At 61.1% G+C, this 57,671-nt stretch carries 48 protein-coding genes (1 of these 48 running past the window's edge); 25 read left to right on the plus strand and 23 right to left on the minus strand.

All coding sequences use genetic code 11. The features are described 5' to 3' along the window. Positions 1-94: 94 nt before the first annotated feature. From ACQ4OB_RS21550 to ACQ4OB_RS21575, 6 genes are all read left to right on the plus strand, one after another. Positions 95-2,377, plus strand: coding sequence for an ABC transporter permease subunit (locus ACQ4OB_RS21550; protein ID WP_430956404.1), 2,283 nt, complete (start codon positions 95-97; stop codon positions 2,375-2,377). Between the two features lie 15 nt (positions 2,378-2,392). After that, positions 2,393-4,063, plus strand: coding sequence for a phosphate ABC transporter permease PstA (gene pstA / locus ACQ4OB_RS21555; RefSeq protein ID WP_102614524.1), 1,671 nt, complete (start codon positions 2,393-2,395; stop codon positions 4,061-4,063). A gap of 204 nt (positions 4,064-4,267) precedes the next feature. After that, the gene (pstB, locus tag ACQ4OB_RS21560; protein ID WP_007896484.1) at positions 4,268-5,101 is read left to right on the plus strand and encodes a phosphate ABC transporter ATP-binding protein PstB; all 834 of its coding nucleotides are present in this window, start codon (positions 4,268-4,270) and stop codon (positions 5,099-5,101) included. Positions 5,102-5,172: 71 nt separating this feature from the next. After that, on the plus strand, positions 5,173-5,934 hold the full coding sequence (gene phoU, locus ACQ4OB_RS21565; protein WP_008150055.1) for a phosphate signaling complex protein PhoU: 762 nt from the start codon (positions 5,173-5,175) through the stop codon (positions 5,932-5,934). Between the two features lie 167 nt (positions 5,935-6,101). After that, positions 6,102-7,052 (plus strand): response regulator, encoded by a 951-nt coding sequence (locus ACQ4OB_RS21570; protein WP_074872088.1) that lies wholly within the window; start codon positions 6,102-6,104, stop codon positions 7,050-7,052. 122 nt (positions 7,053-7,174) lie between these two features. Further along, positions 7,175-8,071 (plus strand): peptidoglycan DD-metalloendopeptidase family protein, encoded by an 897-nt coding sequence (locus ACQ4OB_RS21575; protein WP_074872086.1) that lies wholly within the window; start codon positions 7,175-7,177, stop codon positions 8,069-8,071. Between the two features lie 167 nt (positions 8,072-8,238). On the opposite strand, the gene ACQ4OB_RS21580 is transcribed toward ACQ4OB_RS21575, so the two are convergent. The 3 genes from ACQ4OB_RS21580 to phoB all read right to left on the minus strand — a co-directional run bounded on the left by ACQ4OB_RS21580 (position 8,239) and on the right by phoB (position 11,760). Further along, positions 8,239-9,579, minus strand: coding sequence for a hemolysin family protein (locus tag ACQ4OB_RS21580; RefSeq protein WP_074872085.1), 1,341 nt, complete (start codon positions 9,577-9,579; stop codon positions 8,239-8,241). A gap of 123 nt (positions 9,580-9,702) precedes the next feature. Then, positions 9,703-10,989, minus strand: a complete 1,287-nt coding sequence (gene phoR, locus ACQ4OB_RS21585; protein ID WP_232252249.1) for a phosphate regulon sensor histidine kinase PhoR — start codon at positions 10,987-10,989, stop codon at positions 9,703-9,705. Between the two features lie 81 nt (positions 10,990-11,070). Continuing rightward, entirely contained in the window at positions 11,071-11,760 is a 690-nt protein-coding gene (gene phoB / locus ACQ4OB_RS21590) for a phosphate regulon transcriptional regulator PhoB (protein ID WP_046045002.1), read from the minus strand. A gap of 152 nt (positions 11,761-11,912) precedes the next feature. Here phoB and ACQ4OB_RS21595 point away from each other — a divergent pair, with 152 nt between their 5' ends. Continuing rightward, the gene (locus ACQ4OB_RS21595; protein ID WP_074872081.1) at positions 11,913-12,299 is read left to right on the plus strand and encodes a COG4315 family predicted lipoprotein; all 387 of its coding nucleotides are present in this window, start codon (positions 11,913-11,915) and stop codon (positions 12,297-12,299) included. 150 nt (positions 12,300-12,449) lie between these two features. Here the strand turns inward: ACQ4OB_RS21595 and ubiA are convergent, their stop codons facing one another. Then, positions 12,450-13,340: a 4-hydroxybenzoate octaprenyltransferase gene (gene ubiA / locus ACQ4OB_RS21600; protein WP_074872079.1), complete on the minus strand. Its 891-nt coding sequence runs from the start codon at positions 13,338-13,340 to the stop codon at positions 12,450-12,452. Next, positions 13,340-13,903, minus strand: coding sequence for a chorismate--pyruvate lyase family protein (locus ACQ4OB_RS21605; protein ID WP_076029256.1), 564 nt, complete (start codon positions 13,901-13,903; stop codon positions 13,340-13,342). The genes ubiA and ACQ4OB_RS21605 overlap by 1 nt, the downstream gene beginning before the upstream one ends. A 200-nt stretch (positions 13,904-14,103) precedes the next feature. Between ACQ4OB_RS21605 and ACQ4OB_RS21610 the strand changes: the two genes are divergently transcribed. From ACQ4OB_RS21610 to ACQ4OB_RS21620, 3 genes are all read left to right on the plus strand, one after another. Continuing rightward, the gene (locus tag ACQ4OB_RS21610; protein WP_074872076.1) at positions 14,104-14,271 is read left to right on the plus strand and encodes a rubredoxin; all 168 of its coding nucleotides are present in this window, start codon (positions 14,104-14,106) and stop codon (positions 14,269-14,271) included. Positions 14,272-14,291: 20 nt separating this feature from the next. Further along, the gene (locus tag ACQ4OB_RS21615; RefSeq protein WP_074872074.1) at positions 14,292-15,440 is read left to right on the plus strand and encodes an NAD(P)/FAD-dependent oxidoreductase; all 1,149 of its coding nucleotides are present in this window, start codon (positions 14,292-14,294) and stop codon (positions 15,438-15,440) included. Between the two features lie 192 nt (positions 15,441-15,632). Then, positions 15,633-15,908: an HU family DNA-binding protein gene (locus ACQ4OB_RS21620; protein ID WP_003213368.1), complete on the plus strand. Its 276-nt coding sequence runs from the start codon at positions 15,633-15,635 to the stop codon at positions 15,906-15,908. A 90-nt stretch (positions 15,909-15,998) separates the two neighbouring features. On the opposite strand, the gene ACQ4OB_RS21625 is transcribed toward ACQ4OB_RS21620, so the two are convergent. The 17 genes from ACQ4OB_RS21625 to tssA (ACQ4OB_RS21705) all read right to left on the minus strand — a co-directional run bounded on the left by ACQ4OB_RS21625 (position 15,999) and on the right by tssA (ACQ4OB_RS21705) (position 35,783). Continuing rightward, positions 15,999-16,394 (minus strand): DUF6124 family protein, encoded by a 396-nt coding sequence (locus ACQ4OB_RS21625; protein WP_430956405.1) that lies wholly within the window; start codon positions 16,392-16,394, stop codon positions 15,999-16,001. A gap of 234 nt (positions 16,395-16,628) precedes the next feature. Beyond that, positions 16,629-16,970, minus strand: coding sequence for a hypothetical protein (locus tag ACQ4OB_RS21630; protein ID WP_430956440.1), 342 nt, complete (start codon positions 16,968-16,970; stop codon positions 16,629-16,631). 12 nt (positions 16,971-16,982) lie between these two features. Further along, positions 16,983-17,462 (minus strand): competence protein ComJ, encoded by a 480-nt coding sequence (gene comJ, locus ACQ4OB_RS21635; RefSeq protein ID WP_430956406.1) that lies wholly within the window; start codon positions 17,460-17,462, stop codon positions 16,983-16,985. Then, positions 17,462-21,832 (minus strand): RHS repeat-associated core domain-containing protein, encoded by a 4,371-nt coding sequence (locus ACQ4OB_RS21640; protein ID WP_430956407.1) that lies wholly within the window; start codon positions 21,830-21,832, stop codon positions 17,462-17,464. The genes comJ and ACQ4OB_RS21640 overlap by 1 nt, the downstream gene beginning before the upstream one ends. A gap of 12 nt (positions 21,833-21,844) precedes the next feature. Then, entirely contained in the window at positions 21,845-22,279 is a 435-nt protein-coding gene (locus tag ACQ4OB_RS21645) for a DcrB-related protein (protein ID WP_430956408.1), read from the minus strand. Between the two features lie 18 nt (positions 22,280-22,297). After that, positions 22,298-24,235, minus strand: coding sequence for a type VI secretion system tip protein TssI/VgrG (gene tssI / locus ACQ4OB_RS21650; RefSeq protein ID WP_430956409.1), 1,938 nt, complete (start codon positions 24,233-24,235; stop codon positions 22,298-22,300). A gap of 157 nt (positions 24,236-24,392) precedes the next feature. Next, entirely contained in the window at positions 24,393-27,071 is a 2,679-nt protein-coding gene (gene tssH / locus ACQ4OB_RS21655) for a type VI secretion system ATPase TssH (protein ID WP_430956410.1), read from the minus strand. 4 nt (positions 27,072-27,075) lie between these two features. Next, positions 27,076-28,116, minus strand: coding sequence for a type VI secretion system baseplate subunit TssG (gene tssG, locus ACQ4OB_RS21660; RefSeq protein WP_430956411.1), 1,041 nt, complete (start codon positions 28,114-28,116; stop codon positions 27,076-27,078). Next, positions 28,080-29,939 carry a type VI secretion system baseplate subunit TssF gene (tssF, locus tag ACQ4OB_RS21665; protein ID WP_430956412.1) on the minus strand — a complete coding sequence of 620 codons (1,860 nt, stop codon included), beginning with the start codon at positions 29,937-29,939 and terminating at the stop codon, positions 28,080-28,082. The genes tssG and tssF overlap by 37 nt, the downstream gene beginning before the upstream one ends. After that, positions 29,936-30,448, minus strand: a complete 513-nt coding sequence (gene tssE, locus ACQ4OB_RS21670; protein ID WP_074872059.1) for a type VI secretion system baseplate subunit TssE — start codon at positions 30,446-30,448, stop codon at positions 29,936-29,938. The genes tssF and tssE overlap by 4 nt, the downstream gene beginning before the upstream one ends. Beyond that, entirely contained in the window at positions 30,442-30,939 is a 498-nt protein-coding gene (locus ACQ4OB_RS21675) for a hypothetical protein (RefSeq protein WP_232252230.1), read from the minus strand. Before ACQ4OB_RS21675 ends, tssE begins: the two co-directional genes overlap by 7 nt. 10 nt (positions 30,940-30,949) lie before the next feature. Continuing rightward, positions 30,950-31,390 (minus strand): hypothetical protein, encoded by a 441-nt coding sequence (locus ACQ4OB_RS21680; protein ID WP_074872055.1) that lies wholly within the window; start codon positions 31,388-31,390, stop codon positions 30,950-30,952. Beyond that, positions 31,387-31,845, minus strand: coding sequence for a type VI secretion system amidase effector protein Tae4 (locus ACQ4OB_RS21685; protein WP_076029268.1), 459 nt, complete (start codon positions 31,843-31,845; stop codon positions 31,387-31,389). The genes ACQ4OB_RS21680 and ACQ4OB_RS21685 overlap by 4 nt, the downstream gene beginning before the upstream one ends. 81 nt (positions 31,846-31,926) lie before the next feature. Then, on the minus strand, positions 31,927-32,415 hold the full coding sequence (locus tag ACQ4OB_RS21690; RefSeq protein ID WP_074872051.1) for an Hcp family type VI secretion system effector: 489 nt from the start codon (positions 32,413-32,415) through the stop codon (positions 31,927-31,929). Positions 32,416-32,649: 234 nt separating this feature from the next. Then, the gene (tssC, locus tag ACQ4OB_RS21695; protein WP_074872049.1) at positions 32,650-34,143 is read right to left on the minus strand and encodes a type VI secretion system contractile sheath large subunit; all 1,494 of its coding nucleotides are present in this window, start codon (positions 34,141-34,143) and stop codon (positions 32,650-32,652) included. A 15-nt stretch (positions 34,144-34,158) separates the two neighbouring features. Further along, positions 34,159-34,668 (minus strand): type VI secretion system contractile sheath small subunit, encoded by a 510-nt coding sequence (tssB, locus tag ACQ4OB_RS21700; protein WP_007894500.1) that lies wholly within the window; start codon positions 34,666-34,668, stop codon positions 34,159-34,161. 80 nt (positions 34,669-34,748) lie between these two features. Next, entirely contained in the window at positions 34,749-35,783 is a 1,035-nt protein-coding gene (tssA, locus tag ACQ4OB_RS21705) for a type VI secretion system protein TssA (RefSeq protein WP_430956413.1), read from the minus strand. 403 nt (positions 35,784-36,186) lie between these two features. Between tssA (ACQ4OB_RS21705) and tagH the strand changes: the two genes are divergently transcribed. From tagH to tagQ, 12 genes are all read left to right on the plus strand, one after another. Beyond that, positions 36,187-37,587, plus strand: a complete 1,401-nt coding sequence (gene tagH, locus ACQ4OB_RS21710) for a type VI secretion system-associated FHA domain protein TagH (RefSeq protein WP_102614538.1) — start codon at positions 36,187-36,189, stop codon at positions 37,585-37,587. A gap of 61 nt (positions 37,588-37,648) precedes the next feature. Next, on the plus strand, positions 37,649-38,155 hold the full coding sequence (tssJ, locus tag ACQ4OB_RS21715) for a type VI secretion system lipoprotein TssJ (RefSeq protein ID WP_430956414.1): 507 nt from the start codon (positions 37,649-37,651) through the stop codon (positions 38,153-38,155). A gap of 16 nt (positions 38,156-38,171) precedes the next feature. Continuing rightward, a complete protein-coding gene (gene tssK, locus ACQ4OB_RS21720; RefSeq protein ID WP_074872042.1) occupies positions 38,172-39,506 on the plus strand; it encodes a type VI secretion system baseplate subunit TssK in 1,335 nt (444 codons plus the stop codon). A 6-nt stretch (positions 39,507-39,512) separates the two neighbouring features. Then, entirely contained in the window at positions 39,513-40,811 is a 1,299-nt protein-coding gene (locus ACQ4OB_RS21725) for a DotU family type VI secretion system protein (RefSeq protein ID WP_074872040.1), read from the plus strand. Continuing rightward, a complete protein-coding gene (tssM, locus tag ACQ4OB_RS21730; RefSeq protein ID WP_430956415.1) occupies positions 40,808-44,308 on the plus strand; it encodes a type VI secretion system membrane subunit TssM in 3,501 nt (1,166 codons plus the stop codon). The genes ACQ4OB_RS21725 and tssM overlap by 4 nt, the downstream gene beginning before the upstream one ends. Then, a complete protein-coding gene (gene tagF / locus ACQ4OB_RS21735) occupies positions 44,305-44,958 on the plus strand; it encodes a type VI secretion system-associated protein TagF (RefSeq protein WP_430956417.1) in 654 nt (217 codons plus the stop codon). Before tssM ends, tagF begins: the two co-directional genes overlap by 4 nt. Then, a complete protein-coding gene (locus tag ACQ4OB_RS21740; RefSeq protein ID WP_430956418.1) occupies positions 44,959-45,690 on the plus strand; it encodes a PP2C family protein-serine/threonine phosphatase in 732 nt (243 codons plus the stop codon). After that, a complete protein-coding gene (locus tag ACQ4OB_RS21745; RefSeq protein WP_430956419.1) occupies positions 45,687-48,737 on the plus strand; it encodes a serine/threonine-protein kinase in 3,051 nt (1,016 codons plus the stop codon). Before ACQ4OB_RS21740 ends, ACQ4OB_RS21745 begins: the two co-directional genes overlap by 4 nt. Then, positions 48,737-49,453: an ABC transporter ATP-binding protein gene (locus tag ACQ4OB_RS21750; RefSeq protein ID WP_102614544.1), complete on the plus strand. Its 717-nt coding sequence runs from the start codon at positions 48,737-48,739 to the stop codon at positions 49,451-49,453. The genes ACQ4OB_RS21745 and ACQ4OB_RS21750 overlap by 1 nt, the downstream gene beginning before the upstream one ends. Continuing rightward, entirely contained in the window at positions 49,453-50,646 is a 1,194-nt protein-coding gene (locus ACQ4OB_RS21755) for an ABC transporter permease (protein ID WP_430956420.1), read from the plus strand. Before ACQ4OB_RS21750 ends, ACQ4OB_RS21755 begins: the two co-directional genes overlap by 1 nt. A 37-nt stretch (positions 50,647-50,683) precedes the next feature. Continuing rightward, entirely contained in the window at positions 50,684-52,381 is a 1,698-nt protein-coding gene (locus tag ACQ4OB_RS21760; protein WP_430956439.1) for a formylglycine-generating enzyme family protein, read from the plus strand. Positions 52,382-52,465: 84 nt separating this feature from the next. Then, entirely contained in the window at positions 52,466-53,395 is a 930-nt protein-coding gene (tagQ, locus tag ACQ4OB_RS21765; protein WP_074872025.1) for a type VI secretion system-associated lipoprotein TagQ, read from the plus strand. A gap of 138 nt (positions 53,396-53,533) precedes the next feature. On the opposite strand, the gene ACQ4OB_RS21770 is transcribed toward tagQ, so the two are convergent. Then, on the minus strand, positions 53,534-53,929 hold the full coding sequence (locus ACQ4OB_RS21770; RefSeq protein WP_430956421.1) for a DUF6124 family protein: 396 nt from the start codon (positions 53,927-53,929) through the stop codon (positions 53,534-53,536). 1,126 nt (positions 53,930-55,055) lie between these two features. On the opposite strand from ACQ4OB_RS21770, the gene tssA (ACQ4OB_RS21775) reads away from it, so the two are divergent. The 3 genes in view from tssA (ACQ4OB_RS21775) to tssC (ACQ4OB_RS21785) are tightly spaced (at most 32 nt apart) and all read left to right on the plus strand, a layout consistent with a single transcriptional unit that may run on beyond the window. Continuing rightward, the gene (tssA, locus tag ACQ4OB_RS21775) at positions 55,056-56,612 is read left to right on the plus strand and encodes a type VI secretion system protein TssA (protein WP_430956422.1); all 1,557 of its coding nucleotides are present in this window, start codon (positions 55,056-55,058) and stop codon (positions 56,610-56,612) included. Positions 56,613-56,644: 32 nt separating this feature from the next. Continuing rightward, entirely contained in the window at positions 56,645-57,160 is a 516-nt protein-coding gene (gene tssB / locus ACQ4OB_RS21780; protein ID WP_430956423.1) for a type VI secretion system contractile sheath small subunit, read from the plus strand. Between the two features lie 26 nt (positions 57,161-57,186). Beyond that, a protein-coding gene (tssC, locus tag ACQ4OB_RS21785) for a type VI secretion system contractile sheath large subunit (RefSeq protein ID WP_430956424.1) crosses the window boundary here: on the plus strand, positions 57,187-57,671 show its start. It continues 991 nt past the right edge of the window; only the first 485 of its 1,476 coding nucleotides appear in the window; the start codon lies at positions 57,187-57,189; the stop codon falls past the right edge of the window.

The following is a 57,671-nucleotide window of genomic DNA, read 5'->3' on the forward strand; positions in this document are numbered from 1 at the left end:
AATTTCCGGTCCACTGCCAGTTCCCGCTGGCGGCGGATTTGTTGCGTCACTGCATTGTCATCTTTCTGTCATACAGGATCGCTAGGGTGTGCGAATGAATGATCTGGCCAATTCCACCATGACTACAAATCCCCCCAAGCGAATTGACTTCAATACGCCTGAGTTGCAACGCAAGCGCCGTATTCGTGCGCTCAAAGATCGCCTGACCCGCTGGTACGTCCTCGTGGGCGGCCTCGCCGTTCTCGGCGCGATCACGCTGATCTTTTTCTTCCTTGCCTACGTTGTCGCGCCGCTGTTCCAGGGTGCCGACCTGACTGCCAAGGACGCCATCACGCCCGCCTGGATGCAAGACGCCGGCAAGCCGTTGATGATTTCCCTCGAAGAACAGAACCAGGTCGCCATGCGGGTTTCCGACAAGGGCCAGGCGCTGTTCTTCGATATCGACAGTGGCGCTGAACTCAAGCGTGTCGATCTGTTGATTCCGGCCGGCACCACCGTGACCTCCATCGGCGAAGACCAACCCGGCCATCCTTTGGTGGCGGTGGGCTTGTCCAACGGCCAGGCGCTGGTGTTCCGTCACACTTATAAAGTCAGCTACCCGGACGGCAAGAAAACCATCTCGCCGGCCATCGAATACCCGTATGGCGAAACGCCGATCGTGCTGAACGAGGCGGGCGGAGCCCTTGAGCACGTCAGCCTCAACGCGACCGATTCGACGCTGATGCTGGTCGGTTCCACCGGTGCGCAGCTCAATGTTTTGTCGCTGACCAGCGAAGAAAACATGATGACCGGCGAAGTCACCAACGAGCAGAAGCGCATCGATCTGCCCCAGATGACTGAGCCGGTGAAGAACATCTTCGTCGACCCGCGTCAGCAGTGGCTGTACGTAATCAACGGTCGTGCCCAGGCCGACGTGTTCAGCCTGCGCGACAAGAGCCTCAACGGTCGCTACAAACTGCTGGATAACGGCGAAACCGAAATCACTGCCGCCACCCAACTGGTCGGTGGCATCTCGCTGATCCTCGGCGATTCCAAAGGTGGTCTGGCCCAGTGGTTCATGGCTCGCGACCCGGATGGCGAACTGCGTCTGAAGCAGATTCGTAACTTCCAGATGGGCACTGCGCCAATCGTTGAAATCTCGGCCGAAGAACGTCGCAAAGGCTTCATCGCCCTGGATGCTTCCGGCAAGCTCGGCGTGTTCCACAGCACCGCCCACCGCACCTTGCTGGTGGACCAAGTCGTCGAAGGCCAAGGCATTTTCGGCCTGTCGCCACGGGCCAACCGGGTGATCGTGGAAGCGGGCGGCAAGATTCAACCGCTGCTGCTCGACAACCCGCACCCGGAGGTTTCCTGGAGCGCGCTGTGGAGCAAAGTCTGGTACGAGAACTACGACGAGCCTAAATACGTCTGGCAATCGACCGCCGCCAACACCGACTTCGAACCCAAGCTGAGCTTGTCTCCGCTGACCTTCGGTACCTTGAAAGCCGCGTTCTACGCCATGCTGCTGGCCGCTCCACTGGCCGTCGCCGCTGCCATCTACACCGCGTACTTCATGGCCCCGGGCATGCGCCGCAAGGTCAAACCGGTGATCGAACTGATGGAAGCGATGCCGACGGTAATCCTTGGCTTCTTCGCGGGTCTGTTCCTCGCACCGTATGTGGAAGGACATTTGCCAGGCATTTTCAGCCTGCTGCTGTTGATGCCGATCGGCATCCTGGTCGCCGGTTTCACCTTCAGTCGCCTGCCTGAATCGCTGCGCCTGCGGGTGCCGGACGGTTGGGAAAGCGCGATCTTGATCCCGGTGATCCTGTTCGTGGGCTGGCTCTCGCTGTACATGAGCCCGTACATGGAAACCTGGTTCTTCGGCGGCGACATGCGCATGTGGATCTCCCACGACCTGGGCATCACCTACGACCAGCGCAACGCTCTGGTGGTCGGCCTGGCCATGGGTTTTGCGGTCATTCCAAACATCTACTCCATCGCCGAAGACGCCGTGTTCAGCGTGCCTCGCGGTTTGACCCTCGGTTCCCTGGCCCTCGGCGCCACGCCGTGGCAGACCATGACGCGCGTGGTGATCCTCACCGCCAGCCCGGGCATTTTCTCGGCGCTGATGATCGGCATGGGCCGTGCGGTCGGTGAAACCATGATCGTGCTGATGGCCACCGGTAACACCCCGGTCATGGAAATGAACCTGTTCGAAGGCCTGCGCACCCTGGCCGCCAACGTTGCGGTGGAAATGCCCGAATCGGAAGTCGGCGGCAGCCACTACCGCGTGCTGTTCCTCTCGGCGCTGGTGCTGCTGTTGTTCACCTTCGTCATGAACACCCTCGCGGAACTGATTCGTCAGCGTCTGCGCAAGAAATACTCGTCGCTTTAAGAAAGGTAGAAGTCTGTGAAACAGAACTCCCTGAAAGGATGGTTCAAGAGCGGCGCCCCTGGCGTCTGGATCAGCGGTGGCGCGGTGTCCATCGCGGTCATCATGACCATTGGCTTGCTGGCAGTGATTGCCGTGCGCGGCCTGGGCCATTTCTGGCCGGCGGACCTGGTGCACGCCAGTTACGACGTGCCGGGCCAGGCCAATCACCTCGTCATCGGCGAAGTGGTGCAGAAAGAACAAGTGCCGCGCGAGCGCCTTAAAAGCGCTGGCCTGCCGGTGCCCGATCAGGGCCCGGAGTTCATGACCCGCGAGCTGATCAAGGTCGGCAACCGTGACCTGAACGGCAACGACTTCACCTGGATCGTCGGCGAGTGGCTGACCAATCAGAAGACGCCACCCGAGTTGATGGCCATCGAGCGTCGCGAGTGGGGCAACTTCTACGGCTACCTGGTCAACGTCAAACAGGATGGCAAGGTCATCGCTGAAGGCGAAGCGGCATGGCCTGAATTGCAGGCCCGTGTCGCGCGCGTCAACCAGCTTGCCGCACAGCTCAAGAGCCTGGAGAAATCCGACATTGGCGCGATCAACGCTGGCCTCGAGCGCGTCCGTCTGCACGGTCGCAAACTGGAGCTGGCCGGGACGATGGACGCTGCCGCGCAAGCGGACATGGAGTCCGAGCGTGCCGAACTGAACGCACGTTATCAGGACATCGAAGCCCGCCTGAACGACCTGCACGCCCAGTTCAACCGCGACAGCCTGACGGCCCGCGACGCGAACGGCAAAGAGATCGAAATCGGTATCGGCAAAGTGGTTCACGCCTATCAACCGAACGCCATGAACACCTTCACCAAGATCGGCTTCTATATCAGCAAGGTCTGGGAGTTCTTGAGCGACGACCCGCGTGAAGCGAACACTGAAGGCGGGATCTTCCCGGCGATTTTCGGCACCGTGATGATGACGTTGATCATGGCGATGATCGTGACCCCGTTTGGCGTCCTGGCCGCGGTTTACCTGCGTGAATATGCCAAACAGAACACCATGACTCGCTTGATCCGCATCGCCGTGAACAACCTGGCGGGCGTTCCGGCCATCGTTTACGGCGTGTTCGGTCTGGGCTTCTTCGTCTATGTGTTGGGTGGTTCGGTCGACCGGTTGTTCTTCCCGGAAGCATTGCCGGCGCCGACCTTTGGTACGCCGGGCCTGCTCTGGGCGTCCCTGACCCTGGCGCTGCTGGCGGTACCGGTGGTGATCGTGGCCACGGAAGAAGGCCTGGCGCGGATTCCTCGCACCGTGCGCGAAGGCTCGTTGGCCCTCGGCGCAACCAAGGCTGAAACCTTGTGGAAAATCGTACTGCCGATGGCCAGCCCGGCGATGATGACCGGCATGATCCTCGCCGTGGCTCGCGCCGCCGGTGAAGTGGCGCCGCTGATGCTGGTGGGTGTGGTGAAACTGGCGCCGTCGCTGCCGGTGGATGGCAACTACCCGTACTTGCACCTGGACCAGAAGATCATGCACTTGGGCTTCCACATCTATGACGTCGGCTTCCAGAGCCCGAACGTCGAGGCCGCACGGCCGCTGGTGTACGCCACGGCGCTGCTGCTGGTGCTGGTGATCGCCACGCTCAACCTGTCGGCCGTCTACATCCGCAACCACCTGCGCGAAAAATACAAAGCGCTGGATAGCTAAGTTAATTGGTCGCCGCTGTCCCTTGTGGGAGCTGGCTTGCCTGCGATGGCATCACTGCGGTGCTACTGATAGACCGTGTCGTCTGCATCGCAGGCAAGCCAGCTCCCACAGGGATCGGCGTCAGACAGAGATTTTGAGTAAGCCGCCGGCCTGAACAAAGCCAGCGGTTCAACGAACCGTATTTGTTAGCACAGGGAGCCTCCCATGCAGCACGAAGCACATACCCACGGCATCAACATGTCGGCCCTGGGCCGCGACAAACAGAGCCTGAGCCTCGAGCAGGAAACCGTCGCCATTGAAGTGCCGGGCCTGAGCCTGTTCTACGGCGACAAACAAGCGCTGTTCGACGTCAGCATGAACATCCCGAAACAGCGCGTGACCGCCTTCATCGGCCCGTCCGGCTGCGGCAAGTCCACGCTGCTGCGCACCTTCAACCGCATGAACGACCTGGTAGATGGCTGCCGTGTCGAAGGTGCGATCAACCTGTACGGCAACAACATCTACCGCAAGGGCGAAGACGTGGCCGAGCTGCGTCGTCGCGTTGGCATGGTGTTCCAGAAGCCCAACCCGTTCCCGAAAACCATCTACGAGAACGTGGTCTACGGCCTGCGCATCCAGGGCATCAACAAAAAGCGCATCCTCGACGAAGCCGTCGAGTGGGCGTTGAAAGGCGCGGCGCTGTGGGACGAAGTCAAAGACCGTCTGCACGAGTCCGCACTTGGCCTGTCCGGTGGTCAGCAACAACGTCTGGTGATTGCCCGCACCATCGCCGTGGAGCCGGAAGTGCTGCTGCTCGACGAACCGTGCTCGGCACTCGACCCGATCTCCACGCTGAAAGTCGAAGAGCTGATCTACGAACTGAAATCGAAGTTCACCATCGTCATCGTGACCCACAACATGCAACAGGCCGCGCGGGTTTCCGATTACACGGCGTTCATGTACATGGGCAAACTGGTGGAATTCGGCGACACCGACACCCTGTTCACCAATCCGGCGAAGAAGCAGACCGAAGACTACATCACGGGTCGCTACGGCTAGGAAGCTGTTGTTGCTCACTGAACTGACGCTGCGGTCCACCGCACCTTACCGGACGCTCCAAGGACGCCAACATGATTAGTAAAGAAGGCCTTACCCATCACATCTCCGCGCAGTTCAACGCTGAGCTCGAGGAAGTGCGCAGCCACCTCCTGGCCATGGGCGGGCTGGTGGAAAAGCAGGTCAACGACGCGGTCACCGCGCTGATCGAGGCCGACTCCGGCCTGGCCCAGCAGGTTCGCGAGATCGACGACCAGATCAACCAGATGGAACGCAACATCGACGAAGAATGCCTGCGTATTCTGGCCCGTCGTCAGCCGGCGGCGTCGGACTTGCGTTTGATCATCAGCATCTCCAAGTCGGTGATCGACCTGGAGCGCATCGGTGACGAAGCGACCAAGATCGCCCGTCGCGCCATCCAGTTGTGCGAAGAAGGCGAAGCCCCACGGGGTTACGTCGAAGTTCGCCACATCGGCGACCAGGTCCGCAACATGGTTCGCGATGCACTGGACGCCTTTGCCCGCTTCGACGCCGACCTGGCGTTGTCGGTGGCCCAATACGACAAGATCATCGACCGCGAATACAAGACCGCGCTGCGTGAACTTGCCACCTACATGATGGAAGACCCGCGCTCTATCTCGCGGGTCTTGAGCATCATTTGGGTGCTGCGTTCGCTGGAGCGGATCGGCGACCACGCGCGCAATATTTCGGAACTGGTGATTTACCTGGTGCGCGGCACAGACGTGCGGCACCTGGGCCTCAAGCGCATGAAAGAAGAAGTTGAAGGCACAAGTGGCGAAACCGCTAATGTTCCGGGCAAAGCTGACGATAAGTAAGATTGCCTGAGAAAAGCGCCCGGCCTTTTGGCCGGGCGTTTTTGTTTGTGGTCGATGAATTCGAAAGCAGCACCCGCGAACGAAAAGTCCCGGCGTGACTGAAGGTTTTTGGCAATGTGCCATCAGCAAAGCGCTATGCTTGCCGGGATTTTTTAAAGGGGTGATGGATGAGTAAGGTCAGTGTGTTGGTTGTGGACGACGCGTCGTTCATTCGTGACCTGGTGAAGAAGTGCTTGCGCAACTACTTCCCGGGGATCCGGATCGAAGACGCGGTCAACGGCAAAAAGGCTCAGGCCTTGCTGGCACGGGAAGCGTTCGACCTGGTCCTGTGCGACTGGGAAATGCCGGAAATGTCCGGCCTGGAGCTGCTGACCTGGTGCCGCGAGCAGGACAACCTCAAGACCATGCCGTTCGTGATGGTGACCAGCCGGGGCGATAAAGAGAACGTCGTCCAGGCAATCCAGGCCGGGGTTTCCGGCTACGTCAGCAAGCCGTTCACCAACGAGCAACTGCTGACCAAGGTCAAGCAGGCCCTGAACAAGGTCGGCAAGCTCGACACCTTGATGAACAGTGCGCCGACCAAAATGAACTCGGCGTTCGGCAACGATTCCCTGAGCGCATTGACCGGTGGCAAGGCTGCCGTGGTCGCACCCGCCGCGGCGCCGGTCAACCCGTTCGCCAAACCTGCTGCTGCCGCGCCAGCCCCGGCGGCTGCGCCGTCTCGCGGTCTGCTCAACAGCCCGCCGATCAAGCCTCCAGCGACCTCCGCAGCGCCGACGGGCGGTCGTGGCCAGGGCCAGCTGCGCTTGCCGAACGGCATTCAGCAATGCGTGATCAAGGCCTTGAGTCTCAAGGAAGCATTGCTGGTGGTGAAACGCACCGACACCCTGCCGCAAGTGCTCGACAGCGCCGTACTCGACCTGGAGCAGGGCGATAACGCCGAAACCGCTCGTCTGAACGGCTACCTGCACGCCATCGTCGCCCACGAGCCGAAACCCGACAGCGACTGGCTGCAACTGACCTTCCGTTTCGTCGACCAGGACGCGCAGAAGCTCGACTACATCTCCCGTTTGATCGCACGTGGCACGGCGCAGAAGCATTTCGTACCGGGCGCGTAATCCCTACCGTTGATCGTTCCCACGCAGAGCGTGGGAACGATCATTTGAAACATCTGCCGACTACCCGGGTCCATTGCAGCTGCTAGGCTCCTACCCAGGACTTACTCGACAGAATCTTGCCCATGCTCGCGCGCCTGCTGTTTTTTTGCGGTCTTTTCATGGCCTCCCTCTCGGCGATGGCCATGACGATCTACAAGTCCACCGACGCCAATGGCGTGGTCTCCTACAGCGACCGCCCCACGACGGGCTCCAAGGTGTTCGTTTTTCGTGATCGCATGGTCGAGAACCTGGAGCGCCAGGTGTACGTCGTCATCACCAAGAAGAAGGGCGTGGAAAGCGTTTATGTGCGCAACGATCTGTATGCGCCAGTAGAAATCGAGTTGAGCTTCGCCGGCCTGAAGAACGTCAGCGGTGCGCCCAGCCGACCGATTCGCCGGGTGATGCCGGCACGCAGCAGTCTTCGTCTGGCGCTGCTCACGGCCACGAAGTCCGGTAAGCCGCTCGCGTACACCCCGAAATTCGAATACTCCCTGGGCGACCCCTCAGGGGCCGCCATGGCCTATCGATACCCGTTGCCCTGGCGCGGTGGACCGTTTCGGTTGAGTCAGGGCGCCAACGGTCAATACAGCCACTTCGGTCCCAAGAACCGCTACGCCATGGACATCGCCATGCCCGTAGGCACGCCGATCGTCGCGGCGCGTGGCGGTGTGGTGGTGAAAACCGAGAATGCGCAGACCGGGCGCGGCACCGATCCGTCAGGTAATTTCGTGCGGGTGCTGCACAACGACGGGACGATGGGCGTGTACCTGCACCTCAAACAAGGTTCGGTGAGCGTTCGCGAGGGGCAACGGGTGTCAGTGGGGAGTCCGCTGGCGTTGTCGGGTAATACCGGCAACAGCAGCGGGCCACACCTGCATTTCGTGGTGCAGCGCAATACAGGGTTGGGGCTGGTGTCGATTCCGTACCAGTTCAATCAACCGGTGGGCGCATTGCCCAACTTTGCGTTGGGCAAGCAGTAGAGGCCATGCAGATCTAATGTGGCGAGGGGGCTTGCCCCCGTTGGGCTGCGAAGCAGCCCCGAACCCAGCAATGGAGTTCTTGCTGACACCCCGCAAAGGCCTTGGGCCGGCTTCGCCGTCCAACGGGGGCAAGCCCCCTCGCCACAGGAAGCTCTGTGGCCGGGCACTCAATCCAGCATCAACACCTTGGCCAGAATGATCTTCGGCCCTTTCATCTTCTTGATGATGATCCGCAAGCCTTCGACTTCCAGCACTTCTTCCTCTTCCGGCACCCGTTTCAGGGTTTCGTAGACCAGCCCGGCGAGGGTTTCGGCTTCGATGTGGTCCAGATCGATGCCTAACAGGCGCTCGACCTTGAACAGCGGCGTGTCGCCACGCACCAGCAGCTTGCCCGGCTGGTACGCGAGGATCCCGCGCTCAGCCTTGCGGTGTTCGTCCTGAATGTCGCCGACCAGCACTTCCAGCACGTCTTCCATGGTCAGGTAGCCGATGATGTTGCCATCGGCTTCTTCGACCAGGGCGAAGTGCGAGCCGCCTTTGCGGAACTGTTCCAGCAACTGCGACAGCGGCATATGGCGCGAAACCCGCTCCAGCGGCCGGGTCAGTTCGGCGAGGTTGAACGATTCGGGAATGTGGTCCAGGGCTGCCAGTTCCAGCAACAGATCCTTGATGTGCAGCAGGCCGACGAACTCCTGGCGATCGCTGTCGTACACCGGATAACGGCTGAACTTGTGGCGACGGAACATCGCCAGGATTTCCTTCAGCGGCGCGTTGAATTCCAGCGTCACCAGGTCTTCCCGGGAATTGGCCCAGTCGACCACTTCCAGCTCGCCCATTTCCACCGCCGAGGCCAAAACGCGCATGCCTTGGTCGCTCGGGTCCTGGCCGCGGCTGGAGTGCAGGATCAGTTTCAGTTCTTCACGGCTGTAATGGTGCTCGTGATGAGGGCCGGGTTCGCCTTGGCCGGCGATCCGCAGGATCGTGTTGGCGCTGGCGTTGAGCAGGTAAATGGCTGGGTACATCGCCCAATAGAACAGGTACAGCGGCACGGCGGTCCACAGCGACAGCAGCTCGGGTTTGCGGATGGCCCAGGATTTTGGGGCCAGCTCACCGACCACGATGTGCAGGTACGAGATGACGAAGAACGCGGCGAAGAACGATACGCCTTTGATCACTTCGGGCGACTGCACACCGACGGCTTCAAGGATCGGTTCGAGGATGTGCGCGAACGCCGGCTCACCGACCCAGCCGAGGCCGAGGGAGGCGAGGGTGATACCCAATTGGCACGCCGACAGGTAAGCATCGAGCTGACTGTGAACGGTGCGCAGGATGTGTCCGCGCCAGCCGTTTTTTTCAGCGATGGCTTCGACCCGGGTCGAGCGCAATTTGACCATGGCGAATTCGGCGGCAACGAAAAAACCGTTGAGCAAAACCAGGATCAGAGCAAAAAGAATCATGCCGAAATCGGCGAAGAGTGTCGCAAGGGTCAAGCCAGGGGAAGGGTCCATGATGGAGTTTTGCGGGTTCCGTGTATTCGAAAGGAAAGAAAAAAGAGCGCCTGAAGGGCAGGCACAAGTCAGCCAATGTAGCGGCTGACCAAGTGATTGACTAGTGGCGCGTGCCGGCCGGTATCAGTCGGTGGTGCTGATGACCCGGGATTTGGTGACCTGGGCCGGCGCAAAATGGCAGGTAAACGTGCTGCCGTGGCCCGGTACACTGCTGATTTCCATCCGCGCGCGGTGGCGCAGCAGCACGTGTTTGACGATCGCCAGCCCGAGTCCCGTACCGCCAGTGTTGGAGTTGCGGCTGGAATCGACGCGGTAGAAGCGTTCGGTCAGACGCGGCAGGTGTTTGCTGTCGATGCCGATGCCGGAGTCCTGCACGCTCAAGTGTGCGCCTTGCTCATCGCCCCACCAGCGAATGCGGATATTGCCTTCGGCCGGGGTGTATTTCACCGCGTTGAACACCAGATTGGAAAACGCGCTGCGCAACTCGGCTTCGCTGCCCTTGAGCAGAATCGTCGGGTCGGCTTCCAGGGTGATCTTCTGATTGCGCTGGGCGGACAGTTGCTGAGCGTCGCTCTTGATCGATTGCAGCAAGCCGTCGATGGCCACCGGCTGGTTGTCCGAGGGGTAATCGGTGGCTTCCAGTTTGGCCAATAGCAGCAAGTCGTTGAGCAACGTCTGCATGCGCCCGCCTTGCTGCTGCATTTGTTGCAGGGCACGGGACCAGCGCGGGTTTACGTCCTCGACGTTGTCGAGCAGGGTTTCCAGATAACCGCAGATCACCGTCAACGGCGTGCGCAGTTCATGGGAGACGTTGGCGATGAAGTCTTTGCGCATCTGTTCCAGTTGATGGATGCGCGTCACGTCGCGCACCAGCATCAAGTGTTCGTTGTTGCCGTAGCGGGTGATGTACAGCTGAATGCGCAGGCGATCATTGATCGGTGAAGGGATTTCCAGCGGCTCGGCGTAGCTGTCCTGCTCGAAGTATTCCTTGAAGCGCGGATGACGCACGAGGTTGGTTACCGGTTGGCCGCTGTCTTGCGGGGTCTTGAGGCCGAGCAGGGTTTCGGCGGCGCGGTTCCACCATTCCAGGTTGCCGTCGCTGTCGAGCATGATCACCGCGTCTTTCAGCGCGGCAGTGGATTCCTGGACCCGATCGATCACCGCTTGCAGGCGCCCGCGCACACGCTGATCGCGGCGTTGCAGGTGATAGATGCTGTCGAACACTTCGCCCCACAGGCCATAGCCATCGGGCGGTGCTTCATCGGGTTTGTGCAGGCGCAGCCATTCGTGCAGACGCAGCAGTTGCTTGAGGGTCCAGGCCAGGTAAAGACCCAGGCCCGCGGCGAGGCTCCAGCCGTAATAGCCGGTAATCAGGCCGATCACCAGGCAACCGGTCACCAGCAAAAGCATGTGGCGGATCAGGGTGCCATGCCAGTTTTGGTTCACTTGAACGCGCGTCCTTGTCAGCTTGTCGAGCGGGATAGATCCGGATCAGGCCTTGGTGGAGAACCGGTAACCGGTGCCGCGCACGGTTTGTACCAGATTTTCGTAAGCATCACCCAGGGCTTTGCGCAGGCGGCGGATGTGCACGTCGACAGTGCGCTCTTCGACATAAACGTTGCCACCCCAGACCTGGTCCAGCAACTGGCCACGGGTGTAGGCACGTTCCTGGTGGGTCATGAAGAATTGCAGCAAGCGGTATTCGGTGGGGCCCATCTCGGCGGGTTTGCCGTCGATGGTCACGCGGTGGCTGATCGGGTCCAGCAGCAGGCCGCCAACTTCGATCGGCGTCTCGCCATCGGTTGGCCCGGCACGGCGCAGGACGGCCTTCAGGCGCGCAACCAGCTCACGTGGGGAAAAAGGTTTGGTGATGTAGTCATCGGCGCCGACCTCCAGGCCCTGGATCTTGTTGTCCTCTTCGCCCTTGGCGGTGAGCATGATGATCGGGATGTCCCCGGTCAGCTCATCGCGCTTGAGGCGTCGGGCCAGCTCGATGCCGGACGTGCCGGGCAGCATCCAGTCGAGCAGGATCAGGTCCGGCTTGCGGTCGACAATGATGGCGTGGGCCTGCTGCGAGTTCTCAGCCTCCATGCAGTCATAGCCGGCCATTTCCAACGCAACGGCGATCATTTCGCGAATGGGCGCTTCGTCGTCGACGATCAGAATGCTCCTGCCAACCATGCCTTAATCCTCTTGTCATTTAACTGTCTTGCGCCGCATTAGATAACGGAATTATTGCAGTCGTGTGACAGTATTTTAGTCGTCCGGCGATTGTCATGATCCTGAACTAAGCTCTAAGTCCGAATCCTGACAACCACAAAAGGAAGGTTTCCATGAAGCACATCGCTCAATCCTGGAAGGCGTTGCTGGTCACTGCTGCGCTAATGATGCCGACAATGGCCTTCGCCGCAGACCCGGGCATGGTTAAAGACGGCATGTTGGTCGACCACAAGGGCATGACGTTGTACACCTTCGACAACGACACTGGCGGCAAGTCGGCGTGCACCGGCAAGTGCGCAGAAAACTGGCCACCGCTCAAAGCCACCGACGCCGACAAGGGCGACGGCAAGTGGACCATTATTGAGCGTGACGATGGCACGAAGCAGTGGGCGTTCGACGGCAAGCCGCTGTACTACTTCGTTCAGGACAAAAAGCCTGGAGACATGACCGGCGACAAGAAAATGGACAAGTGGCACGTCCTCCAAGGGCCGAAGATGTAAACCTGTAGCAGCTGGCGAAGCCTGCGTCCGGCTGCGTAGCAGTCGTAAAGTCTGCTCACGCGGTATATCAGATGAACCGCGTACTCAGGATTTACGACTGCTGCGCAGCCGGACGCAGGCTGCGCCAGCTGCTACATAAAAGCGTGTCCATCAACGCAGCGCGTAATCCAGTACGATCCCGACAAAAATCGCCAACCCCGCCCAATGGTTGTGCAGAAACGCCTTGAAGCAACGCATCCGGTCCTTGCCACGGGTGTACCAGAACTCCCACGCAAAACAGCCCGCCGCCGCCAGCAATCCCAAGTGGAACCAGCCACCGAGCTCGAATTTCGACCCGGCCAGCAGCAGGCAACCCAGCGCCAGCCCCTGCAGAATCAGGATGATCACTCGATCCGCTTCGCCAAACAGAATTGCCGTGGATTTCACGCCGATCTTCAAGTCGTCGTCACGGTCAGTCATCGCGTAATAAGTGTCGTAGCCCACTGTCCACAGCAGGTTGGCGATCCACAGCAACCACGCCGCCGCCGGCAGTTCACCGGTTTCGGCGGTGAATGCCATCGGCATACCCCAGGAAAACGCGGCGCCCAGCACCACTTGCGGGTAATAGGTGTAGCGCTTCATGAACGGGTAAGTGAGGGCCAGTGCCAAACCGCCGAACGACAGCCAGACCGTTGCCGCATTGGTGCACAACACCAGCAGGAAACTCACGCCCATCAGCAGCGCGAAGAACACCAGCGCTTCTTTGGAACTGATTTTGCCGCTCACCAAGGGCCGCTGTTCAGTGCGTTTCACGTAGCCATCGACCTTGCGGTCTGCCCAATCATTGATCACGCAGCCGCCAGCGCGGGTCAGCACCACGCCCAGGACGAAAATCACGATATTGGCCAGCGACGGCGAACCTTTACCAGCAATCCACAGCGCCCACAGCGTCGGCCACAGCAGCAGGTAAATGCCGATCGGTTTGTCCATGCGGGTCAGCTGAATGAAATCCCAGGCCCGTGGATTCAAGCGATTCAGGGACTTGAGCAGGCTTTGGTACATCAGCAATTCTCCGGATGGGCGCGGGTGGCGTTCCACAAGGTCGGCAAGAAAATTTCGGCCACCAGCACGCTCAAGGCGCCGCGGTCGAAACGCGAACGGCGGCCCCACAGTTCCGGTGCCCGGGACTCCACCGGCAGCCACTCCTGAGGATAGTGACAAACCTCAATGGCGCGGCGTTGAAATGCCTGATCGCAAAACAGCAATTCGCCCAGGGATCGGCTGCCCAATTCGTCCATGTGCAGGCCGTCGCCCTGCAACGCACTGCGCGCCGCCACGCTGCGGGCAAACACCCAGGCTTCGCCGTGGCCGCGCAGATACACCTCGCGTACCCAGCCTTCGCTGCCTTCGGCCAGCTCCAGCGCGGCACATTCGTCGGCGCGCAGGGGTTGCCAGCCTTCGAAGAGTGGCGTGACGCTGAAGCCGTCATTCGACAGACGGATCAGCCGTCGGGTCAAAGAGCCTTCGTCGAACAACCAGTCGAGGGTAGACGTGTCGGGGAGGGGCGTCAGTTGGCTTCGAGGGAGCCAAAGCGGGGTCACGGCGGGGGATTTTGAGTGCGGCACAGTGAGTCATTATTGGCAGCAAATGAGGCGGCGAGCTTACCATGTCAGCCTGCGATTTTGATTGATCCGGCCGGCCATTGCGTCGAACAGGCTTGCATCTGCCGGGCCCGATCAGTACAAAACGCCCTGAGCCGGACGGCAGCGCTCCAACCATCGACCGTTCGCGCCGGCAAAAGCCTGAATCCTGAGGATGTACGTGAATGAAAAAGTGGCAATGTGTGGTCTGCGGCCTGATTTACAACGAAGCCGACGGCTGGCCGGATGACGGCATTGCGCCGGGCACCCAATGGCAGGACGTGCCGGAAGACTGGCTATGCCCGGACTGCGGCGTAGGCAAGATGGATTTCGAAATGATCGAAATCAACTAAGACTTTTAGAGGAGCAAGGAATGAACGCACCTGTCGTGATCGTCGGCACCGGGCTGGCTGGCTACAACCTGGCCCGGGAGTTTCGCAAACTCGATGGCGAAACCCCGCTGCTGCTGATTACGGCCGATGACGGACGCTCCTACTCCAAGCCGATGCTCTCCACCGGTTTCGGCAAAAACAAAGACGCTGACGGGCTGAGCATGGCCGAACCCGGTGCCATGGCGGAGCAGTTGAAGGCCGAAGTGCGCACGCACACGCGCATCAGCGGCATCGATCCTGGCCACAAGCGTCTGTGGATCGGGGAGGAAGCGGTGTTTTACCGTGACCTGATCCTCGCCTGGGGCGCGGAAACCGTGCGGGTGCCGATCGAAGGCGACGCGGCGGACGCAGTCTTCCCGATCAACGACCTGGAAGACTACGCACGCTTTCGTGCCGCGGCGGCCGGCAAACGTCGGGTGTTGCTGCTCGGTGCTGGCCTGATCGGCTGCGAATTCGCCAACGACCTGATCCTTGGCGGCTACGAGGTGCAACTGGTTGCACCGTGCGAGCAGGTCATGCCGACCCTGTTGCACCCGGCGGCGGCCGCTGCGGTCCAGGCCGGGCTGGAAAGTCTGGGCGCACGTTTCCACCTCGGGCCGGTGCTCAATCGTTTGCAGCGTGTTGAAGATGGACTGGAAGCACATCTGTCCGATGGCCAGGTGATCCCTTGCGATGTGGTGGTGTCGGCCATTGGCCTGCGCCCGCGCATCGATCTGGCGGCTGCGGCCGGTGTGCAGGTCAATCGCGGTGTGGTGGTCGATCGCCAGCTGAAAACCTCTCACGCCAATATCTATGCCTTGGGCGACTGCGCCGAGGTCGATGGGCTGAATCTGTTGTACGTCATGCCCCTCATGAGCTGTGCGAGAGCGCTGGCCCAGACCCTCGCCGGAAACCCGACGGCGGTGAGCTATGGACCGATGCCCATCACCGTCAAAACGCCGGTCTGCCCATTGGTGGTTTCACCGCCACCACGGGGTTTAGAGGGCGTCTGGACAGTCGAAGGGCAGGGCGCGGACATCAAGGTCTTGTGCCGCGATGCCAGCGGCAAACTGCTGGGTTATGCCCTGACAGGCGCGGCGGTGATGGAAAAACTGGCCCTGAACAAAGAGCTTCCGGCACTGCTGGCGTAAATACCGGTCGTTCTGTCGGAATCACCCCTCTTTTGCCCTTACAAAGGTCGCGCCGAGACTGGCGCGGCTCTTCACTGCGTGCCATCCTCACTCCCGTCTGCCGCAGAGTAGAGCATCTGCGGCGCTTTGGGCGCTGTTCCAACGAGAACAGCACGGACATAACAACAAAAAACCGTCAAAGGGGCTTCACTAATGCGTAAACCAGAACTCGCCGCTGCAATTGCTGAAAAAGCAGACCTCACCAAAGAGCAGGCCAACCGCGTTCTCAACGCCGTTCTCGAAGAAATCACCGGCGCTCTGCACCGCAAGGACAGCGTCACGCTGGTGGGCTTCGGCACCTTCCTGCAACGCCATCGCGGTGCCCGCACCGGCAAAAACCCGCAAACCGGTGAGCCCGTCAAAATCAAGGCCAGCAACACTGTTGCGTTCAAGCCAGGCAAGTCGTTGAAAGACAGCGTTAATCCGTAACACGCACCGACTTCCCGCGTAGCGGGTGAGCGGGAATAAAAAATGGGCACGCCAACCAGGTTGGGTGCCCATTTTTTTATGGGTGGCGGATTAGATGGCGCGGCTTTGTTGCTTGGCGAAAATCGCTGCTATCTCGGGTTCATCCAGATGATCCAGCATTCGCTCCACCAACAAATGCACACCGTCGGCCATTCGGCTGAGCGCCAGGGCTACGGAGCGGCGGGAACCGTCCACATCGTCGGCGAGGTTGGCGGCGATGGCGCTGATGGACAGCAAATCTTCCGAGGCATTGGCGAGAAGGGTTTCAGGGTTGATGCCCGGACTGACGCTGAAGAGCTGGCCGTTGCGTTTGGGTGGTTTGGGGTCGGCTGGCGGGAAGTGATGGTCGAGGGCGCGCTCGGCGGCTTCGTTGAGTTTGTTTGAATCGGGGCTTTCGTAGGGAGAGACCGGATCGGTGTCGGGTGGGTTGGGAGTAACCTTGAGCATGATCTTCAATTCCTTGAGTGATGCTGACAACACTTCGCCGACTAAACGAAGGGGTGGCAGCTGTACGCAGGTTAGTCGGACCGGGGAATTGAGAAGCCGGCGCACCCGAAGGTGCCCTACGCACAGCCACCATCAAATGCAGGTAGGAAATACCTGTCTGACAGAAGCTTGTGCATCTTCAATTACCAGCGAGCGACTAAACCCGATCACTGATGGGCAGTGACAGGAACCAAGTTACCGACCGCCCCCAAGGCGCACAAGCCGGCGGATTCTGGCGTAGCCGTAGGCAACGGCGCAAGGTGTTGTAGCTTGCAGGAAGTAACCTTTAAACGTTTTAAACGTCGCTATGGAGGACTGCACCCTGCTCCAAGTTAATCTTGCCCCATTGGCTTGGAAGTTGTGGTAGTAGCGGATTTTTTTCAGCGGGCCGGTGCCGTCGACGCGGGCCAGGGGTTCGTAGCCTTCGTCTTCGTAGAGGCGATGGATTCGACTGATCGGATGGCGAGGGAACATGATGAGTGCGAGCTGGAAAAATGGGCACACCGCCTGGATCAGGTGCCCATTTTTGTTGGACACAGAGATGAACTTCTAACGAAGTCCCTCTACCAGTACCTTGTCTTTCTCGCCGCCCCAAGGATCGTCCAGCAGGTACCTGGCTGGAGTTTTGCTGTCTGATGGGACTAGAGTGATTTTGTAAAAGATTTCTTCACCCTCACAAACCTCGAAATACAACGCATAGTCGCGTTTCTCTAGATCAAGCTCGACCTTGAATCTTTCAGCAGCGGATGCAATTTCCACATGACCGGGATCCGTGACATGAAATGGCACGACGATGCAGCGCTGGGTGGAGGGGTCGAGGTTGAAACTGTCTTCCAGTTTCAGGTGCACGTTTGCCCCGAAAGCATCTTCGGGTAGAGGGTCAAACACAACATAGTCGCTATGGAGGACCGCACCCTGCTCCAAGTTAACTTTGCCCCATTGGCTTGAGGTTTCGTCAAAGGGCCGTGAGCGGAATTGAATTTGGCTGTGGGATATCAGTAGATCCACAGATTGAGCATTATTTTTCATCAGTAAACCTCGATTTTAACTCTGGTCCCGTTGGGGAGGTCGGATAGGGCGTTGCCGATACTCGAGCCCGCACCCCGATTATCGCCAGGATCGATGTATTTGACGCTGGCGCCGTTACCACCTTCCTTGAACATTGCCATCGGCCATTCGTCCCGATCCTTGCCTGTTTTGGTCTTGATGTCTTTCAAGCTGAGTTTGCGATTGAGCTTAGCGGTGTCACGTTGAATGGTCACAATGTAGGGGTGACCTTTCTTGATTGCACCGTCGATATGACCGAACGTCTGCGGATACTCTGAGCGTTTCAATCGCAGTTTGTAGTCGTACTGTTTCGACCGTGCCTTGGTCAGCGTACAACCGGCAAGGCCTAGAGGGTCCAACCAAGTGAATGGATTCAGAACGAATGCGTAAAGATTGAATCCTCCCGCCAACCCAATCGGATCCGGCGTCGTAAACCGCCCCACATCCGGATCATAAAACCTGAACGTATTGAAATGCAGCCCCGTTTCCCGGTCCAGGTACTGCCCCTGGAACCGCAGGTTCTGCTCTTCAATGTAATACGGCTCGCGCACCTCTTCTAACGTGTTGCCCCACACCCGATAAGTCGCCTGCCAGACGTTGTGGCCGTCCGCTTCGGTGAGCTGTTCCGGCAGGCCGTTGAGGTTGTTGTGGTAGTAGCGGATTTTTTGCAGCGGGCCGGTGCCGTCGACGCGGGCCAGGGGTTCGTAGCCTTCGTCTTCGTAGAGGTAAAGGCTGGTCTGTTGATGGCGATGTTCCTGCAACAAGCGAAGGCCGTCCCAGGTGAAGCGGGTTTCTCCCAGTGGATAACCGTTGGGGTCGTGCTCGGTTTTTTCGATGCGCCGGCCCAGCGGGTCGTAGGTCATCCTGACCATGCTGCCGTTGTCATTGCGCACTTCGATCAATCGGCTTTCGGCGTCGTAACCGAAGCGCTGCACGCCCCGTTTAGCGCTGCGTTTTTCGATCATCCGGCCAAACGCGTCGTAGCGGTAACGTTTGTCCTGATAGGTCAGCAGTTTGTTGTGCACCACCAGCCCGGCGCCGGGTTGCGGGCTGTCCAGCAGGTTGGCGGCGGCGTCGTAGGCGAAGGTTTCGCGCTGGCCGTGCAGGCTGTCCTGGCTGGCGATGATGCGTCCGGTGGCGTCGTAGTGCAGCAGTTGGCGATGTTGCGCGGCGGGTTGCTGGTCGAGTTTGCCGATCAGGTTGTCGGCGGGGTCGTACTCGAAATGTTTCTGCACGGCGGCCGGCATCAGCGAGGGTTGGCTGCTGTGTCGGCGTTGGCGTGAGCGTAAACGGCCGCTGCGGTCGTATTCGCTGCGGGTGCTGATCTGGCCTTGGGTGCGCAGCACTTCGCGGTGCAGGCGGTCGCGTTCGAAGTCGCTGATAACCTGGCCGTCGAGGTTGATCTGGTGCAGGTGGCCGCTGCCGTAATACAGGCGGTTGATCCAGCGGCTGTCGGGCAGTTGGGTCTGGATCAGGTTGCCGAGTTCGTCGTAGTGGTGTTGCAGGCTGCCAGCCGCGCTTTGTTCGGCGAGCAACTGGCCGAGGGCGTCATAGGCGAAGCTCAGGGTTTGTGCGTTGCCGTGGTGGTCGGTGAAGGTGACAGCGGTGAGCTGGTCCAATGGGTCGTAGGTGTAGTCGGTACGGCCATCGTCGGTGATTTTGGCGATCAGCCGGCCGACAGCGTCGCGTTCCAGTCGATGAACGATGGGGGCCAGAGGCGTCTGGGGGACGATGGCCAAGCCGTTGCCGTAAGGCGCCGGAACAGCCGTTACCGCCGCGACGTTATCCAGCGGGTCATAGGCGTAGCGCTTGGCGCTGCCGTCGAGGTCTTGTTGTTCGGTCAGTCGATCCGCGGCGTCCCAGGTAAACCGATAACTTTCGCCGTTCTCGTTGATCAGCGCTTGCAGCCGCCCGTAGCTGTCATACCCGAACTGCACCTGCCTGCCATGGGCGTCGGTGCGCTGGCGCACCTGGCCGCGACGGTTGTGTTGGTAGAGCGTGGTGTGCCCGGCCGGATCGGTGTAGCCGATCAACTGGCCGCTGACGTCGCGCTGATACTGCTCGGTGCGGCCGTCCGGCAATTGGCTGCTGAGCAGGCGCCCCTGGGCGTCGTAGCTGAATTGGGTGCGTTCGCCGAGGGCGTCGGTGATGACTTGCAGATAGCCCCGGTGGTCGTAGCTGAACCGTGTCGGATAACCCGAGCAATCGATGTGCTCCGCCAGTTGGCCGAACGGGTTCCAGCGCAGTTTTTTGCTTTTGCCGGTGGCGTCGATGATCTCGACGACCTGGCCGTGGGTGTCGTAGCGGTAGCGGGTGATGTGGCCCAGCGGATCGGTTTCGGCGATGCAGTTGCCGCGCTGATCGTAGCGGTACTGCCAGCTGTTGCCGGCGGCGTCGGTGTTCACCAGCGGCAAGGCCCAGTGCTCGAGCCAGAGGGTCGAATCGCTGCGGCCCAGCGGGTCGGTTTCGCCGATCAGGTTGCCGGCATCGTCGTAGCTGTATTCATAGCGACCGCCCTGTGGGTCGATGGCGCTGAGCAGTTGGCGCTCGTCGTTCCACTCGAACTGCCAGGTGTGGCCGAGGTTGTCGGTGTATTGGGTGATCTGGTGCTGGGTGTTCCAGCGCCGTGTACTGACGCGCTGCAAGCCGTCGGTGATGCGCGTGACACCGGCGCCGAGGTCGTAGTCGAACTGGTAAGCGTCGCCCTCGTCGGTCCAGTGCCGGACCACGCGCCATTCAAGGTCTTCAATCAGCGCCCATTCATAGAAACAACGCAGCCCCGTGGGCAACTGGTGCTCGACCATCCGTTGTCCGGCGTCGTAACTGAAGCGCCGTTGTACCAGGCCGGTGGCGTCGCGCACTTCGGCCAGGTTGGCTGACTGATCGTAGCCATAACTCACCAACACTTCGCGGTGTTGGTCAGGGTAGACCCGTTCCACCTGACTGACCCGGGTCTGAAGGTAGGTCAATTCCACCTGAACCAAGTCAAAGGTGTCGTGCAGTTTTACAAGGCGTCCGGCGGCGTCATAGTCGAGGTAGATGCGGTTGTCATTGCGATCACCCAATTGATCAAGGCGCAGCAACGCGGTATTGCCCGGCGTTGGATTGAACAACCGATACACACCGTCATCGCTTTCAATCAACAACTGCCCATTAACATGGCGTCGAACACCCAGCCCTTCGCCGGCACTGAACACCGCACCGCCCAAGGGAATCGATCCCATGTCGATGCGCCGGCCCTGCTCATCGGTGTAGACCAGCGTTTCGCCGCCCTCCGGGTGCGGCAGGATTTCAACCCGCACCTCATAGGACACACTCCAACCCGCGCCAAACAACCCATCGCGCCGCTCGTCGCGGCTGTTGTAGAAGCGCTGCCAATCCATCGGCAAAATGCCCGGCAACACGAAATCCAGCTCTTCATCGCCCCCCAGCACCTTGGCCCCGGTCGCCGCGTGCACCGGGTTCGACGAGCCCATGGCAGCGTTGGCCATCGCACCCATCGCGCTGCTGACGGCCATCGACGTCGCGCCACCGATCAGCATGCACGGCAATTTGCTGAAGAACTTGCCTTTGCCGCCCTTGAGCATCAGCAGCGCCGTGACCGCCAGCCCCACGCCCGGGGTCTTGCCGCTGCGGATCTCGCGTACCACCACCGAACCGCCGCCAATGGTCACGTTGGAAGAGATCAGCCCGGACGATACGACCTTGGCATCGCAGGTGCTGCGGTCGCCGCTGCGCACGGCGGGCTGGCCGTTGATGGTGACCTTGTCCGAGCCCTCGGCCAGAAACTGCGGCGGCATCGGCGGATGCTTCATGCAGACGAGCAGGTCCAGCGGCTTGGGCACCGCGCCGGGTGCTGGGGTGGCGACGGTGGGGCGCCACATCTGGGAGAAGAAGCTCTCGGCCATGTCGAGGTAACTGGCTTCGGCTTCCGGCTCGGGCATTTCCAGTTCGGTGCCGGCCGGCGCGACATGGGACGGGATCGCCCCGGCGGCCCGAGCGGCGGGAATGTTGTTGGTGAGGGTGTTGGTGGAGCCGGTGAGAATGTTCGCCTGCACCGTGGGCGGAAACAGCGAATTACTGAAGCTCTCGCACAAATTGCTCAGGCCCTTGTCGGCCCCGGTCTTGCTCATGGCAAGGCCGACGATCGTGCCCACCACCAGGCCAAGCACGACGCAACCCAGCCCCCCGGTGACGACCGTGATGCCCGTGGCCGCCACCACGGCAGCGGTAGCCAGTGCGGTGATCGCGATGTTGGCCGCTACCTCCAGCACGCCGCCGAGGATGTCGGCCATCATCGAGGTGTGGTCGAGCGCATCGCCCAGCCGGGCGGCCCAGAGTGCATCAGACATGCAGGGTGCTCATCAGGCCGGAACGTCGAACAACAGCGAACTCTTGATGGTCGCCCAATGCGCGGCTTCGGCATCGCCGAGTTTTTCGGCCTTCACGTAGCTCAGGGCGAGCATTTTGCGGGTGCCGGGCAACAGCAGTGCCAACTGGTATTGGAAGACTTTGTCGTTGCCCTTGTTGAACTGGCTGCGCAACTCGATGCCTTCGACTTCCTGGCTGGCACCCAGGCGCACGGCGACGCCCGGTTGGAAACGCAAGTCTTGCACTTGTTTTTCCAGACGCTTGAGCTGGTCGTCGAAGTTGCTTTGCAGGGTTTCACCCTCGGCCAGCAAGCTGCGGCTGACAATCAGCGAAGTACCCAGTTCAGGGAACTTGAGGATGTTGATCGAGGCGTCTTGCAGTTCGCCTGCCGGCAGTTGGAACTGGAATTCATTGATTCGGTAAGTCATGGAACACAGATCTCGTGATTAGCCCTTGGGCTTGGGAAACGCGGCGTTGATGTTGGCGTCGATGCTGGCCTTGACGCCCTGGCCATCAGGCGTGGCGCCAGCTCCGCCGCCGTTGTTCAGGTGCAGCACGCCGCCGGTGTTGAACTCGGCATCACCGCTGGCATAGAAGCTGATTTGCACGCCGGTCAGGTTGATCTGGCCGCTGGCATTGAGCTCCAGGATGCTTTCACCACAGACCAGCCGCAGGTTCTCGCCCACTTCAATGACGTAGCTCTGGCTGATGCTGTCGGTCTTGCGCTGGCCCACCGAAAGAATGTCTTCCTGTTTGACGATCCGCAGGCGGTTGTTGCCGATGGTCACCGTCTCGTTATGCCCGACGCTCTTGTTGCGGTCGTGGCCGACCGAGTGGCTTTCATCCACCTCGACCACGATGTCCTGATTGCGCTCGGCGTGGATGTACAGCTGCTCGGCGCCTTTCTTGTCTTCCATGCGGATTTCGTTGAAGTTCGCCGGTGTGCCGCCCTTGCTCGAACGGCTTTTCATGCCGCTCTGGGTGGCGTTTTCCGGCAAGTCGTAGGGCACGGTTTGTTCGGCGTTGTAGACGCGGCCGGTGATGATCGGCCGGTCCGGGTCGCCTTCGAGGAAGCTGACGATCACTTCCTGGCCGATCCGCGGGATCTGCATCGAACCCCAGTTTTTACCGGCCCAGGATTGCGACACGCGAATCCAGCACGAACTGTTTTCGTTGGACTGGTCGTGGCGGTCCCAATAGAAATGCACCTTCACCCGGCCGAACTGGTCGGTCCAGATTTCCTCGCCCTTGGGGCCGACCACCAATGCGGTCTGCGGACCTTTGACGATAGGGCGGTGGGTGTTGGGCAGGGGGCGGTAGCTTTGTTGCGCATCGATGCAGGTCAGGCTGCTTTCGAACTGTGCCGAAGCAGCCGCGCCGCCGGTTTCCCCGCTTTCCTGGGCGACGTAGTAACGGGCGCCGACGATCAGGTATTCGCGGTTCTGGTCCTGGCGGCTGAAGCCCGTGAGGCCGAACAAATGACCCGACCCCAAACCCCGGGCGTTGCCGGCGAACTCCACCTGTTCGTGCAAGGTCTGCAAGGCTTCGATGCGGGTGCGGGCGTAATGTTCGCCGTCTGCGCTTTGCACATAAGTGCCGGGGTAGTCGTACAGCGGATAGTCGCCGGCGGTGTGTGGACGGGGCATGGTCGAGCGCACGTCAATTCGCGCGCTGGGGCGCTGGAAGTCATAGTCGTTGAGTTCCAGCGAACCTGGCTGGACTTCCTGGGCCAGGTGCCAATCGTGGATGTGATCGCGTTCGCGCTGCTGTTCATTCTTGGGGTAGTAGGGCACTGAGGCATAGCCGGGCGCACTGGTATGGGCGCCATAAGCATCGGCCAGTACCAGCACATGACGACCCTGTTCATGGCGGAAGAAGTAGTAGATCCCTTCCTGTTCCATCAGGCGGCTGACGAAATCGAAGCTGGTTTCGCGATACTGCACGCAGTATTCCCACTCGCGATAAGGCCGGCTCAGGGCATCTTCGAAATCGGAAAAACCCAGGTCGCGAAACACCTGCTTGATGATCTGCGGGATGGTCAGGTTCTGGAAAATCCGGCAATCGGAGGTGCGGGTCAGCAGCCAAAGCCAAGGCCGCAGCGTGGCTTGATAGCTGGCGAACTGGCCCTGGTCGACGTTCTGGCTGCAGCGGGCAACGATGCCATGGAAATGACGTTCGCCACCGCCCTCCAGTTGCAGGCTCAGGCACATGGGTTTGCCCAGCAACTGGTTGAGGTCGATGGCGTTGTCCAGCGAGTGCAGTTGCAGCTCATAGTTGAACAGCCGCCCCAGCTCTTCGCCGCCGCCCATGTCCTTGAGCAACAGCGCATCCGGCCCCAGGGGGCTGGTGATTTTTGCCAGGCGTGAGAGTTGCTTGAATAGCATCGAGTGTCCCGTGCAAGTTGTAATAGCTGAAGGAACCCAATCCACTGTGGGAGCGAGCCTGCTCGCGATAGCGGTGTGTCAGTCAACATCGATGTTGAATGTAATTGCGCTATCGCGAGCAGCTCGCTCCCACAGGGGGATCTGTGTTCCTGCCAGGTCAGGCCGCGTCGCTGAAGTCGTAGTGCAATTCGTTATCCCGGGCGCTGATTCGCACGCCTGCCAGCGCTTTGCCTTCGAGCATGCGGGTGAGGAACTCGCGGCTCATGTCCGGCAACAGGCTGTTGGTCAGGATGGTGTCGATCATCCGCCCGCCGCTTTCGGTTTCGGTGCAGCGGGAGACGATCAGGTCGATCACCGCGTCGTCGTAATCGAAGGCCACTTTATGAGTGTTCTCCACGCGCTTTTTGATGCGGTTGAGTTGCAGGCGGGTAATGGCCTTGAGCATGTCGTCGTTGAGCGGGTAGTACGGAATGGTCACCAGGCGGCCCAACAATGCCGGCGGGAAAATCTCCAGCAGCGGCTGGCGCAGGGCCTTCGCGATTTCTTCGGGCTCGGGCACGTTTTGCGGGTCTTTGCAGACCTGGGCAATCAGATCAGTACCCGCGTTGGTAGTCAGCAGGATCAAAGTGTTCTTGAAGTCGATCACTCGGCCTTCGCCGTCCTCCATCACGCCTTTGTCGAAGACCTGGAAGAAGATCTCGTGCACGTCCGGGTGGGCTTTTTCCACCTCGTCCAGCAGCACCACGCTGTAGGGTTTGCGCCGCACGGCTTCGGTCAGCACGCCGCCTTCGCCATAGCCGATGTAGCCCGGTGGCGCGCCCTTGAGGGTGGACACGGTGTGAGCTTCCTGGAATTCGCTCATGTTGATGGTGATGACGTTCTGCTCGCCGCCGTACATGGCTTCGGCCAAGGCCAGGGCGGTTTCGGTCTTGCCCACGCCGGAAGTGCCCGCGAGCATGAACACGCCAATCGGTTTGCTCGGGTTGTCGAGGCCGGCGCGGGAGGTCTGGATGCGCTTGGCGATCATCTGCAAGGCATGGTCCTGGCCGATGATGCGTTTCTTCAGGTGCTGGTCGAGGTTGAGCACGGTTTCCAGTTCGTTGCGGGCCATGCGGCCCACCGGGATACCGGTCCAGTCGGCGACCACCGAGGCCACGGCCTGGTAATCCACGGTCGGCAGAATCAACGGGGTTTCCCCTTGCAGAGCGCTCAGACGCAGTTGCAGGTCCACCAGTTTCTCGCGCAGAGCGTGGCTGTCTTCACTGCCAACGTCGCGGTCTACCACGCCGACGCTTTCGCGCAGGGTGGCGCGGGTGGCGAGCAGTTCGTCCACCAGGGTTTTCTCTTCGGCCCAGCGGCTTTCGAGTTCGGCCAGGCGTTCGCGCTCGGTGGCCAGCAGGTTTTCGCTGTTGCTTTGGCGGGCGCCGATGACGATACCGATGGCGTGCTCGCGGGCGATGATTTGCAGTTCGGTTTCCAACGCCTCGATGCGGCGACGGCTGTCGTCCACTTCGGCCGGCACGGCGTGCAGGCTGATGGCGACCCGGGCGCAAGCGGTGTCCAGCAGGCTCACGGATTTGTCCGGCAACTGGCGCGCCGGGATGTAGCGATGGGACAGCTTGACCGAGGCTTCCAGGGCTTCGTCAAGGATCTGCACCTGATGGTGTTTTTCCATGGTCGAGGCCACGCCGCGCATCATCAACAGCGCCTTGTCTTCGGACGGCTCGGCGACTTGCACCACCTGGAAGCGGCGGGTCAGGGCCGGGTCTTTCTCGATATGTTTTTTGTACTCGGCCCAGGTCGTGGCGGCCACGGTGCGCAGGGTGCCCCGGGCCAAGGCTGGCTTGAGCAAATTGGCCGCGTCCCCGGTGCCGGCGGCGCCACCGGCACCGACCAGCGTGTGGGCTTCGTCGATAAACAGGATGATCGGTTTTGGCGAGGCCTGGACGTCTTCGATGACCTGGCGCAGGCGCTGTTCGAATTCACCTTTCATGCTCGCGCCGGCCTGCAACAGGCCGACATCGAGGCTGCGCAGTTCCACGTCCTTGAGCGCTGGCGGTACATCACCGGCGACGATGCGCAGGGCAAAACCTTCGACCACGGCGGTTTTACCGACGCCGGCTTCACCGGTCAGAATCGGGTTGTTCTGCCGACGGCGCATGAGGATGTCCACCAGTTGGCGGATCTCTTCGTCACGCCCGACAATCGGGTCAAGCTTGCCGCTGCGGGCCTGCTCGGTGAGATCCACGGTAAAACGCTTGAGCGCTTCCTGCTTGCCCATGGCGCTGGGGGCCATGGCGCCGCTGGCTTCACCGGGCACGCTGCCGGCGTTGAAACCGTCGCTGGCGCTGAGCGCATTTTCCGGCGAGTCACCGACGTATTCGTCAAAACGCTCGCTCAGGGCCTCGACCTTGATTTTGTCGAACTCTGCCGACAGCCCGAGCAGCCCGTGGCGCAGGCTCGGTGTCTTGAGGATGCCCAACACCAGGTAACCGGTACGCACCTGGCTTTCGCCGAACATCAGGCTGCCGTAGACCCAGCCACGTTCCACGGCATCTTCCACATGGGAGGACAAGTCAGTGATTGAAGTCGAGCCCCGTGGCAAACGGTCCAGGGCTTCGGTCAGGTCCCGGGCCAGGCGTGCCGGCTCGATATTGAACTGGCGGATGAGACGGTGCAGGTCCGAGTCCTGCAATTGCAGCAACTGATGAAACCAGTGGGCCAGTTCCACATAAGGGTTACCGCGCAGTTTGCAGAACACGGTGGCGGCTTCGATGGCTTTGTAGGCCACGCTGTTGAGTTTGCCGAACAACGCGGCGCGACTGATTTCACCCATGCTCTTAGCTCCTTGAGGTTTGTGAGGTGTTGGCCTGCTCGGCGTAATGCCGGGCCAGTATTAAGTCCTTGGCATCTTTTTCGGGCTTGCCCAGCCAGGTATTGAACCCCAGGCGGAAGCGGCCATTGAGCTGCAGCGCCGGTACTTCGGGCTGTTTCAGAATCAGGTTCAGATCCCAGTCCAGTTCATGGCCCAGGTATTCGGCGACCCAGGCCACCAGCTCATTGAAGGGTTGGCTGCCGGGCAACATGCTCATGTAGTCATCGAGCTTGAGTGGCCCCAGGCGAATGCGGAATTTGTGCTGGCGATCCCAGACGTAACGGCCCAGGCAAAAATCCATGCCCAATTGATGGGCGCTGACGCCCACGCGGCTGCGTTCCGGCAGTTCCAGCCATTGGCCGACGTACTCTTCAATCGCCACCGGCAGGCCGAAGTACTCGCTGAGAATGGCCTTCAAACCGTCCGGGTAGCGGGTTTGTGCCGACAGATGACCGCTGTAATGCAATTTCGCCGTGTCGGGGATCAGCCCTTGTTTGAGCAGGCTCGGCATGCCGCGGCCGCTCAGTGCTGCCAGGCGTGCCGACCAGTAGTCATCGTCCGGACGGTCATGGCTGACCGTCGGCCGCGCTTCGGCCCAGGCCCGGTAAAACAGGCTCAGCAGGCGGTGATGGAACACATCCAGGAAGCGTTTGCTGGTGCTGTCGGCGTTGTTGCGCTGGCGTTCGCGCACATATTCGGTGATGTGCAGCGGCAACGGGCCGTTAGGGCCGCCGAGGCCGAAAAAGAACTGCTCCAGGCGCGCCGGCGCACCGTCGACGCCTGGCTGTACCGACGCGAGGGTCGCCGGGGCGAAGGTGCATTCGGCCTGTTGCCCAAGGCGCAGCGGATCATCGGCCAGGCGCAACGAATGGCCCAGGCGCGGTAGCTCAGGCGATTCGCACTCGATGCGCCGCAACGCCTGGAAGAAGTCGTATTCCCAGGGCTCTTGGTGCATCGCGTCCAGAGTATTCACAGGGTCGGACGGCGTCCTGGCTTGGCTTTCCATCGCATGATCTCGCCGCGTTCGGTGGTACGGATCACCGTCTCGGTAAAACTGTTGATCGACACGTAGCGTGCCAGGAAGCGCTCGAACACTGCACCGAGCAAGAAGACTCCAGTGCCGCGAAACGCGTTTTCATCGAATTCCAGGGTGATCTCCAGGCCACGACCAAACACGATCGGGCCGGGCATCGGCAGGCGTCGGGTGCAAGCCTTGCTGCTGACTTCGCGCAGGCCTTCGATCTGCAATTGCAACGCCGCGTCGTTGCTGTCGCCGTACAGGCGCAGCAGTTCGCGCAGGGCGGCGGCGCCTTCGCCTTGTTCGCTCAGGGACAGGTAATTCAGCGACAGCTGGCTGATCAATCGCCACGCCTTGGCGTCATGGGCATGGCTGGCGCGTGGACGGCTCGGGCCTGCCACGCAGCGCACCGCCGCCACAGGTGCGCTGTCGGCCAGGGTGAAGTCGGTCTTGCTGTTGCCCACACTCATGAACAGCGGCAGGTCGCGGTTGGTGCACAACGCGGTGACACCCAGTTGGCGCAAGTCGTGGCGATAAGGCGCCTGCTGGCTGTCCACCAGGCTGACGAAGGTTTCGCTGCCGATGTACGTCGAGCGCGGGCCGTTGCGCCGCTGGCCGCTGGACAGCACGCGGGGTTCGCGCCGCACCGTGTACCAGGCCTGGTCGCGGCCGTAGCGAGATGGATCGCGTACCGCATAGAACGGCAGAAAAGGCTGCTCCGACCCGGTGCCGTGGCCGGTGAGGGTGGTCAGGGAATGAATCTCGAAATCCATTGGCCGGGTGCGGTCGGCGATCACATGGTGTTCATTGACCCGATCCGAAAGATGGATGCGATCCAGGCGCTTGGGAAACAGGTTGATGGCCGGGGTGCAGAACGGCAGGAACTGCGCGGCTCCGACGCTGCCTTCCAGGCTTGGGTCGTGACGGTCGAACAGCACGATCAGTTCCAGTTCCTGGCCATCGCAGCGTTTGACCGCCCGGCTCAACTGGGTGAAGTCGACAAACAGAAAGCGCTGGGGCAGGGCGAAGTATTCCTGCAACAGGCGATAGCCCTGGAAGGCTCGCGACACCACCGGCAGCGCGGCGTCGGTATCGTCGAATCCCTGGGAGCGCAGTGCGTCCTGCGGCAGGCGTTCCACCCAGTCGGCGCCGGGCTGACGGACGAACACGGCACAGGCATTGCCCAGCAACTGTTCATAGAGACGGAAGGGCTGCTCGTCTGCGCCACTGAGGTACAACGGCAGGTTGTCCAGGGCCAGACTGTTGAACGGCAGTTCGGCGCCGGTGCGCAGGGTCAGGCGCAGGCCGGCTTTAGCCTTGGGCTCGCCGGCGGCCAGGCGCCCGAGCACGGCGGACGGGTTGCCGAAGTACTCGGCCTGGCTGACCTGCAACGGCCACAACGTCACCGCATGGGCGGTGCGGTACTCGCAGCAGGTTTGGCTTTCGCGGCCCAGGGCGGTGCGCAGGACTGTGTCCCGGGGCAGCGGGAAGCCGCTGCTCAGCGAGCCTTCATCGGGGTCGGCCTGCAATTGCACCACGGTCATCGACGGGGTCGGCGCCAGGTAATGGGGGTAAGCGATTTCCAGCAGGTTGTGGGTGAAGGTTGGGTATTCAGCGTCGAGCTTGAGCTGTACCCGCGCCGTCAGGTAGGCGAACCCTTCCAGCAAGCGCTCGACGTACGGGTCGGCGCAGTCCATGCCGGACAACGTCAGCCGACTGGCGATCTTCGGGTATTCCTGAGCGAACTCCGCCGCGCTTTCGCGCACGTGGTGCAATTCCTGGTTGTACAGCTCCAGCAGGCGCGGGTTCATGAGCGTCTCCGCTGATCGGCGTTGATCACGCGCACATGACCGGACTCCAGGTCCAGGTCGGTCTGCAGCATCAGACGCAACGGCACAGGCTGGGCCCAGAGATCGCCTTCGATCTCGAAACTCAGGGCGTTGTGGTTCATCTCGGCCGATGCCCGGGCTCGCACGCGCAAGGTGTTACGCAGGATCCGCGGCTCGAACGTGGCGATGGCCTGGTGGATCAACGCTTCAAGCGCCGCGATATCGACATTCGACGCACTGTTGCCGGCCAGGGCTGGCAGCCCGAAGTTGATCACCGACGTGCCGGCCGGGGTGTGCAACGTCGCATCGGCGCCGAGCAATGAAGTGGTGTTGAGCAGCCACGCCAGGTCACGCAGCACCGAGGCCTTCAGTTGGGTCAGGGATAGCACGCGCTTGTCGGCGCTTTCCTTGAGGTTGCTCGGGTCATCATCGGTCAACCGGTCCAGCAGGGACGGTTGCAGGCGATCGCGGGTGGCGATTTCGGTTACCACGAGAAATGCGCCACGAAACTTTTCTGGTCCATGACGCCGGTCATGCAGCCAGCACTATGAGCGACTTTCGACACTTCCATGGGCTGGTCTTTGATTTGGCGGATGGCCTGATACCGAGCGTCACAATCATGGCTCGGAGCGGGTTCGGGTGTGGAGTGTTCCACGATAATGATTTGGGCGTTGTTGAAGATTTCGACCCGTGGCTGACCTTTTCGGTCGACACTCAGAAAACAAGGCCACGGCATGTCTAGTTTCAAGAGGCTTTGGTCCTGTTTGCGCAAGGCGCATTGCTGATCGTGGTTTTCCAGGGTCAGTGTTTGTCCGGCAAAAATGATTTGATTGCTGGGTGCCGCGAGTTGCTTTTGTTCGGCCCAGGCATTAGCGCTCAACAGGAGGCCGCTAGAGAGCAGAATCAACAGGGTTCGCTTAGTCATTTCAAGCCTCAAAGCCAACCTGTCATGAGTGATACGCAAAGTCGTGGGCGATTGCATGTGAAGTCGCTTACCAAGTGAAAAGCGCTGTGTAGTCTTTCTGATCGCCTGCACCGCGCAAGCAACTGGCACTGGGTGCGACGATCGAAGGTTCGAGCTGGCCGTTGATTTGACGAATGGCGCGGTACTCGGACCGGCATTCACGACTGTTCGCTGGGTCAACGTTCACATGCAGCACGATCACGATCGGTACGTTGTTGAAGGATTCGACGTGAGGTTTGCCCTGTCGGTCGACAGCAAATTGGCAAGGCCATGGCATTTCGAGGGGCAGCACGCTCTGATCCGGTTTACGCAACACGCATTGCTTCTGATCGTTCTCCAGCATCAATCGTTGTCCGCCCAAGGTGACGACTTGATCCTCGGAAGCTGGAGTAGTTTCCTGGCCGGCACACGCCCACAGGCTCGGCAACACGCAGCACAAGGCCGCCAGGTTTCGGCTGGATTTGATCATGTCAGCTCCCAGAACCAGATGGCTCTGGATTGGTAGGTAAGGTCGCTGTAACGGCCGATGGTAAAACCGCGATTCCAAAGGTCGATATGGTCGCCCGTGCGATTTTCTGCAGCTTCCCCAGGCTGCCGGAAACAGTCCTTGAAGAAGATGAGCCCGGTCTTGTCTTTCAACTTGCGGCGTTCTTCGGCACTTCCACCGAGAATCAGTGGCCGCCCCAGATGGTGCTTCCATAACCAGTTCGCCAGCGACTCGGCTCCCCTGGCATGTTCATGCGCACATTTGGGTTCGGTATAGGTAGATTTATTGACCTTGATGGTCAGCTCCGCATTGAGCGTCATGCTCATACGGATAGCGCACTGGTTTGCCCACGGACCGTCGCAAGGCTTTGCGTCAGGATGAGTAACCAGCAGATCGGAATACGCTTTCCACAAATTAATAAACGAAGGCTTGGCCATGACTCAGACACCGCAGGGAAAGGATTGGATTCGAGCAAGCACCAAAACACCCCCGGCGCATAACGCCGGGGGCCTCTTCGATTACACCTTGACGTTCTGGCGGATGTTCCAGCCGAACTTGACCGGCCCGCCGTCCTTGGTGCCGTCGGCTTTTTGTGGCTGATAGTCCACCAGCACCTTGGCGAAGTTCAGGGTGACGTTTTCGGTCAGGCGATCATCGCTGCCCGAGCCGCCGGTGCTCAGGGAAGTGATCAGCACTTCTTCCAGGTTGATGATCATGTACTCGACCTGGCTTTCACCGCCGGCCTTGCGCACGGTCAGCTTGACCTTGTCGATGTGCTTGCCGCTGGCGCAGTGCATCATCAGGTTCGGCGTGGCCTTGTCGACGTATTTGGTCAGCGACAGGTCCTGGATATTCACCTTGCCGGCACCGCCGCCGCTGCCCACGTGCATGTTGCCGGACTGAGCCATGCCCCAGCTCCAGTTCAAGACGTCGATTTCGTCCTTGTGGGCCTTGTCCATGGACTCGCCCTTGATGTCGCCGATCTTGATGAAAATATCAACAGCCATGTTTTCTCCCTGTGTGGTCTCTACCACATTGTTTGGTTGACGCCGACCTTGCGAAATCTGTTCAAAGCTACTGCAGAATCACGCTTTCTCGAGCCTGGTCCAATGCCAGTCAAGGCACAGAACCTGTGGGAGCCGGGCTTGCCCGCGATGCAGGCACTGCGGTTTTTCAGCAGAACCGCGTTGATGCCATCGCGGGCAAGCCCGGCTCCCACACAAGCGTGCCGCTGCAGTCTTTTATGCGCCTTTGGCCGAAGGCAGCTTGGATACCAGGCGCAGCGACACGGTCAGGCCTTCGAGCTGATAGTGCGGGCGCAGGTAGAACCTGGAGTTGTAGTACCCCGGGTTGCCTTCCACATCCTCGACGATCACTTCGGCCGCAGCCAATGGATGCTGAGCCTTGGTGGTTTCGGTGGAGTGCGCCGGATCACCGTCGACGTAGTTGAGGATCCAGTCCTGCAACCAGCGCTGCATTTCGTCCTTCTCTTTGAAGGAGCCGATCTTGTCGCGCACGATGCACTTCAAGTAATGAGCGAAACGGCAGGTGGCGAACAGGTACGGCAGGCGCGCGGCCAGGTTGGCGTTGGCGGTGGCGTCCGGGTCGTCGTACTCGGCCGGTTTCTGCAACGACTGGGCGCCAATGAACGCGGCGAAGTCGGTGTTTTTCTTGTGCAGCAGCGGCATGAAACCGTTCTTCGCCAGCTCCGCTTCACGGCGGTCCGAAATGGCGATTTCGGTCGGGCATTTCATGTCCACGCCACCATCGTCAGTCGGGAAGGTGTGCGCCGGAAGGTTTTCCACTTCACCGCCAGACTCCACGCCACGAATGCGCGAGCACCAGCCGAAGTGTTTGAACGAGCGGTTGATGTTCACCGCCATCGCGTAAGCGGCGTTGGCCCAGGTGTACTTGGAGCTGTCGGCACCGTCGGTGCTTTCTTCGAAGGCGAAGGCCTCCACCGGATCGGTCTTGGCGCCATACGGCAGACGCGCGAGGAAGCGCGGCATGGTCAGGCCGATGTAGCGCGAGTCTTCCGATTCGCGCAGCGAGCGCCAGCCGGCGTATTCCGGGGTGGTGAAGATTTTGGTCAGGTCGCGCGGGTTCGACAGTTCCTGCCATGAGCCCATGCCCATCACGGTCGGCGAGGCGGCGGCGATGAATGGGGCGTGCATGGCGGCGCAGACTTTCGACAGTTCGCCCAACAGTTCCACGTCTGGAGGCGACTGGTCGAAGTAGTAATCGCCCACCAGGCAACCGTAAGGTTCGCCGCCGAACTGGCCGTATTCTTCCTCGTACATCTTCTTGAAGATCGGGCTCTGGTCCCACGCGGTGCCCTTGAATTTCTTCAGGGTCTTGTGCAGATCATTCTTGGAGATGTTGAGCACGCGGATCTTCAGTTGCTCGTCGCTCTCGGTGTTGTTGACCAGGTAGTGCAGGCCACGCCAGGCGCTTTCCAGTTGCTGGAAATCGGGGTGGTGAATGACCTGATTGACCTGAGCGGTGAGCTTGGCGTCGATGGCGGCGATGATCGACTCGATCGACTTGATCGCGTCGTTGGACACCAGGTCGGTCTGTGCCAGGGCCTGTTCGGCCAGGGTGCGCACGGCGGTCTCGACGGCTTCGCGGGCACGGTCGGTCTTGGGTTTGAATTCTTGCAGCAGCAGGGAGGCGAACTCGCTGGCTTCTTCGGTGGTGCTCAGTGTCTGAGCGTCTGCACGTACTGAATCGGTCATGATCATTCGTCCTGATTAAGCCTGAGGCTCGGCTGGCTTCGGCGCACTGGCAAGTGCCTGGAGCAGCGCCGGATCCTTGATGGCCTTCATGATGATTTCTTCGGCGCCAGTCTTGCCGTCCATGTAGGTCAGCAGGTTGGCCAGTTGGGTGCGCGCTTCGAGCAGCTTGTTCAGCGAGTCGACCTTGCGCGCCACGGCGGCGGGGCTGAAGTCGTCCATGCTTTCAAAGGTGATGTCCAGGCTCAGGTTGCCTTCGCCGGTCAGCTCGTTGGGCACGTGGAACGCGACGCGTGGCTGCATGGCCTTGAGGCGCGAGTCGAAGTTGTCGACATCCACTTCGAGGAACTTGCGATCGGCCACGGGTGCCAGAGGCTCGGCGGGCTTGCCGGCGAGGTCCGCCATGACGCCCATGACGAAGGGCAACTGGACCTTTTTCTCGGCGCCGTAAAGCTCGACGTCGTACTCGATCTGCACTCGAGGCGCACGGTTGCGCGCGATGAATTTCTGAGAACTTTGCTTCGCCACGTTGCTGCTCCTGGTCGCTCAAGCGACGGTGTTGGCGTCACCGGTGATACCGGTGACGTGACTGCGTGATCCGTTCGCTTTTATTCGCTGTCTGGTCCGCGCAGATTTTCAAATTGGCTCATGCCGTCGGGAATCAGATTGCGCACGATGGCCGCAAAGTCGGCGTGCACCAGATTCTTCGCCCGGTTCAACAGCACCGGCAGCGGGCTGGAGGGCTCATGACGGGTGTAGTACGCAAGAATCCGGTCCAGGCTGCGCAGCACGTCGTCGCGGTTGTTGATCTCGCCAGTGCCGGTACTGCGCGGAGCACTCGGTGCGCTCGGTGTGGTGGCGTGTTCAACCGGCGCGGCGCTGTCGTCACCGAGGGCATCGGGCAGGGGGCTGTCACCGCTCTGCGGGGCGAACTGGCCGAGGATCTGCAAAGCCATTTTGAGCGGTTGCTTCAACGGGCCAAGGTCAACGCCTTGGGCGGAACCAACTTGTTCGCTGACGTGCTGTTCGATGGCCTCGGCAGCACCGCGGGCCTCGTGCAGGGCGGCGCGGGTGATTTCAAGCTGTTCGGGATCGCTGTCGAGGAACGCCCCGGCGAGTTGCTCGGCACCGAGGTTTTCGTCAGGGAAGCTTTGCAGCCCGCTGGCGTTGGCGGCGGCGCGCAGGCTGACAGGGCCAAAGGCACGCGAGCGGGCCAGGATGCTTTCGCGCAGCAGGCGAACGGTGACATCGGAGGTCAGGCCGGCGAGGGCATTGATGCGCACGGTGGGGTCGTTGTTGTCTTCGGCATCCAGGCGCGGATGCAGGTCGGCCCAGTATTGCTTGAGCAATTCACTGATCAGTGTCAGGACGCGGGCCAGGCCGCTGACGCCTTCGAGGGCAAGGGAGCTTTGCAAAAGGAAATGGGTGATGCGCAGGTCTTTGCTGCGTTGCAACAACGCCAGGCTTTGCTGCTGGATGCTGCGCCATTCTGGGGGTTCGGCAGGCAATATCGAATCGCCCATGCTGCGCTCGGGCTTGCCTAGGGAGTCGCGTTCCAGGTGCAAAAAATCCGCGTCATATTCCAGATCTTCGCCACAAGGCGAAGTCGCGGACACGGCGGCGAGCAACAAAGGCACTTCCACTGAATTTGATCTCCATATCGCCCGCTCGAGAGTCGGGCAGTTCCATGTTAGTTCCAAGTGGAGCTTCACATGTTTCCTTGAATGTAATGGCCATTTAGATGCTCAGCGATCTTAAAGTGCCATCATTCATATTCAAGAAGTTGTGCATTTTTGGTGTAGTACTTATGGCTTGTCAAGGTAAGCTATTTCCCCTGTGTGACAGATGTGAGGTGCTTAACAACCCGCGCGACCAGTGGGTCGAGGCGGGCACTGGTGCAGGTTTTTTGTCACGAAAGACGGTTAAGATCAGCAATCATGCTGGTAAAACGTGGTTTTTCAGGTTGTTTGCAAGGGTTGTCGGCGAGTCGCTCGGGCGTTAAGTCCCTCACTCGCCCGCGCGCAAAGTGTTCAGCAAGGAGGCAAGATGTCGCTGTGTTTGACTATCACTAGTTATCACAAAATTACCCCGGGTCAGTGCTCTGAAAAATCCATGGATCAGGGTGTGATGGCGATTGGCCGCAATTTGGATAATGACTGGATATTGCCTGACCCCGAGCGCTTGGTGTCCGGCAAACATTGCGTAATTCAATACAAAGATGGCCGCTACTACTTAACCGATAACAGCACTAATGGTGTGGAATTGGTCAAGGCCGGTATTCGTTTGCGCAAAGGAAACAGCGAGCCATTGCAAGATGGCGAAGTTATTCGCATCGGTGATTACGAAATCCAGGCGCGCATCGACTTCAGTCTGCCGGCGACCGACAGCAACCCTTTCGCTGATTCGTCCAATAGCTTCGAGGCCATGATGGGGCGCCAGGGCGCCGTTGCGACTGCTCCGACGTCGCTGTCCATGACACCACCTGCACATTTTCAGGGTGTGTCGGCAATGGACACACTGCCAGACCTGTTTGACTTCCTGGCACCGACCACCATCCCGCCGGCCACCCAGCCCGACCATGTCCCGGCAGAGCAGCATGACTTCCGACCACCGACCCCGATACCCCATCCAACGCCTGTGATCGAGCCTGTGCCGCAGACGTCAATGCCGGTGATTCCGGAAGATTGGGATCTGTTCAGCGACACGCCTGTGCCGGTAGCGGTCGCCCCTTTGCCGGTCGCAGAGGTTGCGCCGCCCCCCATGCCTGAACTCCGCGTGCCGATCGAGCCGGCCCCCGAACCGCCCGCGGCCATCGTCGAACGCCCGGTCAATCCGGTCAGTTCGGCCGACAACGCTCAGCCCGACCTGTTGCAAGCCTTCCTGCGTGGCGCCGGGCTGGATCAGTTGCGCCTGGACAAGGCCCAGGCCGAAGCGCAGATGGAAAGCATCGGCCGCAGTTATCGGCTGATGGTCGAGGGCCTGATCGATGTCTTGCGTGCCCGCAGCAGTCTCAAGGGCGAGTTCCGCATTCAGCAGACGATGATTCAACCGGTGGAAAACAATCCGCTGAAATTCGCGCCCAATGTCGATGAAGCCTTGCTGTTGCTGTTGCGCCAGAGCAATCAGGCGTTCATGGCGCCGGACCTGGCGGTGCGCGACAGCTTCGATGATTTGCGTGCCCACCAATTGGCAGTGATGGCCGGTGTGGAAGCGGCGATCAAGCACCTGTTGGCGCGCTTCGAGCCGGCGCAACTGGAAGAGCGCATGGGCAAACCCGGTGGCCTGTCGAGCATTTTCAATGGCTCGCGACAGGCCCAGTACTGGCAGCAGTTCACCGAGCTCTACAGCAATATTTCCCGTGAGGCCCAAGAGGATTTCCAGGACCTGTTCGGTCGGGAATTCAGCCGCGCCTACGAACAACACAGTACAAGGCAGCGTCGCGGCTGAGCGCGCCATTCATAGCAAAAAATGGAACAACGGATAGCTGAAACGTCATTGAGGACGCAGGATGATTCCCAGGTTTTTACTCGCAGTCGCCACCGTGCTTCTGCTGGCCGCGTGTGCCAAGGATACGGTCAAACCCGAGGCCGCTGAGGCCGAGGCCGACACCGCCGCCGTCGAGTTGCACTTCCACGCCATCGCCAGCCTCAACCCCGGCACCAGCGGCCAACCGGCCCCGGTCCGGGTGCGCATTTTCGAACTGAGAAATGCCGCTACCTTCGGCCGTGCCGATTATTTCGCCTTGGCCGAACGGGCCCAGGCGACGCTCGGCGCAGACCTGATCGACCAGGACGAAGTGCTGGTCCAGCCCGGCCAGCAATTGAGCCTGCAACGCGACCTCGATCCGGCCACCCGCCACATCGGCGTGCTGGTGGGCTATCGCGAACTGGATCAGTCGTTGTGGCGCACGGTGATGAATGTCCCGCCGCGCCAATACACCGAATACCAGATCAGCCTCGATGTGCGCGCCGTGCGCAGCGCCGTCGTGGTTCCCCCATCCAGCCCTGCCCAATAAAGCAATCGGAGCTCCCATGTCCTGGAACAATCGCGTGGTCTGGTCAGAAGGCATGTTCATTGGAACGCAGCACTTCCAACAGCATGACCGTTACCTGGAAAACCTCATCGACGCCCGAAGCCGCCCGTTATCGGCCGGCGCCTGGGGTTTCTCCGAATTGCTGATCGATCAGGGCCTGTTGGCCCAGGGCAAACTGGCAATCATCTCGGCGCGGGGGCTGTTGCCGGACGGCACGCCCTTCAACATTCCCCAGGATGACCTGGCGCCGAGCCCACTGAATGTCGACGACAACCTGCGCGATGGCTTGGTATACCTGGCCTTGCCGCTCAAGCGCGCCGGTGCCCGGGACACCGTTGATGACGGCGAAACCCTGGGCGCTGCGCGCTACGTGAGCCAGGTGCGCGAAGTACGGGACGACAACGCACCGTTCGAAAACCGTGCGCCAGTGGCCGTGGGTTCGAGGGCGCTGCGATTGTTGATTGCCGAGGATGGCATCAGCGACTACGCCGCCATCGGCCTGGTACGAATCAAGGAGAAACGCGCCGACCGCGCCCTGGTGCTCGACGACACTTACATCCCGCCGCTGCTGGATGTCTCCGCCGCCAAACCGCTGGCCGCGTTTCGCAGCGAACTGCTGGGCCTGCTGCACCAACGTGGCGAAGCCCTCGCCGGGCGGGTGGTGGCGTCCGGTGCCGGCGGTGCCTCGGAAATTGCCGACTTCATGCTGCTGCAACTGGTCAACCGCGCTCAGCCGTTGATTCAGCACTTGAGCCAGTTGAGTCCGTTGCACCCCGAGCGGTTCTACAGCGAACTGGTGAGCCTGGCCGGCGAGTTCTCGACCTTTACCGCTTCCGGGCGGCGACCGCAGGAATACCCGCAGTACCAGCACGATAACCTCGCGCTGAGTTTTGCGCCGGTGATGCAAGCCTTGCGTGAAGCGCTGTCGATGTTGATCGACAGCAAGGCCACGCCGATTCCGATTGTCGAAAAAGCCTACGGCGTGCATGTGGCGATGCTGGCCGACAAGACCCTGCTCGACAGCGCCAGCTTCATCCTGGTGGTGCGCGCCGACGTGCCCGCCGAAACCCTGCGCGGTCACTTCGGCCAACAGAGCAAGGTCGGCTCGGTGGAGCACATCCGCAACCTGGTCAACCTGCAATTGCCGGGCATTGGCCTGCTGCCGCTGCCGGTGGCACCACGGCAACTTCCTTATCACGCCGGCTCCACCTATTACGAACTGGACCGGGGCAGCGAGCATTGGCAGCAACTGGCCAACTCCGGCGGTTTTGCGTTCCACATCGCGGGGCAGTTCCCGGGGTTGAACCTGGCTTTCTGGGCGATCCGAGGATAAACCGCGATGAGCAACGACGATCGTACCCAGTTCATGCCGACCCCCGGTGGTCGTGGCGCCGACCCGGTCCGCCCGCAGGCTGGCCGTGCCCAGCCCGCGCCGCTTTCGATGCCGGCCGCGCCGCTTTTGACCGGCAAAGCCGAAGGTCTCAACCCCTTGGAAAGCGCCGCTGGCCCGCTGCTGGCTTTGCTGACCCGCTTGCGCAATACGATTGCCCACCCGGCGCCAGCGAGCCTGCGAGCGCAATTGTTGGCCTACCTGCGCCAGTTCGAGGAGCGCGCCGAGGCCGCCGGCGTGGTGCGCAACGATGTGTTGCTGGCCCGTTACGCCTTGTGCACCGCCCTCGATGAAGCGGTGTTGAGTACGCCGTGGGGCGGCACCAGCGACTGGGGCAAACAGAGCCTGCTGATCACCGTGCACAACGAAGCCTGGGGCGGCGAGAAGGTGTTCCAGCTGTTGGAACATTGCCTGCAAAGCCCCCGCGAACGTTTGTATCTGCTGGAGCTTTTGTACCTGTGCATGTGCCTGGGTTTCGAAGGGCGCTATCGGGTCATGATCGACGGTCGCAGCCAACTGGAAGCCTTGCGTGAGCGCACCAGCGCAGTCATCCGCAGCGCCCGTGGCGAATACGAGCGTGAACTCTCGCCCCATTGGCGCGGCGTCACCGTGGCCCGCGACCGGCTGGCGCAATTCATGCCGCCATGGATCGCTTTGGTCATCGGCGTGGCGCTGCTGCTGGCACTGCTGTTCGGTCTGCGTTTGAAACTGGCTGCCGATGCTGAGCCGGTGTTCAAGAACATCCATGCCCTCGGCGAGATCCCGGTGCAGGCCATCGACCGTCCGGTGGCGCAACCGAAACTGATCGAGCGTCCGCGTCTGGCAGGTTTCCTGGCCGATGAAATCAAGGCCGGTCGGGTAGCCGTGGAAGATGCCGTTGACCGTTCAGTGGTGACCATCCGTGGCGATGAGCTGTTCGCCTCGGGCAGCGCCAGCGTCGTCGACAATTTCCAGCCGCTGATGCTGCGCATCGCCGATGCGATTCGCAAGGTCAAGGGGCAGGTCCGGGTGACCGGTCACAGTGACAATCGCCGGATTGCCACCCTACGGTTTCCATCGAACTGGGCCTTGTCCGAGGCTCGGGCCACCTCGGTGCTGCAAATCCTCTCGGCCAAGACCGGCCAGCCCGAGCGCTTCAGCGCCGAAGGCCGTAGCGACACCGAGCCACTGGCCTCGAACGCTACAGCAGAGGGCCGCGCACGCAATCGTCGGGTCGAAATCACAGTATTGGCGGAGGGGGTCGAGTGAAGGCGTTTTTCAGTTTTATCATCCGCTGGGTCATCCCGCTGCTGGGGCTGATCGCCCTGAGCCTGATCATCTGGTTTATCGGGCCGCTGCTCGAATGGCTGGTGCCTGAAGGTCGGCGCTGGGCGCTGATCATTCTGGTGTTCGCGGTGTGGATTGCCTACCGGGTGTTTCGCATCATCCAGGCCCGCCGTCAGGCCGCCGAAGTGATGCGCAGCCTGGCGGCGCAAACCCCGCCGGACCCGACCAGCATCGCCACGGCCGAAGAGCTTGAAACCCTGCGCCAGCGCATGGACGAAGCCTTGACGCTGTTGAAGAAAGCCAAGCTGGGCGGTGATGAGCGACGCAATCTCTATGAACTGCCGTGGTACGTGATCATCGGCCCGCCGGGTTCGGGCAAGACCACGGCGCTGGTCAACTCCGGGCTGCATTTTCCGTTGGCGGCGCAATTGGGCGCCGGGGCGGTACGCGGCGTCGGTGGCACGCGCAATTGCGATTGGTGGTTCACCGATCAGGCCGTGCTGCTCGACACGGCCGGGCGCTACACCACCCAGGATAGCGATGCGACGGTGGATAAAGCCGCATGGCTGGGCTTTCTCGGCCTGTTGAAAAAACAGCGGCCCCGACGCCCGATTGACGGCGCGTTCATCGCCATCAGCCTTTCCGATCTGCTGCTGGGCAGCGACGCGGAACGCGCCGCCCATGCCGCTGCGATTCGCCTGCGTATCCAGGAGCTGTACACGCAACTGGGTGTGCGTTTTCCGATCTACCTGATGCTGACCAAACTCGATCTGGTGCCGGGGTTCATGGAGTATTTCGATACCCTGAGCAAGGAAGAGCGGACTCAGGTCTGGGGCACGACCTTTGCCCTGGACGACGGTAAGAGCAATGACAGCCCGCTGGCCCATCTGCAAAGCGAATTCGCCGGCCTGGAGCAGCGCCTCAACGATCGTTTGGTGGAACGTTTGCAACAGGAACGCGACCCGACGCGGCGCGATCTGATCTACGGCTTCCCGCAGCAGTTCGGCGCGTTGAAGGATTGCCTGCAAAGCTTCCTTGAGGGCGTATTCAAACCCAACGCTTTTGAAGAGCGAGTGCTGTTGCGCGGGGTGTATTTCACCAGCGGTACCCAGGAAGGCAGCCCGATTGACCGCCTGATCGGTTCCATGGCCCAGAGCATGAATCTGGACCGCCAGCACCTGGCGCGCCAGAACGGCACCGGACGCAGTTACTTCATCGAAAAACTCTTCAGCGCCGTGGCCTTCGCCGAGCGTGGGCTGGTGGGGGTCAACCCGAAAGTCGAACGTCGGCGCAAGTGGATCGCCCGGGGTGTGCTGGCCTCGACCGTGGCCCTGGTGCTGGTGGTCGGGACCTTGTGGTGGGTCAGCTACCGCGCCAACCAGGCGTATATCGCGCAAGTCGATCAGAAAGTCGCACCCCTGGGCCAGGCCGTGCAAAACCTCAGCCCGGCGCAACGGGACGTGCTTGCGGTGTTGCCGTTGCTCAACGCGGTGAAGCATCTGGCCGGCGACGCACCGAACTGGGCCGAAGGCCTGGGCCTGTATCAGGGCGACATGCTTGAAGCCGAGTCCGGCAGCGTCTATCGCAAGCTGTTGATCGCGGTCTTCGCGCCACGCTTGCTCACGCGCATCGAAGAGCAACTGCATGGCGGCGGCAACTCGGACTTCCTTTACGAAGGCTTGAAGGCCTACCTGATGCTCGCCGACAGCGAGCATTACGATGCCGACTTCATCAAGGCGTGGATCGCCCTCGACTGGGACCGCAGCCTGCCGCGCGACTTGCCGGCCGAGCAGCGTCTGGCCCTGACAGAGCACTTGCGGGCGCTGTTCGAACGCCATCCGCCCACCGCACGTCTGGACCCGCGCCTGATCGACGACCTGCGCCGACAGTTGCAACAACTGCCGGTGGCCCAGCGTGTCTATGACCGGGTCAAGCGGCAGAAACTGCCGGACGGCATTCCGGACTTTCGTATCAACGAAGCGGCCGGGCGCGATGCCGCGCTGGTGTTCAGCCGCAAGAGCGGCAAGCCGCTGGGCGAACCCTTGAGCGGCTTCTTCACGGCCAAGGGTTACCGCCAAGGGTTTTTGCTCACCAGCCTGAACCAGACCGGCACCCTGGCCGAGGAGCAGTGGGTGCTCGGTCGCGACCAGGCAGAACAGCAGAACGTCGCCAGCCTGGCCGCCGACGTGCGACGCCTGTATTTCCAGGATTACCAGCGTCAGTGGGACGCCTTGCTGGCGGATATCGACTTTGTGCCGATCACCAGCGTGGCCCAGGCCGCCGATGTGTTGCGGGTGATTTCCGGCCCGACCTCGCCATTGAAAAAACTGCTGGTGGCGGTGGCGAAGGAAACCGATCTGCAACAGGAAGAACGCCTGCTGGCCGCCAAGGGTGCGCCGGTGGAGGGCGGGGTCGACAAGCTCAAGGAGCGCTTGGGCAGCTTGCTCGGCCAAGAGCAGGCGAGGCAAAACACAGCTGAGGCGAGTGAAGATCCAATCACCGCGCATTTTGCCGAGCTCAACCGCATCGTCAGCAAAAACGAAGGCGAGCCGGCGGCCATCGACGGCCTGCTGGCCGACATGAACGCCCTGTACGTGCAGGTCAGCGCCATGGTCGGCGCCAGCGGCGATGCCTTGCTCGGCGAAGCCAAGAACCAGGCCGTAGCCGCTGCGACACGGGTCAACCTCAATGCCGAACGTCAGCCGCCGCTGGTGCAGGGGCTGGTCAAATCGGTGGTCAACTCCACCACCAACAGCATGATGGGCGGGGTACGCAATCAATTGAATGCGGCCTGGACCAGCGAAGTGGTGAACATCTATCGCCAGTCCCTTGCCGGGCGTTATCCGATGTCGCCGGGCAGTGCGCGGGACGCGACCCTGGACGACTTCGGCCAGTTCTTCGGTGTGGGCGGGGTGATGGACAACTACTTCCGCAAATACCTGCAACCGTATGTGGATACCTCGACCCAGGCCTGGCGCTGGCAACCGGGCGCCGCGCAGAAGCTCGGTATTGCCCCTGGCGTGCTGCAAACCTTCCAGCGGGCAGCGACCATCCGGGATGCATTTTTCCGTTCCGGCGGCACCCAGCCGATGGTGCGCTTCGAACTCAAGCCAGTGACGATGGACGCCACTGTCACCCAGTTTTTGCTCGACCTCGACGGCCAGCAATTGAGCTACGACCACGGTCCGAGCCGCCCGACCTCCATGCAATGGCCCAACCCCGGCAGCATCGGAGTGGTGCGGATCTCGATCATGCCGCCTTCGGCCAACGGTCGTTCCGGCATCACTCTGGACGGGCCATGGGCGTGGTTTCGCCTGCTGGAGCAATCGGACCTGACGGCCGGCAATTCGCCGGATCGCTTCAACCTGCGACTGCGGGTCGACGGTGCCAGCGCCTCTTATGAACTGCGCGCCAACAGCGCCTTCAACCCGTTCAAGAGCCGTGTGCTCAGCGGTTTCAGCTTGCCGGAGCGGTTATGAACACGCCGGGCTTCTATGGAAAGTTGGCTAGTCGCGGGGACTTTGTCAGCCGAGGCTTGCCGCAGAGTTTTATCGGCCCTTGGGATTCGTGGCTGGCGGCGGGCCTGCTCGCCAGCCAGACCAGCCTCGGCGACCGTTGGCTGGATGCCTATCTGGTCAGCCCGCTGTGGCGCTTTATGGTCGGGCCCGGTGTATGTGGGCCGCAGGCCGCCGTTGGGGTGGTGATGCCGAGCATCGATCGGGTTGGCCGGTATTTTCCGCTGACCGTCGCGGTGCTGCTGGATCACGATGCTGATCCGGCATCGCTGGTGGGCGGTTCGGATATCTGGTTTGAACAGGTTGAGCAATTGCTGTTGAGCACGTTGAGCGTGGAGGCGAGCTTCGAAGCCTTCGGCGCGGCGTTGGAAGCACTGGGTAGCCCGGCGTGCCTGCCGCGCATTCCAAGCAGCCGTTTTGCCGGCCTGCATCGCTTCGATGCCACCGATTCGAAGGCGCGAATGAGCGCACTTGCCGAACAGGCCTGCGAAGGCTCAAGCCTGTGGTGGGGCCAGGGTTCGGAGCGTATCGCCCCCGCTTTATTACGGTGTCAGGGCCTGCCTGTCGCCGCCGATTTTGCGCAATTTTTGCTCGGCCAAGAAGGTGTTGCGTAGATGCGTCCAAGCGCTGGAAAGACGTTCAAGTCTGCAAGCAAGAGCCACGTCGGTATGGTCCGCCAGGTTAATGAAGATGCTTATCTGGACCTGCCGGAAAACGGCCTGTGGGTGGTCGCCGATGGCATGGGCGGGCACGCGGCGGGCGATTACGTCAGCAGCCTGATCGTCGACAGCCTGCGCCGTATTGGCGTGGGTCGTTCGCTGGATGAATACGTCGCGGCGCTGCAAACCGACCTGCTGCGAGTCAACGCCGCCGTGCGCGAAGAAACTGCCCATCGTGGCGTGATCATGATGGGCAGCACGGTGGTGGTGCTGGCCACGCGCGACTTGCGCGGGGTATGCCTGTGGGCGGGTGACAGCCGCTTGTATCGCCTGCGTGACGGCCTGCTCGAAAGCATCTCGCGGGACCACAGTTACGTTCAGGATTTGCAGGACAGCGGCCTGCTCAGCGAAGCCGAAGCCCGGGTGCATCCACGGGCCAATATTGTCACCCGCGCCATCGGGGTCGAGGCGCAACTGGAGCTGACGATGGTCGAGCTGCTGTTGATGCCCGGCGACAGTTACCTGTTGTGCAGCGACGGCCTGAACAAGACCGTCGAAGAACATGAAATCACCGAGGTGCTGAGCCACGACGAGCCCGGGGAAATCGCCAGCAGCCTGGTGTCCCTGAGCCTGATGCGCGGCGCTCCGGACAACATCACCGTGATCGTCGTGAAGGTGCCTTCATGATCCCCACCGCGAACATTCTGATCCCCGGCTACGACATCGGCGACGAGATCGGCGAAGGCGCCATGGCCAGCGTTTACCTGGCGACCCAGCGCTCGCTGGAGCGCAAGGTGGCGCTGAAGGTCATGGCTGCCGCACTGGCGGCCGACCCGAGCTTCTGCGAGCGCTTCCTGCGTGAAGGCAAAACCCTGGCGCGCCTGTCTCACCCGCATACGGTCACTATCCATGACATCGGCAATGTCGGTGAGCTGTATTACATGGCCATGGAATACCTGCCCAGCGGGACGCTCAAGGAGCGCATCGCTGGCGGCCTGACGCCGGAGCAGGGCCTGATCTACATCCGCCAGATCGCTTCGGCCCTGGGTTATGCCCATGGGCTGGGGCTGGTTCATCGCGACGTCAAACCGGCGAACATTCTGTTCCGTGCCGATGGCACGGCGGTGCTCTCGGACTTCGGCATCGCCAAGTCCCTGGACGACCGCACCCAATTCACCCAGGCCGGTTTCGCCGTCGGCACGCCCAGCTACATGAGCCCGGAACAGGCGCGCGGCCAGGACATTGACGGCCGGGCCGACCTGTATGCGCTGGGCGTGGTGCTCTACGAAATCCTCGTCGGCAAGCTGCCGTACACCGGCAACGATGCGCTCTCCACGGCCCTGGCGCATTTGACCGAACCGTTGCCGGAACTGCCGGAGCACCACGGTCGTTATCAGGACGTGCTGCGAAAGCTGTTGGCCAAGGACCCGGCGGAGCGGTTTGCGGACGCGGCAGCGCTGCTGCGGGCGCTGGATACTCTGCCCAAGGCATTGGCTGAAGTTGAAGCGACCTTGATCCAGCCATTGGCGATTCCGCTGTCGCTGAAACCGACTGGCGATGACCTGGCGGGATTGACGCCGGTGTCCATCGACATACCGAGCGGCCCCGCGCAGCCTCAACCTCGGTCCAATCCTGTTGCGCCGACTGTGAAGCCGACGCCGTCGTCCACGGTCTCGGCGCAGCGAAAGGGGCCGGTGTTCGCACTCGCTGCCGTCGCGGTGGCCGTGGCGCTGGCCTTGGGCGGCGCGGGTTATTGGTGGCTGTCCGGTGACGGCGAAGCCGACGCCAAGGTGCCGGTGGTTTCAGCACCGCCGGCCAGTGCGCCGCCGACCGTTGCGCCCCCCGTAAAGCCCCCTGTGGCGGCGGAGGTCGATGGCGGTCAACGTCCGCTGCTGATGGCCGGCAAAAAAACCTTGTTCCAGCGGGTACTCAGCAAGCCGGGGGCGAAGCTCGCCAGCGAAGCGGGGGCCGCGCCAGGCAAGGCGTTGCCGGCGTTTTCCGTGCTTTACGTCTATCAGCGCAAAGAGGTTGATGGCAGCCCTTGGCTGCGTGTCGGCGCCGCCACCGACGGGCGCAGTGACGGCTGGTTGCCGGCCGCGCAGGTCAGCGACTGGAAACAGAGCCTGGTACTCAAGTTCACCGAACGCTCCGGCCGTGCGCCGGTGATGTTCCTGCGTCAGCCTGGTGATGTAGAGAAGCTGCTGGCCGATCCGTCGGCGGCGAAAAACCTGCTGCTCAAGACCCAGCAGAACCATGAGGACAATCAACGGGTGCTGGCCCTGGAACCGGCGGCCAGCGCGGTGCCGCAGAACCAGTTTTACCTGTTGCCGATCTTCGATTCGCGCGAGAGCTTCGATGAAAACGGCCAGCCGGTGCAGTTGCTGAACGTGGCGTCCATCGATCCCGGTAATGCACCGAAGGCTGCCGCCAACAACACGCCGATCACGACCGCTAACGCCGACGCGTTCCGCACCGCCGTGGTGTTGGTCGTGGACACCACCGTGTCCATGCAGCCCTACATCGATCAGGTCCGCGACGTAGTACACCAACTGCAAACCCGCATCGCCGAGCGGGGCGAGCAGGACAGTGTCAGCTTCGGCCTGGTGGGCTTTCGCAGCAGCACCCAGAAAACCCCGGGCCTGGAATACGTCGCCAAAACCCTGATCACCCTGGAACAGGGCCGCGACCCGCAGCGCTTCATGGACCTGGCGCGGCAGGTCAAGGCGTCTACGGTGTCCAGCCATTCGTTCAACGAAGATGCGTTTGCCGGTGTGATGGAAGCGGTCGAGGGCATGGACTGGTCCGGCTATGGCGGGCGCTTGATCCTGTTGGTCACCGATGCCGGTGCCTTGCGCAAGAACGACCCCTATGCCGCAACGCAAATGAACGAAGCCGAAGTGCGCCAAGCCGCGCTGGGCAAGCAGATCAAGATCTACGCCTTGCACCTGCTCAGCGATGCCGGCAAGAAAACCCACGGTGGTGCGCAAAGCCAGTACCGCACCCTGACCGCCGACGCCAATCCGCAGATCGGCGACTTGTACATTCCGGTGCCGGGCGCTGATGTGCGCAAGTTCGGGCAGCGGGTGGACGAGATCGGTTCGGTGTTTGCCGACCTGGTGCATCAGGTGCGCAGCGACAAGCCGCAAGCCGTGCCGCTGCTGAGCGCCGCGCCGAGTCTGAGCGACAAATCGGCGGCCGTCGGCTACGCGATGCACATGGACTTCCTGGGGCGCAAAGCCGCCAGCCAGGCGCCGCAACTGGTCAGCGCCTGGACCGCCGACCGCGACCTGACCAACCCGGCACTGCCGGCGTTCCAGGTGTGCGTGATGCTGACCAAATTGCAGCTCAACGACTTGCAGCAATCGCTGAAACTGATCGTCGATGCCGCCCGCAAGACCCAGAGCTCGCCGAAGAATTTCTTCCAGGAAATCGCCAGCGCCAGTGCCTACATGAGTCGCGATCCCTCGGCCTTGCGCAAGGGTGGCAACCTGGCCAATGGCGGGTTTCTGGGTGAGTACCTGGAAGGGCTGCCCTATCGCAGCAAGTCGTTGAGCATGACCCAGGACTTGTGGCTTTCGTTGAGCGTGGCCGAGCAGGAAGACTTTATCGACGAGCTGGATTCGAAAATCCGCCTCTACGAAACCTTCCACAACGACTTGGCCAACTGGGTGCGTTTCGGCGATGCCGAACCGGGTGATGCCTTGTACCGCGTTCCGTTGTCGACGCTGCCGTGATGTTGAACATGAGTGCCGTGCACAAAAACCGGGGCGCCGGCAGCCAACGCTACAGCCTGGTGATTCCACGGCTGCAACTGCGTGCCGGTGAACAACTGGCGGTGGTCGGTCCCAGTGGCTGTGGCAAAAGCACATTGCTGGATTTGCTGGCGCTGGTGCTGGCTCCGGATCAGGCCGGGCAGTTTGATTTTGCGCCCGACCAAACCAGAACGGACATCGCCGGGCTGTGGCGTGCAGAGGCTCAAAGTGCCTTGGCGGACCTGCGTCGCCGGCACTTGGGCTACGTGCTGCAAACCGGTGGCCTGCTGGATTTTCTGGACGTGCGCGGCAACATCGACCTGTCGCGCAAACTGCTCGGTTTGAAAGACGACGGCAGCGTGGATCGCCTGGCCGGGGCGTTGGATATCGTCGAGCAACTGGGCAAAAAACCTGGCGACTTGTCCGTCGGCCAACGGCAACGGGTCAGCTGCGCCCGCGCCCTGGCCCACGGGCCGCGTCTGCTGCTGGCCGATGAGCCGACCGCCGCCCTCGATCCGCTGAACGCCGAGCGGGTGATGCAGTTGCTGGTGACCCAGGCCCGCGAACACGGCGTGTGCTGCGTCGTCGCCACCCACGATGAGTCGCTGGCCCGCGCCAGCGGTTTGCAGGTGCGCCGCATCAGTTGTCGTCGCGACGTCGATGGCGGTGTCACCGCCACCCTCGGGGAGGCCTGCTGATGCGCGCGCTGGTGGCTTCCCTGGCCTGGCAGGATTACCGCAACGATGCGTGGCTGTCGGCCTGTTCGGTTCTGGCGCTGGTGGCAGTGGTCGCGCCGTTGCTGGTGCTGTTCGGCTTGAAATTCGGCCTGGTCAGCAGCTTGACCGAGCGCCTGGAAAACGACCCGGCCACTCGGGAAGTCATCCCCTTGGGTGGCGGCCGGTTCAGTGCTGCGTTTATCGAACAATTGAGCCAGCGCGGCGACGTGGCTTTCGCCTTGCCGCGCACCCGGCAGATTGCCGCGACGGCGGATCTGAGCGCTGGTGCTGCGACGGTAACCGTCGAAATGATCCCCACCGCCGCCAACGATCCCTTGCTCGGCAATCTGCCGGTGCCCCAAGGGCTGGATCAGGTGCTGCTCAGCCAGACCGCCGCCGAAAAGCTCGGGGCCAAGGCCGGTGATTGGCTGCAGGCCAGCGTCGGTCGGCAAGCGGCCGGTCGTGGCGAGGCGCAGCGCACGCGCGTTCAGGTGTTGCGCGTACTGCCGCTGGAAGCCTTCGCCCGGGACGGGGTGTTCGCACCGTTGGCCTTGCTCGAAGCGGCTGAAGATTACCGGGACGGTCGCGCCGTGCCTGCGCTCGGTTGGTCAGGTGATGCGGTGGGCGTGACAGAGCAGCGGGTGTATCCGGCGTTTCGCCTGTATGCCCGCAGCCTCAAGGATGTCGAGCCGCTGCGTCAGTACTTCGCTGTGCAGAACCTGTTGGTCTCGACCCAGGCCCAGACCATCGCCCAAGTGCAATCGCTGAGCCGCAACCTGTCGATCGTGTTCTGGATCATCGCCGGCTTGGCCTTGGCGGGAGCGTTCGCAGCGATTTTTGCCGGGGCGTTGGCGGCGGTCGAGCGCAAGCGCCGGGAGTTGTCGGTGTTGCGCCTGCTGGGGTTTTCCACGGCGGCGTTGCTTTTGTTTGTGGTGTTGCAGGCGCTGTACAGCGCCGGCCTTGCCGCCCTGTTGAGTGCCGGGCTGTATGGCCTGGCGCAATCGGGCCTGAACCATTTATTTGTGCAGATGCCAGGCGAGTACGCCAGCCATCTGCTGGCGCGTCACTACGCGTTGGCCCTGCTGGCCGTGCTCGGCGTCAGCGCCGTGGCAGCGGCCTGTGGTGGCTGGCGAGTGGCGCGTATCCAGGCATGTGAAGGAATTCGAGATGTATAAGTTACTGGGCGCCGCCGTGGCGCTGAGCCTGGCCAGCATGGGCATGGCTAGTCTGGTGGGTGCCGATGAAAGCACCGACAAACTGGACAACCCCAAGCCGCTGGCCGACGACGTCAGCCTGCCGCTGCCGTGCGAAGGGCAGATGGTGTTCCGCTACGTCTACATCCTGGCGCAAGGCACTCTGGACGACCGCGAGATCAGCCTCGGCTATCCCTTCAGCGAGGGCGAGGCCGGTTATCAACAGTCGTTCATCTCCGGTTACCGTCGGGACTTTATCAACGGCCAGTTCACCCTCAAGGATCTGCCCAAGGATTGGGGCAAGACCATTACGCCGTTGATGCCCAAGACGGACGCCAAGACTCCGCTCAAACCGATGCTCTATTTCATCGGCAAATACGAAGTCACCGCCCGCCAATACGCCCAGGTCATGGCCCAGGCGCAATCGTTGGCCAGCGGCGAGCCGGCGCCGGCCTGCGAGGCCTTGCAAGCCGAGGGGCCGCAAGGCATGGCCGGGCGTTTGCCCAAGGTGAAATTGTCGCGCTTCGAGGCCGAACGCTTCTCGGCGGTGTACAGCGCCTGGCTGATGAAATACCACAAGGAGCTGCTGCCAGTGAGCGGTCGTGGTACCTCGGCGGAGGAGGGCGGGCTGGGTTTTGTGCGCTTGCCGACCGAGGTCGAATGGGAATTCGCTGCTCGTGGCGGGCAGGCCATCAGCCGTCAGGATTTGGAAGGGCGGCTGTTTCCCCGTCGTCTGGAGGGCAGCGAAAGCGACGGCCCACTGGCGGACTGGGCAGTTTTCAACCAGGTCGCCGGCGGCACCGGCCAGGCAGCGCGACTGATGCCAATCGGTACCAAACTGCCAAACCCCATCGGCCTGTTTGACGTGATCGGCAACGCCGCCGAGATGGTCCAGGAGTCCTTCCAGCTCGTGCACGCTGGACGCCGCCAGGGCACCTATGGCGGTTTCGTGGTCAAGGGCGGCAACTACCTGGAAGGCGAGGGCACCTTGTTCACCGGGATGCGCCGTGAGTACCCGCTGTTCGCCGCCGACGGCACCGAACAAAGCAACGAAACCACCGGGTTCCGGGTGGCGATTGGCGCGTTGTCGGCGCCACGTTCGCGCTACAAGGAACTGTTTGCCCAATGGCAGAAAGAAGGCCGGCTGGCTTCGCTGACCGATGCCATCGACGACGCCCAGGACCCGACCAAACGCCTGGACAGCATCATTGCCGCCAGCGTCGACCCACGCCTGCAAGCCGAACTCGGGCTGGTCAACGAAGAGCTCAAGCGCAACGTCTCGCTCATCGCCCAGCAGCGCGAGGAAGCGGCCGGCAACCTGATCCAGTCGGCGGCCCTGGTGGCCGAAACCGTCAACAACTACAACATTCGCCTGACCAATTTGCACAAGAGTCGCCAACAGGCCTTGGACGCCAAGGACGAGGCCAGCGCCAAGCTGTTCGCTACCGCCATCGACAACGGTCGCAGCGCGCTGGACGGCGCGGTAGCGATCTACATCGACAACCTGGCGACCGGCACGCGCTACACCGATGCCGTGATCCAGGCGCAGTTTCAACGCATCAAGGAAGAGTTGGAGCGCAAGCCGGTACTGGGCAAAAGCCTGGTCACGCGCGCAACGTTATTCGTTCGCCATGTCGGTGATTATCGTCAGCAACGACGAGCCGACCCGGCGGCGATATTGAAGGAACTGCTCGCATCGAACGCTCAGCGGTCTTGATCGTTCGTTGTACAGCGAGCTTGGAAGGGACTCAGGCGGCGGTGGGCCGTGCTGAGCTAGTCAAACTTAAAAGAGAACACAACCATGCTTTCCTCCCGTAAAACAATTGCTTCGCTTTCCAAGCGTCATCTGCTGCTGATGGCCGTTGGCTTCAGCACCGTACTGACCGGTTGCGCCACGTCGCCGACCTCCAAGGTCGCCTCGAGCACCAAGGTCGAGTACTACCCTAACTGCTACGAGCCGGTGCAGCACCTGCGTGCCACCGATTCGAACATGACCAAGTCGGTCGTCACCGGCGCGGCTGTCGGCGCTGTCGGCGGTGCCCTGCTGGGCGCCCTGGTCGATTCCGAGAACCGTGGCCGCAACGCCGCCATCGGTGCAGCGGGCGGTGCCGTGGCGGGTGGCGCGGCCGGTTACTACACCGAGCGCCAGAAGCAGATCACGGATGACAACCAGCGCATCGCCTCCTACGCCACCGACGTCAACAAAAGCGCTGCCGACATCGATCGCAGCACGGCGTACGCCAAGACTTCGCAACAGTGCTACCAGAACGCATTTACCAAACTGGTCGCCGACCGCAAGGCCAAGACTGTCAGCGACACCGAAGGCCGCAAGCGTCTGGTAGAAATCGTCGCGGGCCTCAAGGAGTCCAACGACCTGATCGTCGCGGTAAACGGTAAAGCCAGCGAAGACCTGAACAACTACACCCAGGCCTACGAAAAAGACCTGCAGCAAGTAGGCGTGCAGCGCACTGACGTGGTCACCGTGGCAACTGCCGACACCACGCCGGTCGTGGCACCGACCAAGAGCAAAAAAGCGGTGAAACCGGCGAAAAAACCGGTGCTGCCAGCCGTGCCGAAAGAAGCGGTCACCACCGAGAAAACCCTGCAGACCGCAAAAGCCAAACAGGCTGAAAGCAAGCAGGTCGCCAGCGCCGGCACCACTCAGGTCAACAGCATGTGCAAAAACCCGGACCTGGGCGACTGGGCACCGGTGCCTTGCCCGAATGTTTGATTGAGTTTTCTGTAGGCCTTCAGGCATTCCCACGCGCTACGCGTGGGGGTGCTTTGTACGGGCGACCCCTTGGCGCCGTGCCGAGAAAAACCCCGATGGGTGGGACACACTCATCGGGGTTTTTTACTGCTTGGCGAGTCAGCAGGTTCGGCTTTGCTGCTTGGCGAGTATGGCCGCCATTTCCGGCTCATCCAGATGATCCAGCATTCGCTCCACTAACAAATGCACCCCATCGGCCATGCGGCTGAGCGCCAGGGCTACGGAGCGGCGTGAGCCGTCCACATCGTCGGCGAGGTTGGCGGCGATGGCGCTGATGGACAGCAAATCTTCCGAGGCATTGGCGAGAAGGGTTTCAGGGTTGATGCCCGGGCTGACGCTGAAGAGCTGGTCGTTGCGTTTGGGTGGTTTCTTTTCGGTGGGTGGGAAGTGATGGTCGAGGGCGCGCTCGGCGGCTTCGTGGAGCTTGTTCGAATCGAGTGATTCGTAGGGCGATGCCGGATCGGTTTCCGGCGGATTTGGTGTGACCTTGAACATTGGCTCAATCCTCAGATGAGTGAGGCCACGACCCGTTCGCGACTAAACGTAGGGGTGGCGGCTGTGCACAGGTTAGTCGACCGATGAGCCAAGAAATCGGCGCGCCGAAGCGCCCTGCGCACAGCCACCATCAAGTACAGGTAAGAGATACCTGAATGATAGAGACATCGTGCGTCTTGACATCGACGGGCGACTAAACCCGACCACTGATAGGCAGTGGCAGGGAAACGATAGAGGCCAAGGCTAAGGCGCACAAGCCGGCGGATTCTGGCGTAGCCGTAGGCAATGACGCAAGGTGTTGTAGCTTGCAGGAAGTAACCTTTAAACGTTTTAAACAAGCACTGTCATCGGTGTCAGCTACCGGAAGTTTTCACGTTCATTGAGGCTCTGGATTCTTCCGTAAGCGGTCGATGTTGACCCACTCGCCTTTGCGCCCAATAGTCCGCCTCGACCACCGATAGCGACTTAACGGATCCGTCCGACCTCGCAGCAGCCGCCGCGTCCAAATCCCCCATCGGCTCCCTCGGTGCCTGCCCCGCGGGTTGAGGTGGTGTCTGGCTTGAGCAAGCGTTAATTGTCGGCAGCACTAACAAGCGAGCAAAACAATAGATGTAGGAAAGTTCCTGAAGCTCTGTCCGGAACTTCTGTACTTACAGAGCATGAATCCATGCAGTTTTACTTTGCATGTGCCGAATTGCAGGGCGCTTTTTAGTTGGCTGCTATCGCTCATCGTTTTATTCATTGAAAACGTAATATTTCGGAATACTCCTACAGTCATCAGTTTTTATTTTTGGCATGCTTCACGCCTTTCTCGGCAGCGAATCGACAATGAAAACGGCGATGATTTTGCCAAGCGAAAGAGAAGGCTCTAGCTCAATGGTTGTGGGGCGATCTGTCGGGCGAGAATATGTTGGTCTGACATCGTGCAACATGTAGATAAAATTCCTACAAGCAATAGAGACACTTCTTCTTGCTGCTTGGTCGATCACTTGTTAGTGGCCATCCTAGTGGACACAAAGTGTAAGCTTTTAAAAAGTGCGATCTCAAGTAGGTGAGACTTTACTCAACTCGTCGAGAGTGTTTTGTGCCGCTGGCATCTGACTGTAATTCTGACTAAAGGCAATGGATGTCTTATTCAAACAAACTTTCCGCTCATTACCTTGAACTCGCCAAAGCCTCTGTTTCCCAAGAGTGTTTTGCGGGCGAGGATGTTCGTTTTTCGAACGAATATGAGGCATTGGAAAGTGAGCTGGGTAAAGCCTCGTCCATGCACGAAAGCGGTCAGGTCGACTGGCAGAAAATCCGCGAAATCAGTGAAAACCTGCTGCGCACCCAGTCCAAGGATTTGCGTGTTGGCGCGTGGTTGACCTGGGCCCTGTACCAGCGCGAATCCTTCCCGGGGTTACTGGCCGGCCTCGGTGTGTTGCACCACCTGTGTGAAAACCATTGGGCCGACGTTCATCCGAATAAACCCCGCACCCGGACCGCCGCCATCAACTGGTTGGTGCCGCGGCTCGAGCAAGTACTGAACGAAAACGTTGCGATCAAAGAGCAGTTGCCGCTGTTCCGCCGTCTGGTCGAACATCTGGAAGGCCTCGACGCCGCTTGTACCGAGCATTTGGGCGACGATGCGCCGTTGCTGCTGCCGATCTCCCGTCGCTTGAAGAACATGGTTCAGCGCGCCGCCGACAACCAGCCCGAGCCGGGTGTAGTGGGGGCTGCGGTGGCACAGGTCAAACAGGCTGCCACGCAGTTGCTTACTCCTGGCGCGCCGATCGACAACGAGAAAGATGCCCACAAGGCCTTGCGCGCCCAGCAAGACAGCGCCCGTCCGTTATGTGCCTGGTGGCTCAAGCAGAAAGCCACCGACCTGCGCGCCTTGCGCCTCAATCGCACGTTGTTGTGGTTGCCCATCGACGCGGTGCCCGAGCGCAACGCCGAGCAGATCACCGTTCTGCGCGGGGTGCCCGCCGACAAACTCAAGTCCTATCAGGACCGCTATGACCAAGGGAAATACGCTGACCTGCTGGTAAAGCTGGAGGCAAGCCTGGCGAAGGCGCCGTTCTGGTTTGATGGCCAGCGAATGGTGTGGGAGTGCCTCCAGGGGCTCAACGCCGAGATGGCCATGCGCGAAGTGGAAATCCACTTCGCGCTGTTGATTCAGCGCCTGCCCGGCATCATCGAATTGCGTTTCCATGACGGCGTACCGTTCGCTGATCCGGCCACTCGCGCCTGGGTCAGCGCCTACGTCATGCCGCATCTGCAAAGCGCCAGCGCGCCGCGCAAAGTCGAAGTCGCCGACAGTCAGACGGCCTGGGAAGTGGCCCTGGAAGAAGTCTTGCCGATTCTGCGCAAGGACGGCCTCAAGGCCGCCGTGCAGATCCTCAAGCAGGGCTTGCAGGCCGCCCACGGCGGGCGCGTCCGGTTCTCCTGGCAGTTCGCCCTCGCGCGGCTGTGCTTCATGGCCAAGAAATACGAACTGGCCAAGACCCAACTCGAAACCCTTGACCAAACATTACAGGACTCAGGCCTGCACGCCTGGGAGCCCGATCTTGCGCTGCAAGTGCTGCATTTACTGCATAGCTGCTGCGAGTTGCTGCCGCAGAACCATGCCGTACGTGAACGCAAGGAAGAGATTTATCGCAGGTTGTGCCACCTCGATCTTGAAGTGGTACTCGAATAGGCCCCCGGGCCACAACCGCAAGGAGAAAAGCCATGGCCAAAGAAGGCTCGGTAGCCCCCAAGGAACGCATCAACGTCACTTTCAAGCCTGCCACCGGTGGTGCTCAGGAAGAGATTGAATTGCCGTTGAAACTACTGGCAATCGGTGACTACACCCACCGCAAGGACGAACGTAAAGTCGAAGATCGCAAGCCGATCAGCATCGACAAGATGACCTTCGACGAAGTGCTGGCCAAGCAAGAGCTGAGCCTGGCGTTGAACGTGCCGAACCGTCTTCAGGAAGAGGGCAGCACTGAAGAACTGGGCGTGCAACTGCGCGTGAACTCGATGAAGGACTTCAACCCGGCCAGCCTGGTCGAGCAAGTGCCTGAGCTGAAAAAACTGATGGAACTGCGCGACGCGCTGGTGGCCCTCAAAGGCCCGCTGGGCAACGCGCCTGCCTTCCGCAAAGCCATCGAAGGCGTGCTCGCCGACGACGAATCCCGCGGTCGCGTACTGAATGAGCTGGGCTTGAATGCCACAGCCCAGGACGCCGCCCAAAACGTCTGAGCCTCTATCAGTCAAGGAAGCCAACAATGAGCACTAGCGCAGCACAGCAAAATAGCAAAGAGAGCGGCGAATACAGCATTCTCGACAGCATCATCGCCGAAACCCGCCTGACCCCGGACGACGAAGCCTACGACATCGCCAAGCGCGGTGTATCGGCCTTCATCGAAGAGCTGCTCAAGCCGCAGAACAACGGTGAGCCAGTCAAGAAGGCCATGGTTGACCGCATGATCGCCGAGATCGATGCCAAGCTCAGTCGCCAGATGGACGAAATCCTGCACCACCCGGCCTTCCAGTCCCTGGAATCGTCGTGGCGTGGCCTGCAGTTGCTGGTCGAGCGCACCAACTTCCGCGAAAACATCAAGATCGAAATCCTCAACGTCTCCAAAGAGGACCTGCTGGACGATTTCGAAGATTCGCCGGAAGTGATGCAGGCGGGCCTGTACAAGCACATCTACACCGCGGAATACGGTCAGTTCGGTGGTCAGCCGGTGGGCGCGATCATCGCCAACTA

Source organism: Pseudomonas sp. ES4, from assembly GCF_050586665.1.
Lineage (GTDB): Bacteria > Pseudomonadota > Gammaproteobacteria > Pseudomonadales > Pseudomonadaceae > Aquipseudomonas > Aquipseudomonas frederiksbergensis.

Coding starts and splice junctions, on each gene's coding strand:
- pstB (WP_007896484.1), top strand. CDS start 4,268: ATGCAGCACGAAGCACATACCCACGGCATCAACATGTCGGCCCTGGGC.
- ACQ4OB_RS21610 (WP_074872076.1), top strand. CDS start 14,104: ATGAAAAAGTGGCAATGTGTGGTCTGCGGCCTGATTTACAACGAAGCC.
- ACQ4OB_RS21595 (WP_074872081.1), top strand. CDS start 11,913: ATGAAGCACATCGCTCAATCCTGGAAGGCGTTGCTGGTCACTGCTGCG.
- ACQ4OB_RS21740 (WP_430956418.1), top strand. CDS start 44,959: ATGCGTCCAAGCGCTGGAAAGACGTTCAAGTCTGCAAGCAAGAGCCAC.
- tagF (WP_430956417.1), top strand. CDS start 44,305: ATGAACACGCCGGGCTTCTATGGAAAGTTGGCTAGTCGCGGGGACTTT.
- ACQ4OB_RS21745 (WP_430956419.1), top strand. CDS start 45,687: ATGATCCCCACCGCGAACATTCTGATCCCCGGCTACGACATCGGCGAC.
- ACQ4OB_RS21760 (WP_430956439.1), top strand. CDS start 50,684: ATGGGCATGGCTAGTCTGGTGGGTGCCGATGAAAGCACCGACAAACTG.
- ACQ4OB_RS21640 (WP_430956407.1), bottom strand. CDS start 21,832: ATGTCTGATGCACTCTGGGCCGCCCGGCTGGGCGATGCGCTCGACCAC.
- ubiA (WP_074872079.1), bottom strand. CDS start 13,340: ATGTACCAAAGCCTGCTCAAGTCCCTGAATCGCTTGAATCCACGGGCC.
- tssJ (WP_430956414.1), top strand. CDS start 37,649: ATGATTCCCAGGTTTTTACTCGCAGTCGCCACCGTGCTTCTGCTGGCC.
- ACQ4OB_RS21615 (WP_074872074.1), top strand. CDS start 14,292: ATGAACGCACCTGTCGTGATCGTCGGCACCGGGCTGGCTGGCTACAAC.
- comJ (WP_430956406.1), bottom strand. CDS start 17,462: ATGAAAAATAATGCTCAATCTGTGGATCTACTGATATCCCACAGCCAA.
- tssG (WP_430956411.1), bottom strand. CDS start 28,116: ATGGAAAGCCAAGCCAGGACGCCGTCCGACCCTGTGAATACTCTGGAC.
- ACQ4OB_RS21685 (WP_076029268.1), bottom strand. CDS start 31,845: ATGGCCAAGCCTTCGTTTATTAATTTGTGGAAAGCGTATTCCGATCTG.
- ACQ4OB_RS21580 (WP_074872085.1), bottom strand. CDS start 9,579: ATGGACCCTTCCCCTGGCTTGACCCTTGCGACACTCTTCGCCGATTTC.
- tssI (WP_430956409.1), bottom strand. CDS start 24,235: ATGCTATTCAAGCAACTCTCACGCCTGGCAAAAATCACCAGCCCCCTG.
- tssA (WP_430956422.1), top strand. CDS start 55,056: ATGTCTTATTCAAACAAACTTTCCGCTCATTACCTTGAACTCGCCAAA.
- tssC (WP_074872049.1), bottom strand. CDS start 34,143: ATGACCGATTCAGTACGTGCAGACGCTCAGACACTGAGCACCACCGAA.
- tssH (WP_430956410.1), bottom strand. CDS start 27,071: ATGGGTGAAATCAGTCGCGCCGCGTTGTTCGGCAAACTCAACAGCGTG.
- ACQ4OB_RS21625 (WP_430956405.1), bottom strand. CDS start 16,394: ATGCTCAAGGTTACTCCCAACCCACCCGACACCGATCCGGTCTCTCCC.
- ACQ4OB_RS21755 (WP_430956420.1), top strand. CDS start 49,453: ATGCGCGCGCTGGTGGCTTCCCTGGCCTGGCAGGATTACCGCAACGAT.
- tssK (WP_074872042.1), top strand. CDS start 38,172: ATGTCCTGGAACAATCGCGTGGTCTGGTCAGAAGGCATGTTCATTGGA.
- ACQ4OB_RS21550 (WP_430956404.1), top strand. CDS start 95: ATGAATGATCTGGCCAATTCCACCATGACTACAAATCCCCCCAAGCGA.
- ACQ4OB_RS21680 (WP_074872055.1), bottom strand. CDS start 31,390: ATGATCAAATCCAGCCGAAACCTGGCGGCCTTGTGCTGCGTGTTGCCG.
- tssF (WP_430956412.1), bottom strand. CDS start 29,939: ATGAACCCGCGCCTGCTGGAGCTGTACAACCAGGAATTGCACCACGTG.
- tssB (WP_430956423.1), top strand. CDS start 56,645: ATGGCCAAAGAAGGCTCGGTAGCCCCCAAGGAACGCATCAACGTCACT.
- ACQ4OB_RS21645 (WP_430956408.1), bottom strand. CDS start 22,279: ATGACTTACCGAATCAATGAATTCCAGTTCCAACTGCCGGCAGGCGAA.
- ACQ4OB_RS21575 (WP_074872086.1), top strand. CDS start 7,175: ATGCTCGCGCGCCTGCTGTTTTTTTGCGGTCTTTTCATGGCCTCCCTC.
- ACQ4OB_RS21750 (WP_102614544.1), top strand. CDS start 48,737: ATGTTGAACATGAGTGCCGTGCACAAAAACCGGGGCGCCGGCAGCCAA.
- ACQ4OB_RS21725 (WP_074872040.1), top strand. CDS start 39,513: ATGAGCAACGACGATCGTACCCAGTTCATGCCGACCCCCGGTGGTCGT.
- phoB (WP_046045002.1), bottom strand. CDS start 11,760: ATGGTTGGCAGGAGCATTCTGATCGTCGACGACGAAGCGCCCATTCGC.
- ACQ4OB_RS21620 (WP_003213368.1), top strand. CDS start 15,633: ATGCGTAAACCAGAACTCGCCGCTGCAATTGCTGAAAAAGCAGACCTC.
- phoU (WP_008150055.1), top strand. CDS start 5,173: ATGATTAGTAAAGAAGGCCTTACCCATCACATCTCCGCGCAGTTCAAC.
- ACQ4OB_RS21690 (WP_074872051.1), bottom strand. CDS start 32,415: ATGGCTGTTGATATTTTCATCAAGATCGGCGACATCAAGGGCGAGTCC.
- tagQ (WP_074872025.1), top strand. CDS start 52,466: ATGCTTTCCTCCCGTAAAACAATTGCTTCGCTTTCCAAGCGTCATCTG.
- ACQ4OB_RS21770 (WP_430956421.1), bottom strand. CDS start 53,929: ATGTTCAAGGTCACACCAAATCCGCCGGAAACCGATCCGGCATCGCCC.
- phoR (WP_232252249.1), bottom strand. CDS start 10,989: ATGCTTTTGCTGGTGACCGGTTGCCTGGTGATCGGCCTGATTACCGGC.
- ACQ4OB_RS21570 (WP_074872088.1), top strand. CDS start 6,102: ATGAGTAAGGTCAGTGTGTTGGTTGTGGACGACGCGTCGTTCATTCGT.
- tagH (WP_102614538.1), top strand. CDS start 36,187: ATGTCGCTGTGTTTGACTATCACTAGTTATCACAAAATTACCCCGGGT.
- ACQ4OB_RS21675 (WP_232252230.1), bottom strand. CDS start 30,939: ATGCAATCGCCCACGACTTTGCGTATCACTCATGACAGGTTGGCTTTG.